The sequence below is a fragment of the Citrobacter sp. LST-B2 genome (assembly GCF_057983045.1).
The window spans coordinates 4715829-4773499 of record NZ_CP192598.1 but is presented as its reverse complement, the minus strand read 5'-3'; the positions used below and the strand labels follow the sequence as shown (position 1 = coordinate 4773499).

At 54.1% G+C, this 57671-nt stretch carries 43 protein-coding genes, 5 tRNA genes, 5 rRNA genes and 1 riboswitch (2 of these 54 cut by a window edge); of the genes, 35 read left to right on the top strand and 18 right to left on the bottom strand.

The genetic code is table 11. The features are described from left to right. The 4 genes from ACQ0PY_RS23005 to birA form a co-directional block, all read left to right on the top strand. Nucleotides 1-630 (top strand): 23S ribosomal RNA (locus ACQ0PY_RS23005) (it extends 2276 nt beyond the left edge of the window). A 96-nt stretch (nucleotides 631-726) separates the two neighbouring features. Further along, nucleotides 727-842: ribosomal RNA gene (gene rrf, locus ACQ0PY_RS23000) — 5S ribosomal RNA — on the top strand. A gap of 154 nt (nucleotides 843-996) precedes the next feature. Continuing rightward, nucleotides 997-2025 carry a UDP-N-acetylmuramate dehydrogenase gene (gene murB / locus ACQ0PY_RS22995; RefSeq protein WP_042998965.1) on the top strand — a complete coding sequence of 343 codons (1029 nt, stop codon included), beginning with the start codon at nucleotides 997-999 and terminating at the stop codon, nucleotides 2023-2025. Next, complete coding sequence (gene birA / locus ACQ0PY_RS22990) at nucleotides 2022-2984, top strand: bifunctional biotin--[acetyl-CoA-carboxylase] ligase/biotin operon repressor BirA (RefSeq protein WP_042998966.1); 963 nt, start codon at nucleotides 2022-2024, stop codon at nucleotides 2982-2984. The genes murB and birA overlap by 4 nt, the downstream gene beginning before the upstream one ends. 30 nt (nucleotides 2985-3014) lie before the next feature. Here the strand turns inward: birA and coaA are convergent, their stop codons facing one another. Then, nucleotides 3015-3965, bottom strand: coding sequence for a type I pantothenate kinase (gene coaA / locus ACQ0PY_RS22985; RefSeq protein ID WP_061069505.1), 951 nt, complete (start codon nucleotides 3963-3965; stop codon nucleotides 3015-3017). A 401-nt stretch (nucleotides 3966-4366) separates the two neighbouring features. On the opposite strand from coaA, the gene ACQ0PY_RS22980 reads away from it, so the two are divergent. The 13 genes from ACQ0PY_RS22980 to rpoC all read left to right on the top strand — a co-directional run bounded on the left by ACQ0PY_RS22980 (nucleotide 4367) and on the right by rpoC (nucleotide 18485). Continuing rightward, nucleotides 4367-4442 (top strand) — tRNA-Thr (locus ACQ0PY_RS22980). 8 nt (nucleotides 4443-4450) lie between these two features. Further along, nucleotides 4451-4535: transfer RNA gene (locus ACQ0PY_RS22975), tRNA-Tyr, on the top strand. Nucleotides 4536-4649: 114 nt separating this feature from the next. Then, nucleotides 4650-4724 (top strand) — tRNA-Gly (locus ACQ0PY_RS22970). A gap of 5 nt (nucleotides 4725-4729) precedes the next feature. Further along, nucleotides 4730-4805 (top strand) — tRNA-Thr (locus ACQ0PY_RS22965). Nucleotides 4806-4922: 117 nt separating this feature from the next. Further along, on the top strand, nucleotides 4923-6107 hold the full coding sequence (gene tuf / locus ACQ0PY_RS22960; RefSeq protein ID WP_042998968.1) for an elongation factor Tu: 1185 nt from the start codon (nucleotides 4923-4925) through the stop codon (nucleotides 6105-6107). A gap of 240 nt (nucleotides 6108-6347) precedes the next feature. Beyond that, nucleotides 6348-6731, top strand: coding sequence for a preprotein translocase subunit SecE (gene secE / locus ACQ0PY_RS22955; RefSeq protein ID WP_012907759.1), 384 nt, complete (start codon nucleotides 6348-6350; stop codon nucleotides 6729-6731). A gap of 1 nt (nucleotide 6732) precedes the next feature. After that, a complete protein-coding gene (gene nusG, locus ACQ0PY_RS22950) occupies nucleotides 6733-7278 on the top strand; it encodes a transcription termination/antitermination protein NusG (protein WP_003862341.1) in 546 nt (181 codons plus the stop codon). Nucleotides 7279-7435: 157 nt separating this feature from the next. Continuing rightward, nucleotides 7436-7864, top strand: coding sequence for a 50S ribosomal protein L11 (gene rplK, locus ACQ0PY_RS22945; protein WP_012133815.1), 429 nt, complete (start codon nucleotides 7436-7438; stop codon nucleotides 7862-7864). A 3-nt stretch (nucleotides 7865-7867) separates the two neighbouring features. Then, nucleotides 7868-8572 (top strand): 50S ribosomal protein L1, encoded by a 705-nt coding sequence (gene rplA / locus ACQ0PY_RS22940; RefSeq protein ID WP_042998969.1) that lies wholly within the window; start codon nucleotides 7868-7870, stop codon nucleotides 8570-8572. Between the two features lie 335 nt (nucleotides 8573-8907). Next, complete coding sequence (gene rplJ / locus ACQ0PY_RS22935; protein WP_042293041.1) at nucleotides 8908-9405, top strand: 50S ribosomal protein L10; 498 nt, start codon at nucleotides 8908-8910, stop codon at nucleotides 9403-9405. Nucleotides 9406-9471: 66 nt separating this feature from the next. Further along, nucleotides 9472-9837, top strand: a complete 366-nt coding sequence (rplL, locus tag ACQ0PY_RS22930; protein WP_012133812.1) for a 50S ribosomal protein L7/L12 — start codon at nucleotides 9472-9474, stop codon at nucleotides 9835-9837. A 319-nt stretch (nucleotides 9838-10156) separates the two neighbouring features. After that, nucleotides 10157-14185, top strand: a complete 4029-nt coding sequence (gene rpoB / locus ACQ0PY_RS22925; protein WP_042998970.1) for a DNA-directed RNA polymerase subunit beta — start codon at nucleotides 10157-10159, stop codon at nucleotides 14183-14185. 76 nt (nucleotides 14186-14261) lie between these two features. Next, nucleotides 14262-18485, top strand: a complete 4224-nt coding sequence (rpoC, locus tag ACQ0PY_RS22920; protein WP_042998971.1) for a DNA-directed RNA polymerase subunit beta' — start codon at nucleotides 14262-14264, stop codon at nucleotides 18483-18485. 94 nt (nucleotides 18486-18579) lie between these two features. On the opposite strand, the gene ACQ0PY_RS22915 is transcribed toward rpoC, so the two are convergent. The 10 genes from ACQ0PY_RS22915 to ACQ0PY_RS22870 form a co-directional block, all read right to left on the bottom strand. Next, nucleotides 18580-18897, bottom strand: coding sequence for a PTS lactose/cellobiose transporter subunit IIA (locus tag ACQ0PY_RS22915; RefSeq protein ID WP_042998972.1), 318 nt, complete (start codon nucleotides 18895-18897; stop codon nucleotides 18580-18582). A gap of 1 nt (nucleotide 18898) precedes the next feature. After that, nucleotides 18899-19207: a PTS sugar transporter subunit IIB gene (locus tag ACQ0PY_RS22910; RefSeq protein ID WP_042998973.1), complete on the bottom strand. Its 309-nt coding sequence runs from the start codon at nucleotides 19205-19207 to the stop codon at nucleotides 18899-18901. 181 nt (nucleotides 19208-19388) lie between these two features. After that, nucleotides 19389-20927, bottom strand: a complete 1539-nt coding sequence (locus ACQ0PY_RS22905) for a sensor domain-containing diguanylate cyclase (protein WP_054177380.1) — start codon at nucleotides 20925-20927, stop codon at nucleotides 19389-19391. Between the two features lie 343 nt (nucleotides 20928-21270). Further along, complete coding sequence (gene thiH / locus ACQ0PY_RS22900) at nucleotides 21271-22404, bottom strand: 2-iminoacetate synthase ThiH (protein ID WP_042998975.1); 1134 nt, start codon at nucleotides 22402-22404, stop codon at nucleotides 21271-21273. After that, on the bottom strand, nucleotides 22401-23171 hold the full coding sequence (gene thiG, locus ACQ0PY_RS22895) for a thiazole synthase (RefSeq protein WP_042998976.1): 771 nt from the start codon (nucleotides 23169-23171) through the stop codon (nucleotides 22401-22403). The genes thiH and thiG overlap by 4 nt, the downstream gene beginning before the upstream one ends. A 1-nt stretch (nucleotide 23172) precedes the next feature. After that, nucleotides 23173-23373: a sulfur carrier protein ThiS gene (gene thiS, locus ACQ0PY_RS22890; RefSeq protein WP_042998977.1), complete on the bottom strand. Its 201-nt coding sequence runs from the start codon at nucleotides 23371-23373 to the stop codon at nucleotides 23173-23175. Continuing rightward, nucleotides 23354-24112 carry a HesA/MoeB/ThiF family protein gene (locus tag ACQ0PY_RS22885; RefSeq protein ID WP_042998978.1) on the bottom strand — a complete coding sequence of 253 codons (759 nt, stop codon included), beginning with the start codon at nucleotides 24110-24112 and terminating at the stop codon, nucleotides 23354-23356. The genes thiS and ACQ0PY_RS22885 overlap by 20 nt, the downstream gene beginning before the upstream one ends. Beyond that, on the bottom strand, nucleotides 24105-24740 hold the full coding sequence (gene thiE, locus ACQ0PY_RS22880) for a thiamine phosphate synthase (protein WP_109739594.1): 636 nt from the start codon (nucleotides 24738-24740) through the stop codon (nucleotides 24105-24107). Before thiE ends, ACQ0PY_RS22885 begins: the two co-directional genes overlap by 8 nt. Beyond that, nucleotides 24740-26641, bottom strand: coding sequence for a phosphomethylpyrimidine synthase ThiC (gene thiC, locus ACQ0PY_RS22875; RefSeq protein WP_058587264.1), 1902 nt, complete (start codon nucleotides 26639-26641; stop codon nucleotides 24740-24742). Before thiC ends, thiE begins: the two co-directional genes overlap by 1 nt. A gap of 85 nt (nucleotides 26642-26726) precedes the next feature. Beyond that, a riboswitch (TPP riboswitch) is annotated at nucleotides 26727-26836 on the bottom strand. A gap of 50 nt (nucleotides 26837-26886) precedes the next feature. Continuing rightward, the gene (locus tag ACQ0PY_RS22870; protein ID WP_042998981.1) at nucleotides 26887-27375 is read right to left on the bottom strand and encodes an Rsd/AlgQ family anti-sigma factor; all 489 of its coding nucleotides are present in this window, start codon (nucleotides 27373-27375) and stop codon (nucleotides 26887-26889) included. Between the two features lie 97 nt (nucleotides 27376-27472). Here ACQ0PY_RS22870 and nudC point away from each other — a divergent pair, with 97 nt between their 5' ends. From nudC to ACQ0PY_RS22840, 6 genes are all read left to right on the top strand, one after another. Further along, a complete protein-coding gene (gene nudC, locus ACQ0PY_RS22865) occupies nucleotides 27473-28246 on the top strand; it encodes an NAD(+) diphosphatase (protein ID WP_042998982.1) in 774 nt (257 codons plus the stop codon). A 41-nt stretch (nucleotides 28247-28287) separates the two neighbouring features. Beyond that, nucleotides 28288-29352 (top strand): uroporphyrinogen decarboxylase, encoded by a 1065-nt coding sequence (gene hemE / locus ACQ0PY_RS22860; RefSeq protein WP_042998983.1) that lies wholly within the window; start codon nucleotides 28288-28290, stop codon nucleotides 29350-29352. A gap of 9 nt (nucleotides 29353-29361) precedes the next feature. Then, the gene (gene nfi, locus ACQ0PY_RS22855) at nucleotides 29362-30033 is read left to right on the top strand and encodes a deoxyribonuclease V (protein WP_109739593.1); all 672 of its coding nucleotides are present in this window, start codon (nucleotides 29362-29364) and stop codon (nucleotides 30031-30033) included. Nucleotides 30034-30074: 41 nt separating this feature from the next. After that, entirely contained in the window at nucleotides 30075-30665 is a 591-nt protein-coding gene (locus ACQ0PY_RS22850) for a YjaG family protein (protein WP_042998985.1), read from the top strand. Between the two features lie 186 nt (nucleotides 30666-30851). Further along, nucleotides 30852-31124: a nucleoid-associated protein HU-alpha gene (hupA, locus tag ACQ0PY_RS22845; RefSeq protein ID WP_001044509.1), complete on the top strand. Its 273-nt coding sequence runs from the start codon at nucleotides 30852-30854 to the stop codon at nucleotides 31122-31124. A gap of 12 nt (nucleotides 31125-31136) precedes the next feature. After that, nucleotides 31137-31832, top strand: a complete 696-nt coding sequence (locus tag ACQ0PY_RS22840; protein ID WP_043001799.1) for a DUF1481 domain-containing protein — start codon at nucleotides 31137-31139, stop codon at nucleotides 31830-31832. 70 nt (nucleotides 31833-31902) lie between these two features. Here the strand turns inward: ACQ0PY_RS22840 and zraP are convergent, their stop codons facing one another. Both zraP and ACQ0PY_RS22830 read right to left on the bottom strand, forming a co-directional pair. Beyond that, a complete protein-coding gene (gene zraP / locus ACQ0PY_RS22835) occupies nucleotides 31903-32343 on the bottom strand; it encodes a zinc resistance sensor/chaperone ZraP (protein ID WP_109740595.1) in 441 nt (146 codons plus the stop codon). Between the two features lie 3 nt (nucleotides 32344-32346). Next, a complete protein-coding gene (locus ACQ0PY_RS22830) occupies nucleotides 32347-32550 on the bottom strand; it encodes a hypothetical protein (RefSeq protein WP_141227670.1) in 204 nt (67 codons plus the stop codon). A 40-nt stretch (nucleotides 32551-32590) separates the two neighbouring features. On the opposite strand from ACQ0PY_RS22830, the gene zraS reads away from it, so the two are divergent. Continuing rightward, nucleotides 32591-33997: a two-component system sensor histidine kinase ZraS gene (zraS, locus tag ACQ0PY_RS22825; RefSeq protein ID WP_054177378.1), complete on the top strand. Its 1407-nt coding sequence runs from the start codon at nucleotides 32591-32593 to the stop codon at nucleotides 33995-33997. After that, nucleotides 33994-35319: a sigma-54-dependent response regulator transcription factor ZraR gene (gene zraR / locus ACQ0PY_RS22820; protein WP_042998987.1), complete on the top strand. Its 1326-nt coding sequence runs from the start codon at nucleotides 33994-33996 to the stop codon at nucleotides 35317-35319. Before zraS ends, zraR begins: the two co-directional genes overlap by 4 nt. On the opposite strand, the gene purD is transcribed toward zraR, so the two are convergent. Then, nucleotides 35316-36605 (bottom strand): phosphoribosylamine--glycine ligase, encoded by a 1290-nt coding sequence (purD, locus tag ACQ0PY_RS22815; RefSeq protein ID WP_042998988.1) that lies wholly within the window; start codon nucleotides 36603-36605, stop codon nucleotides 35316-35318. The two genes, zraR and purD, sit on opposite strands and share 4 nt — an antisense overlap. 11 nt (nucleotides 36606-36616) lie before the next feature. Then, nucleotides 36617-38206 carry a bifunctional phosphoribosylaminoimidazolecarboxamide formyltransferase/IMP cyclohydrolase gene (gene purH, locus ACQ0PY_RS22810; RefSeq protein ID WP_042998989.1) on the bottom strand — a complete coding sequence of 530 codons (1590 nt, stop codon included), beginning with the start codon at nucleotides 38204-38206 and terminating at the stop codon, nucleotides 36617-36619. Between the two features lie 625 nt (nucleotides 38207-38831). On the opposite strand from purH, the gene ACQ0PY_RS22805 reads away from it, so the two are divergent. The 4 genes from ACQ0PY_RS22805 to rrf (ACQ0PY_RS22790) all read left to right on the top strand — a co-directional run bounded on the left by ACQ0PY_RS22805 (nucleotide 38832) and on the right by rrf (ACQ0PY_RS22790) (nucleotide 43850). Further along, nucleotides 38832-40373, top strand: a 16S ribosomal RNA gene (locus tag ACQ0PY_RS22805). Nucleotides 40374-40459: 86 nt separating this feature from the next. After that, a tRNA-Glu gene (locus ACQ0PY_RS22800) sits at nucleotides 40460-40535 on the top strand. A gap of 196 nt (nucleotides 40536-40731) precedes the next feature. Beyond that, nucleotides 40732-43637 (top strand): 23S ribosomal RNA (locus ACQ0PY_RS22795). 97 nt (nucleotides 43638-43734) lie between these two features. Next, a 5S ribosomal RNA gene (rrf, locus tag ACQ0PY_RS22790) occupies nucleotides 43735-43850 on the top strand. The 16S, 23S and 5S rRNA genes sit together here with 1 tRNA gene alongside, the layout of an rRNA operon. Nucleotides 43851-44014: 164 nt before the next feature. On the opposite strand, the gene ACQ0PY_RS22785 is transcribed toward rrf (ACQ0PY_RS22790), so the two are convergent. After that, nucleotides 44015-44464 carry an acetyltransferase gene (locus tag ACQ0PY_RS22785; RefSeq protein ID WP_042998990.1) on the bottom strand — a complete coding sequence of 150 codons (450 nt, stop codon included), beginning with the start codon at nucleotides 44462-44464 and terminating at the stop codon, nucleotides 44015-44017. A 156-nt stretch (nucleotides 44465-44620) separates the two neighbouring features. Here ACQ0PY_RS22785 and metA point away from each other — a divergent pair, with 156 nt between their 5' ends. From metA to aceK, 4 genes are all read left to right on the top strand, one after another. Then, complete coding sequence (metA, locus tag ACQ0PY_RS22780; protein WP_109739592.1) at nucleotides 44621-45550, top strand: homoserine O-acetyltransferase MetA; 930 nt, start codon at nucleotides 44621-44623, stop codon at nucleotides 45548-45550. 268 nt (nucleotides 45551-45818) lie between these two features. After that, nucleotides 45819-47420 (top strand): malate synthase A, encoded by a 1602-nt coding sequence (aceB, locus tag ACQ0PY_RS22775; protein WP_042998992.1) that lies wholly within the window; start codon nucleotides 45819-45821, stop codon nucleotides 47418-47420. Between the two features lie 157 nt (nucleotides 47421-47577). Next, nucleotides 47578-48882, top strand: coding sequence for an isocitrate lyase (gene aceA / locus ACQ0PY_RS22770; protein ID WP_044268583.1), 1305 nt, complete (start codon nucleotides 47578-47580; stop codon nucleotides 48880-48882). A 102-nt stretch (nucleotides 48883-48984) separates the two neighbouring features. Further along, nucleotides 48985-50757: a bifunctional isocitrate dehydrogenase kinase/phosphatase gene (aceK, locus tag ACQ0PY_RS22765; protein ID WP_042998993.1), complete on the top strand. Its 1773-nt coding sequence runs from the start codon at nucleotides 48985-48987 to the stop codon at nucleotides 50755-50757. 51 nt (nucleotides 50758-50808) lie between these two features. Here aceK and iclR read toward each other — a convergent pair whose 3' ends face one another. Then, entirely contained in the window at nucleotides 50809-51633 is an 825-nt protein-coding gene (gene iclR / locus ACQ0PY_RS22760; RefSeq protein ID WP_042320966.1) for a glyoxylate bypass operon transcriptional repressor IclR, read from the bottom strand. 193 nt (nucleotides 51634-51826) lie between these two features. Here iclR and metH point away from each other — a divergent pair, with 193 nt between their 5' ends. Together metH and ACQ0PY_RS22750 are read left to right on the top strand one after the other, a co-directional pair. Next, nucleotides 51827-55510 (top strand): methionine synthase, encoded by a 3684-nt coding sequence (gene metH, locus ACQ0PY_RS22755; RefSeq protein ID WP_109739591.1) that lies wholly within the window; start codon nucleotides 51827-51829, stop codon nucleotides 55508-55510. 263 nt (nucleotides 55511-55773) lie between these two features. Continuing rightward, nucleotides 55774-57405 carry a Na/Pi cotransporter family protein gene (locus tag ACQ0PY_RS22750; RefSeq protein WP_042998996.1) on the top strand — a complete coding sequence of 544 codons (1632 nt, stop codon included), beginning with the start codon at nucleotides 55774-55776 and terminating at the stop codon, nucleotides 57403-57405. A 93-nt stretch (nucleotides 57406-57498) separates the two neighbouring features. Here ACQ0PY_RS22750 and pepE read toward each other — a convergent pair whose 3' ends face one another. Then, on the bottom strand, nucleotides 57499-57671 hold the final stretch of the coding sequence (gene pepE, locus ACQ0PY_RS22745; RefSeq protein WP_109739590.1) for a dipeptidase PepE. It continues 517 nt past the right edge of the window; only the last 173 of its 690 coding nucleotides appear in the window; its start codon lies beyond the right edge, outside the window; its stop codon occupies nucleotides 57499-57501.

Genomic DNA, 57671 nt, shown 5'->3' with positions numbered 1-57671 from the left:
CGGAGGAGCACGAAGGTTAGCTAATCCTGGTCGGACATCAGGAGGTTAGTGCAAAGGCATAAGCTAGCTTGACTGCGAGCGTGACGGCGCGAGCAGGTGCGAAAGCAGGTCTTAGTGATCCGGTGGTTCTGAATGGAAGGGCCATCGCTCAACGGATAAAAGGTACTCCGGGGATAACAGGCTGATACCGCCCAAGAGTTCATATCGACGGCGGTGTTTGGCACCTCGATGTCGGCTCATCACATCCTGGGGCTGAAGTAGGTCCCAAGGGTATGGCTGTTCGCCATTTAAAGTGGTACGCGAGCTGGGTTTAGAACGTCGTGAGACAGTTCGGTCCCTATCTGCCGTGGGCGCTGGAGAATTGAGGGGGGCTGCTCCTAGTACGAGAGGACCGGAGTGGACGCATCACTGGTGTTCGGGTTGTCATGCCAATGGCACTGCCCGGTAGCTAAATGCGGAAGAGATAAGTGCTGAAAGCATCTAAGCACGAAACTTGCCCCGAGATGAGTTCTCCCTGACCCTTTAAGGGTCCTGAAGGAACGTTGAAGACGACGACGTTGATAGGCCGGGTGTGTAAGCGCAGCGATGCGTTGAGCTAACCGGTACTAATGAACCGTGAGGCTTAACCTTACAACGCCGAAGCTGTTTTGGCGGAATAGAGAGAAAATTTTCAGCCTGATTACAGATTGATTAACCGGCGAAAGGCGGGTTAATAAACAGAATTTGCCTGGCGGCTGTAGCGCGGTGGTCCCACCTGACCCCATGCCGAACTCAGAAGTGAAACGCCGTAGCGCCGATGGTAGTGTGGGGTCTCCCCATGCGAGAGTAGGGAACTGCCAGGCATCAAACAAGTGAAGAGCCCATCCTGACGGATGGGCTTTTTTGCGTCCGTCACCTGTCGGATCATTTTATCGAATAACGTCATCCCGCCATAATACAAGCCATACTGCGGCATATGCGGTAAACTAACCGCGATTTTGCATCAGGAAAGCCTCTATGAATCACTCCCTTAAATCCTGGAATACTTTTGGCATCGATCAAAATGCCAATGAGATTGTTTGCGCCGAAAATGAACAACAACTACTTAGCGCCTGGCAATCTGCCAATGCGTTGCATCAGCCGGTACTGATACTGGGTGAAGGGAGTAACGTCCTGTTCCTTGACGCCTTCCGCGGGACAGTGATCGTCAATCGTATCAAAGGCATTGAAGTAACAGAGCAACCAGACGCGTGGTTGTTGCATGTCGGTGCGGGTGAAAACTGGCATCATCTGGTTCAGCATACACTACAGCTTGGCATGCCGGGGCTGGAAAACCTGGCGCTGATCCCCGGCTGCGTAGGCTCTTCACCGATCCAGAATATTGGTGCTTACGGCGTGGAGCTCCAGCGAGTGTGTGATTATGTTGACTGTGTTGAGCTGGCAACAGGAAAATCGCGGCGCGTGAGTGCGGCGGAATGTCGCTTTGGCTATCGTGACAGTATCTTTAAACATGAATACCAGGATCGCTACGCGATCGTTGCGGTGGGGTTACGTCTGACTAAGCAATGGCAACCAGTGTTGACCTATGGCGACCTGACGCGTCTGGATCCGGCCACGGTAACGCCCCAGCAGGTGTTTGATTCGGTTTGCCGTATGCGTATAACAAAACTGCCCGATCCAAAAGTGATCGGTAATGCGGGCAGCTTTTTTAAAAACCCCGTCGTGGCAAAGGATGTGGTTGAGGCACTGCTGTCTCAGTTTCCGAATGCCCCTCATTACCCTCAACCTGATGGTTCAGTAAAACTGGCGGCTGGCTGGCTCATTGACCAATGTGAGTTGAAAGGCGTGGGTATCGGAGGGGCAGCCGTACATCGTCAACAGGCGCTTGTACTTATTAACGCGGCTAACGCGACAAGCGAAGATGTGGTCAATCTCGCGCACCTGGTGCGTGCGAAAGTCGGTGAGAAATTTAACGTCTGGCTGGAGCCTGAAGTACGCTTCATCGGGCAGAGTGGCGAAGTCAATGCTGTGGAGATCATTGCATGAAGGATAATACCGTTCCTCTGATGCTTATCTCCTTACTGGCCGATGGCGAGTTTCATTCCGGTGAGCAACTGGGTGAACAGTTGGGGATGAGCCGGGCGGCCATCAATAAACATATCCAGACTCTACGTGACTGGGGAGTTGATGTCTTTACCGTGCCAGGCAAAGGATACAGTTTACCGGAGCCGATTCAGTTGCTGGATTCTGACCGCATCTACAGTCAGTTGGATCGCGGCACGGTGGCTGTGCTGCCGGTTATTGATTCCACCAATCAGTACCTGCTGGACCGCATCGATCTATTGCAGTCTGGCGATGCCTGCGTGGCGGAATACCAACAGGCAGGTCGTGGACGTCGTGGACGTAAGTGGTTTTCCCCCTTTGGCGCAAACCTTTATCTTTCAATGTTCTGGCGTCTGGAGCAGGGGCCGGCCGCCGCGATCGGCTTAAGCCTGGTGATCGGTATCGTAATGGCTGAGGTTCTGCGTGATCTGGGTGCGGACAAGGTACGGGTGAAGTGGCCTAACGATCTCTACCTGTTGGATCGCAAACTGGCGGGGATCCTGGTTGAGTTAACGGGTAAGACGGGCGATGCTGCGCAGATCGTCATCGGCGCCGGCATTAACATGGCAATGCGCCGTGTGGAAGAAGGCGTGGTGAATCAGGGATGGATTACGTTGCAGGAAGCTGGGATTACGCTCGATCGCAATACGCTGGCGGCAAGGCTCATTCGTGAATTACGTACCGCGCTGGAGTTATTTGAGCAAGAAGGACTGGCTCCTTATCTTTCCCGTTGGGAAAAGCTGGATAACTTTATCAATCGCCAGGTTAAACTGATTATCGGTGACAAAGAAATATACGGTATTTCACGAGGTATCGATGCGCAGGGCGCATTACTTCTGGAACAGGATGGTATTATAAAACCGTGGGTTGGGGGAGAAATCTCCCTGAGAAGCGCTGAATAATTAAAAAGGGAGCGAAAGCTCCCTTTTTAATTATTTTCGCAGGCGAACCTGCTCGACGGCATGATTGGCGCTCTTGGTCATAATCAGACTCGCGCGCTCACGCGTGGGTAGAATATTTTGTTTTAAATTCAGCCAGTTAATTTCTTTCCATAATGAGGTGGCCGTATTGATCGCCTCCTCTTTCGTCAGTTTCGCGTAGTTATGGAAATAAGAGTCAGGGTCGGTAAACGCCCCCTCGCGGAATTTAAGAAAACGATTGATATACCATGTCTGCAGTAACTCTTCCGGTGCATCAACATAAATAGAGAAGTCGACGAAGTCCGAAACAAATACATGATGAGGGTCGTGTGGATAGTCCATCCCGCTCTGCAGAACATTGAGTCCTTCGAGAATTAATATATCGGGTTGGGCCACGGTTTTATCCCCATCAGGGATCACATCATAAATCAGATGCGAATAAACCGGAGCGGTTACGTTTGGCACGCCGGATTTGAGATCGGAGACAAACTTGACCAGACGATGCATGTCATACGATTCCGGAAAACCTTTCTTCTTCATTAACCCACGGTCTTTTAATACCTGGTTTGGATGAAGAAAACCATCCGTGGTGATCAGTTCAACGCGACGATGTTCTGGCCAACGGCTCAGTAACGCCTGTAATACACGCGCAGTGGTACTTTTCCCCACCGCTACGCTGCCAGCAATACTGATGATATAAGGGATACGCTCACCGTTCGTGCCCAGAAACTGTTCGAGAACAGCCTGACGACGCAGGTTCGAGCTGATATAGAAGTTAAGCAAACGCGACAAGGGCAAATAGATCTCTGCAACTTCTTCCAGCGATAAATCTTCATTAATCCCTTTTAACCGTGCGATCTCTTCTTCAGTGAGGGTCATCGGCACGGAATCACGAAGCGCAGCCCACTGGTTGCGGTCAAACTGTAGGTAAGGCGTCATTAACGTTTGCTCTTTTATACTCATAAGCATGTTTCTGGCTGTCATTACACCATCAGGGCAGTGATAAAAAGCGCGTCATCCCCGGCATGCAATGGCACGTCGCATTTCAGTTAATTTGGACAATGGGCAGGAGGGTAACACCAGATGGGGGGGAATAATAAGAAAAAATCTCTTCTGAACGTCATTCCCTGAAACGCAATGTGACGGATATTCCAGATGTACAGGCGATGATTTGGTGCGTTGAAGTACCACCCGATGCAGGTGGGAGGAAATGGACTGCCAGATAATGTCGAAATTTTATGCTAAGCTGACTGAAAATACGCCATTTTTTGGTCGTATAGTGCAAAATGTGAGCGATAGAACATTTTATGCAATTTTTTAGTTGCATGAGCACGCAGGTCTCCATAGAATGCGCGCTACTTGATGCCGACTTAGCTCAGTAGGTAGAGCAACTGACTTGTAATCAGTAGGTCACCAGTTCGATTCCGGTAGTCGGCACCATCAAGTCCGGTGGGGTTCCCGAGCGGCCAAAGGGAGCAGACTGTAAATCTGCCGTCACAGACTTCGAAGGTTCGAATCCTTCCCCCACCACCACTTTCTGGCAGCAATTGCTGTCTGAGCTGGTTACGAAAATAATCGGCTCGAATGAGAAAAGAGACTTGTCTCTTTTTTTGTTACAGAAAGAACTGGGTAGCCGAGTTTCAGGATGCGGGCATCGTATAATGGCTATTACCTCAGCCTTCCAAGCTGATGATGCGGGTTCGATTCCCGCTGCCCGCTCCAGACGTGCTGATATGGCTCAGTTGGTAGAGCGCACCCTTGGTAAGGGTGAGGTCCCCAGTTCGACTCTGGGTATCAGCACCACTTCACTTCTCCTCCCCGTGTTTTCTCTGTAACGACTCAATGATTCAACAGTTCAGGCATATCGCCTGGTTGATGTGGTGATATCACCGATTTATCCGTGTCTTAGAGGGACAATCGATGTCTAAAGAAAAGTTTGAACGTACAAAACCGCACGTTAACGTCGGTACTATCGGCCACGTTGACCATGGTAAAACAACGCTGACCGCTGCCATCACTACCGTACTGGCTAAAACCTACGGCGGTGCTGCTCGCGCATTCGATCAGATCGATAACGCGCCGGAAGAAAAAGCTCGTGGTATCACCATCAACACTTCTCACGTTGAATATGACACCCCGACTCGCCACTACGCACACGTAGACTGCCCGGGCCACGCCGACTATGTTAAAAACATGATCACCGGTGCTGCGCAGATGGACGGCGCGATCCTGGTTGTTGCTGCGACTGACGGCCCGATGCCGCAGACTCGTGAGCACATCCTGCTGGGTCGTCAGGTAGGCGTTCCGTACATCATCGTGTTCCTGAACAAATGCGACATGGTTGATGACGAAGAGCTGCTGGAACTGGTAGAAATGGAAGTTCGTGAACTTCTGTCTCAGTACGATTTCCCGGGCGACGACACCCCGATCGTTCGTGGTTCTGCTCTGAAAGCGCTGGAAGGCGACGCAGAGTGGGAAGCGAAAATCATCGAACTGGCTGGCTTCCTGGATTCTTACATCCCGGAACCAGAGCGTGCGATTGACAAGCCGTTCCTGCTGCCGATCGAAGACGTATTCTCCATCTCCGGTCGTGGTACCGTTGTTACCGGTCGTGTAGAACGCGGTATCATCAAAGTGGGCGAAGAAGTTGAAATCGTTGGTATCAAAGAGACTGCCAAGTCTACCTGTACTGGCGTTGAAATGTTCCGCAAACTGCTGGACGAAGGCCGTGCGGGTGAGAACGTTGGTGTTCTGCTGCGTGGTATCAAACGTGAAGAAATCGAACGTGGTCAGGTACTGGCTAAGCCGGGCACCATCAAGCCGCACACGATGTTCGAATCCGAAGTGTACATCCTGTCCAAAGACGAAGGCGGCCGTCATACTCCGTTCTTCAAAGGCTACCGTCCGCAGTTCTACTTCCGTACAACTGACGTGACTGGCACCATCGAACTGCCGGAAGGCGTTGAGATGGTAATGCCGGGCGACAACATCAAAATGGTTGTTACCCTGATCCACCCGATCGCGATGGACGACGGTCTGCGTTTCGCAATCCGTGAAGGCGGCCGTACGGTAGGCGCAGGCGTTGTTGCTAAAGTTCTCAGCTAATCACTGATAACATTTGACGCAATGCGCATTAAAAGGGCATCATTTGATGCCCTTTTTGCACGCTTTCGAACCAGAACCTGGCTCATCAGTGATTTTATTTGTCATAATCATTGCTGAGACAGGCTCTGAAGAGGGCGTTGAGCCCGGAATGCCCCCAATGCATTTCGGCACAAGGTTGACTGGTTAGCCTCGCATTCGCGGGGTGAAATTATTTGTAGAATACTTCTGACAGGTTGGTTTATGAGTGCGAATACCGAAGCTCAAGGGAGCGGGCGTGGCCTGGAAGCGATAAAGTGGATCGTGGTTGTGGCATTGCTGCTCGTGGCAATTGTTGGCAACTATCTTTATCGTGACATGATGCTGCCGCTGCGTGCGCTGGCCGTAGTAATTCTGATTGCTGCAGCGGGTGGTGTCGCGCTGTTGACGACAAAAGGTAAAGCTACCGTTGCTTTTGCCCGCGAAGCGCGTACTGAAGTACGTAAGGTCATTTGGCCGACTCGCCAGGAAACATTGCACACCACGTTGATTGTGGCTGCGGTTACCGCAGTAATGTCACTGATCCTGTGGGGACTGGATGGTATTCTGGTTCGCCTGGTTTCCTTTATCACTGGCCTGAGGTTCTGAGATGTCTGAAGCTCCTAAAAAGCGCTGGTACGTCGTTCAGGCGTTTTCCGGTTTTGAAGGCCGCGTAGCAACATCGCTGCGTGAGCATATCAAATTACACAATATGGAAGAGTTGTTTGGCGAAGTCATGGTGCCGACCGAAGAAGTGGTTGAAATCCGTGGTGGTCAGCGCCGTAAGAGCGAGCGTAAATTCTTCCCGGGTTATGTGCTGGTCCAGATGGTCATGAATGACGCGAGCTGGCACCTGGTGCGTAGCGTACCGCGTGTGATGGGCTTTATCGGCGGTACATCTGACCGTCCGGCGCCGATCAGCGACAAAGAAGTTGATGCGATTATGAATCGCCTGCAGCAGGTGGGTGATAAGCCGCGGCCGAAAACGTTGTTTGAACCGGGTGAGATGGTGCGTGTCAACGATGGTCCGTTTGCTGACTTTAATGGCGTCGTTGAAGAAGTGGACTATGAGAAGTCCCGCCTGAAAGTATCCGTTTCTATCTTCGGTCGTGCGACCCCGGTAGAGCTGGACTTTGCACAGGTTGAAAAAGCCTAAGTAGCGATCAAAAAAGCGGCGATTTAATCGTTGCACAAGGCGTGAGATTGGAATACAATTTCGCGCCTTTTGTTTTTATGGGCCTGGCCCGTAGAACGAATTTTTATATCACGGGGAGCCTCTCTGAGGCGCTATCACCCAACAGAGGAAATTGAGAATGGCTAAGAAAGTCCAAGCCTACGTCAAGCTGCAGGTTGCCGCTGGTATGGCAAACCCGAGTCCGCCGGTTGGTCCTGCTCTGGGTCAACAGGGTGTTAACATCATGGAATTCTGCAAAGCGTTCAACGCTAAGACTGATTCCATCGAAAAAGGTCTGCCAATTCCGGTTGTTATCACCGTTTACGCTGACCGTTCTTTCACCTTCATTACCAAAACGCCTCCGGCAGCCGTTCTGCTGAAGAAAGCGGCTGGTATTAAGTCTGGTTCCGGTAAGCCGAACAAAGACAAAGTAGGTAAAATTTCCCGCGCTCAGCTGCAGGAAATCGCGCAGACCAAAGCTGCCGACATGACTGGTGCCGACATTGAAGCGATGACTCGCTCCATTGAAGGTACTGCACGTTCCATGGGCCTGGTAGTGGAGGACTAAGAAATGGCTAAACTGACCAAGCGCATGCGTGTGATCCGTGAGAAAGTTGATGCGACCAAACAGTACGACATCAACGAAGCTATCTCTCTGCTGAAAGAACTGGCTACCGCTAAGTTCGTTGAAAGCGTAGACGTTGCCGTTAACCTCGGCATCGATGCGCGTAAATCTGACCAGAACGTACGTGGTGCAACTGTACTGCCGCACGGTACTGGCCGTTCCGTTCGCGTAGCTGTATTTACCCAGGGTGCAAACGCTGAAGCTGCTAAAGCTGCTGGCGCTGAACTGGTAGGTATGGAAGATCTGGCTGAGCAGATCAAGAAAGGCGAAATGAACTTTGACGTGGTTATTGCTTCTCCGGATGCAATGCGCGTTGTTGGCCAACTGGGCCAGGTTCTGGGTCCGCGTGGCCTGATGCCAAACCCGAAAGTGGGTACCGTAACGCCGAACGTTGCTGAAGCAGTTAAGAACGCTAAAGCGGGTCAGGTTCGTTACCGTAACGACAAAAACGGCATCATCCACACTACCATCGGTAAAGTGGATTTTGACGCTGACAAACTGAAAGAAAACCTGGAAGCTCTGCTGGTTGCGCTGAAGAAAGCAAAACCGACTCAGGCGAAAGGCGTGTACATCAAGAAAATCAGCATCTCCACCACCATGGGTGCTGGTGTTGCCGTTGATCAGGCTGGTCTGAGCGCTTCTGCGAACTAAGATTAGCTTTACGTGGGCGGTGGATTTGTCTACAATTCTACCCCCACGTTTCTGTTGAAAGAGACAGACACTCTGCAAGTCATTTGAATTGCGGTTCGAAAGACGAAGCATAGAACAGATTTGTTCGTTGGAGCCTGGCCTATCCAGGCCTCCGTCGAAGACCGCAGGTGTTTCGTAAGAAACTTAATCCCCTGCGTAGACGGTGACAGAACGCTAAGATTATTTTTGGATACTCTGGCTTGTTTCTGCTCACCGTATTAAGACGCTCTTTTCGTTGGAAAGAGTGAAGTGAGTTCCGGAACATGAGTTCCGGCAAACATCCAGGAGCAAAGCTAATGGCTTTAAATCTTCAAGACAAACAAGCGATTGTTGCTGAAGTCAGCGAAGTAGCCAAAGGCGCGCTGTCTGCAGTAGTTGCGGATTCCCGTGGCGTGACTGTAGATAAAATGACTGAACTGCGTAAAGCAGGTCGTGAAGCTGGCGTTTACATGCGTGTTGTTCGTAACACCCTGCTGCGTCGTGCTGTTGAAGGTTCTCCGTTCGAGTGCCTGAAAGACACGTTTGTTGGTCCGACCCTGATTGCATACTCTATGGAACACCCGGGCGCTGCTGCTCGTCTGTTCAAAGAGTTCGCGAAAGCGAATGCAAAATTTGAGGTCAAAGCCGCTGCCTTTGAAGGTGAGCTGATCCCGGCGTCTCAGATCGACCGCCTGGCAACTCTGCCGACCTACGAAGAAGCAATTGCACGCCTGATGGCAACCATGAAAGAAGCTTCGGCTGGCAAACTGGTTCGTACTCTGGCTGCTGTACGCGATGCGAAAGAAGCTGCTTAATCGCAGTTATCTTTTTAAAGCATCTGCTTACGTATAAACTTATTCTGATATTCAGGAACAATTTAAATGTCTATCACTAAAGATCAAATCATTGAAGCAGTATCCGCTATGTCCGTAATGGACGTTGTAGAACTGATCTCTGCAATGGAAGAAAAATTCGGTGTTTCCGCTGCTGCTGCTGTTGCTGTAGCTGCTGGCCCGGTTGAAGCTGCTGAAGAAAAAACTGAATTCGACGTAATTCTGAAAGCTGCTGGCGCTAACAAAGTTGCTGTAATCAAAGCAGTACGTGGCGCAACTGGCCTGGGTCTGAAAGAAGCTAAAGACCTGGTAGAATCTGCTCCGGCCGCTCTGAAAGAAGGCGTGAGCAAAGATGACGCAGAAGCACTGAAAAAATCTCTGGAAGAAGCTGGCGCTGAAGTTGAAGTTAAATAAGCCAACCCTTCCGGTTGCAGCCTGAGAAATTAGGCTGATGGCTGGTGACTTTTTGGTCACCAGCCTTTTTGCGCTGTAAGGCGCCAGTAGCGTTTCACACTGTTTGACTACTGCTGTGCCTTTCAATGCTTGTTTCTATCGACGACTTAATATACTGCGACAGAGCGTCCGTTCTGTGTAAATCGCAATGAAATGGTTTAAGCGTGATAGCAACAGGCATTGCGGAAAGTATTCGATTTTCCGGTCAACAAAATAGTGTTGCACAAACTGTCCGCTCAATGGACAGATGGGTCGACTTGTCAGCGAGCTGAGGAACCCTATGGTTTACTCCTATACCGAGAAAAAACGTATTCGTAAGGATTTTGGTAAACGTCCACAAGTTCTGGATGTGCCTTATCTCCTTTCTATCCAGCTTGACTCGTTTCAGAAGTTTATCGAGCAAGATCCTGAGGGGCAGTATGGTCTGGAAGCCGCCTTCCGTTCCGTATTCCCGATTCAGAGCTATAGCGGTAATTCCGAGCTGCAATACGTCAGCTACCGTCTTGGCGAACCGGTGTTTGACGTTCAGGAATGTCAGATCCGTGGCGTGACCTATTCCGCACCGCTGCGCGTAAAACTGCGTCTGGTGATCTACGAGCGCGAAGCGCCGGAAGGCACCGTTAAAGACATTAAAGAACAAGAAGTCTACATGGGCGAAATTCCGCTCATGACCGACAACGGTACCTTTGTTATCAACGGTACTGAGCGTGTTATCGTTTCTCAGCTGCACCGTAGTCCGGGCGTCTTCTTTGACTCCGACAAAGGTAAAACCCACTCTTCGGGTAAAGTGCTGTATAACGCGCGCATCATTCCTTACCGTGGTTCCTGGCTGGACTTCGAATTCGATCCGAAGGACAACCTGTTCGTACGTATCGACCGTCGCCGTAAACTGCCTGCGACCATTATTCTGCGTGCGCTGAACTACACCACTGAGCAGATCCTGGATCTGTTCTTCGAAAAAGTGATTTTCGAGATTCGCGACAACAAGCTGCAGATGGAGCTGGTGCCTGAACGTCTGCGTGGTGAAACCGCCTCCTTCGATATCGAAGCGAACGGTAAAATCTACGTTGAAAAAGGCCGCCGCATCACTGCGCGTCACATCCGCCAACTGGAAAAAGACGATATCAAACATATCGAAGTTCCGGTTGAGTACATTGCGGGCAAAGTGGCTGCGAAAGATTACGTTGACGAATCCACTGGCGAGCTGATCTGCCCGGCGAACATGGAGCTGAGCCTGGATCTGCTGGCTAAGCTGAGCCAGTCTGGCCACAAACGTATCGAAACCCTGTTCACCAACGATCTGGATCACGGCCCGTACATTTCTGAAACCGTACGCGTCGACCCAACTAACGATCGTCTGAGCGCGCTGGTAGAAATCTACCGCATGATGCGCCCGGGTGAGCCGCCGACACGTGAAGCGGCTGAAAGCCTGTTTGAGAACCTGTTCTTCTCTGAAGACCGTTATGACCTGTCTGCGGTCGGTCGTATGAAGTTCAACCGTTCTCTGCTGCGCGACGAAATCGAAGGTTCCGGTATCCTGAGCAAAGACGACATCATCGAAGTGATGAAGAAGCTCATCGATATCCGTAACGGTAAAGGCGAAGTCGATGATATCGACCACCTCGGCAACCGTCGTATCCGTTCCGTAGGCGAAATGGCGGAAAACCAATTCCGCGTTGGCCTGGTACGTGTTGAGCGTGCGGTGAAAGAGCGTCTGTCTCTGGGCGATCTGGATACCCTGATGCCTCAGGACATGATCAACGCCAAACCGATTTCTGCAGCAGTGAAAGAGTTCTTCGGTTCCAGCCAGCTGTCTCAGTTTATGGACCAGAACAACCCGCTGTCTGAGATTACGCACAAACGCCGTATCTCTGCACTCGGCCCAGGCGGTCTGACGCGTGAGCGCGCTGGCTTTGAAGTTCGAGACGTACACCCGACGCACTATGGTCGCGTATGTCCAATCGAAACGCCTGAAGGTCCGAACATCGGTCTGATCAACTCCCTGTCCGTGTACGCACAGACTAACGAATATGGCTTCCTCGAGACGCCGTATCGTCGCGTGGTTGATGGCGTTGTGACAGATGAGATTCATTACCTGTCTGCTATTGAAGAAGGTAACTTCGTTATCGCTCAGGCGAACTCCAACCTGGATGACGATGGCCACTTCGTAGAAGATCTGGTGACCTGCCGTAGCAAAGGTGAATCCAGCCTGTTCAGCCGTGACCAGGTTGACTACATGGACGTTTCCACTCAGCAGGTGGTTTCCGTCGGTGCGTCCCTGATCCCGTTCCTGGAACACGATGACGCCAACCGTGCATTGATGGGTGCGAACATGCAACGTCAGGCGGTTCCGACTCTGCGCGCTGATAAGCCGCTGGTAGGTACCGGTATGGAACGTGCTGTTGCCGTTGACTCCGGTGTTACTGCGGTGGCTAAACGTGGCGGTACCGTTCAGTACGTGGATGCTTCCCGTATCGTTATCAAAGTTAACGAAGACGAGATGTACCCGGGCGAAGCGGGTATCGACATCTACAACCTGACCAAATACACCCGTTCTAACCAGAACACCTGTATCAACCAGATGCCGTGTGTCTCTCTGGGCGAGCCGGTTGAACGTGGTGATGTACTGGCAGACGGTCCGTCCACCGACCTCGGTGAACTGGCGCTCGGTCAGAACATGCGCGTCGCGTTCATGCCGTGGAACGGTTACAACTTCGAAGACTCCATCCTCGTTTCCGAGCGTGTTGTCCAGGAAGACCGTTTCACCACCATCCACATTCAGGAACTGGCGTGCGTGTCCCGTGACACCAAGCTGGGGCCGGAAGAGATCACCGCTGACATCCCGAACGTGGGTGAAGCTGCGCTCTCCAAACTGGATGAATCCGGTATCGTTTACATCGGTGCGGAAGTGACCGGCGGCGACATTCTGGTGGGTAAGGTAACGCCGAAAGGTGAAACCCAGCTGACGCCAGAAGAAAAACTGCTGCGTGCGATCTTCGGTGAGAAAGCGTCTGACGTTAAAGACTCTTCTCTGCGCGTACCAAACGGTGTTTCCGGTACGGTTATCGACGTTCAGGTCTTTACTCGCGATGGCGTAGAAAAAGACAAACGTGCGCTGGAAATCGAAGAGATGCAGCTGAAGCAGGCGAAGAAAGACCTGTCTGAAGAACTGCAGATCCTCGAAGCTGGCCTGTTCAGCCGTATCTATGCTGTGTTGGTTGCCGGTGGTGTTGAAGCTGAGAAGCTCGACAAACTGCCTCGCGATCGCTGGCTGGAACTCGGCCTGACCGATGAAGAGAAACAAAATCAGCTGGAACAGCTGGCTGAGCAGTACGACGAACTGAAACACGAGTTCGAGAAAAAACTCGAAGCGAAACGCCGCAAAATCACCCAAGGCGACGATCTGGCACCGGGCGTGCTGAAGATTGTTAAGGTCTATCTGGCCGTTAAACGCCGTATCCAGCCTGGTGACAAGATGGCAGGTCGTCACGGTAACAAGGGTGTCATTTCTAAGATCAACCCGATCGAAGATATGCCGCACGATGCTAACGGTACGCCGGTAGATATCGTACTGAACCCGCTGGGCGTACCGTCTCGTATGAACATCGGTCAGATTCTGGAAACCCACTTGGGTATGGCTGCGAAAGGTATCGGCGATAAGATCAACGCCATGCTGAAACAGCAGCAGGAAGTCGCGAAACTGCGCGAGTTCATCCAGCGTGCGTACGATCTGGGCGCTGATGTTCGTCAGAAAGTTGACCTGAATACCTTCAGCGATGAAGAAGTTCTGCGTCTGGCTGAAAACCTGCGCAAAGGTATGCCAATCGCAACGCCGGTGTTCGACGGTGCGAAAGAAGCGGAAATTAAAGAGCTGCTGAAACTGGGTGACCTGCCGACTTCCGGTCAGATCACGCTGTTCGACGGCCGTACGGGTGAGCAGTTCGAGCGTCCGGTAACCGTAGGTTACATGTACATGCTGAAACTGAACCACCTGGTCGACGATAAGATGCACGCTCGTTCCACCGGTTCCTACAGCCTGGTTACTCAGCAGCCGCTGGGTGGTAAGGCGCAGTTCGGTGGTCAGCGCTTCGGGGAGATGGAAGTGTGGGCGCTGGAAGCATACGGCGCGGCATACACCCTGCAGGAAATGCTCACCGTTAAGTCTGATGACGTGAACGGCCGTACTAAGATGTATAAGAACATCGTAGATGGCAACCATCAGATGGAACCGGGCATGCCGGAATCCTTCAACGTACTGTTGAAAGAGATTCGTTCGCTGGGTATCAACATCGAACTGGAAGACGAGTAATTCTCGCTCAAACAGGTCACTGCTGCCGGGATAACACCCGGCAGCGGAATGTGCTAACTCCGACGGGAGCAAATCCGTGAAAGACTTATTAAAGTTTCTGAAAGCGCAAACTAAAACCGAAGAGTTTGATGCGATCAAAATTGCTCTGGCTTCGCCAGACATGATCCGTTCATGGTCTTTCGGTGAAGTTAAGAAGCCGGAAACCATTAACTACCGTACGTTCAAACCTGAGCGTGACGGCCTTTTCTGCGCCCGTATCTTTGGGCCGGTAAAAGACTACGAGTGCCTGTGCGGTAAGTACAAGCGCCTGAAACACCGCGGTGTGATCTGTGAGAAGTGCGGCGTTGAAGTGACCCAGACTAAAGTACGCCGTGAGCGTATGGGCCACATCGAGCTGGCGTCCCCGACTGCTCACATCTGGTTCCTGAAATCTCTGCCGTCCCGTATCGGCCTGCTGCTCGATATGCCGCTGCGCGATATCGAACGCGTACTGTACTTCGAATCCTATGTGGTTATCGAAGGCGGTATGACCAATCTGGAACGCCAGCAGATCCTGACTGAAGAACAATATCTGGATGCGCTGGAAGAGTTCGGTGACGAATTTGACGCGAAGATGGGTGCGGAAGCTATTCAGGCCTTGCTGAAGAGCATGGATCTGGAGCAAGAGTGTGAAACTCTGCGTGAAGAGCTGAACGAAACCAACTCCGAAACCAAGCGTAAGAAGCTGACCAAGCGTATCAAGCTGCTGGAAGCGTTCGTTCAGTCTGGCAATAAGCCGGAGTGGATGATCCTGACCGTTCTGCCGGTTCTGCCGCCAGATCTGCGTCCGCTGGTTCCGCTGGATGGTGGTCGTTTCGCCACGTCGGATCTAAACGATCTGTATCGTCGCGTGATCAACCGTAACAACCGTCTGAAACGTCTGCTGGATCTGGCTGCGCCGGACATCATCGTACGCAACGAAAAACGTATGCTGCAGGAAGCGGTTGACGCCCTGCTGGATAACGGTCGTCGTGGTCGTGCGATCACCGGTTCTAACAAACGTCCTCTGAAATCTTTGGCCGATATGATCAAAGGTAAACAGGGTCGTTTCCGTCAGAACCTGCTCGGTAAGCGTGTTGACTACTCCGGTCGTTCTGTTATCACCGTAGGTCCATACCTGCGTCTGCATCAGTGCGGTCTGCCGAAGAAAATGGCACTGGAGCTGTTCAAACCGTTCATCTACGGCAAGCTGGAACTGCGTGGCCTCGCCACCACCATCAAAGCCGCGAAGAAAATGGTTGAGCGTGAAGAAGCTGTCGTTTGGGATATCCTGGACGAAGTGATCCGCGAACACCCGGTACTGCTGAACCGTGCACCAACACTGCACCGTCTGGGTATCCAGGCGTTTGAACCTGTTCTTATCGAAGGTAAAGCTATCCAGCTGCACCCGCTGGTTTGTGCGGCATATAACGCCGACTTCGATGGTGACCAGATGGCTGTTCACGTACCGCTGACGCTGGAAGCCCAGCTCGAAGCGCGTGCGCTGATGATGTCTACCAACAACATCCTGTCCCCGGCGAACGGCGAACCTATCATCGTTCCGTCTCAGGACGTTGTACTGGGTCTGTACTACATGACCCGTGACTGTGTTAACGCCAAAGGCGAAGGCATGGTGCTGACTGGCCCGAAAGAAGCTGAGCGTATTTATCGCGCTGGCCTGGCCTCTCTGCATGCGCGCGTTAAAGTGCGTATCACCGAATACGAAAAAGATGCTAACGGCGAGTTCGTTGCGAAAACCAGCCTGATTGATACGACGGTAGGTCGTGCAATCCTGTGGATGATCGTACCGAAAGGTCTGCCTTTCTCCATCGTCAACCAGGCGCTGGGTAAGAAAGCGATCTCCAAAATGCTGAACACCTGTTACCGCATTCTGGGTCTGAAGCCGACCGTTATCTTCGCTGACCAGACAATGTATACCGGCTTTGCTTATGCAGCGCGTTCAGGTGCATCCGTTGGTATCGATGACATGGTCATCCCGGAGAAAAAACACGAGATCATCTCTGAAGCGGAAGCTGAAGTGGCTGAGATCCAGGAACAGTTCCAGTCTGGTCTGGTTACCGCCGGCGAACGCTATAACAAAGTTATCGATATCTGGGCTGCGGCGAACGATCGTGTATCCAAAGCGATGATGGATAACCTGCAAACCGAAACCGTGATTAACCGTGACGGTCAGGAAGAGCAGCAGGTTTCCTTCAACAGCATCTACATGATGGCCGATTCCGGTGCGCGTGGTTCTGCTGCACAGATTCGTCAGCTGGCGGGTATGCGTGGTCTGATGGCGAAGCCGGATGGCTCCATCATCGAAACGCCGATCACCGCGAACTTCCGTGAAGGTCTGAACGTACTCCAGTACTTCATTTCCACGCACGGTGCGCGTAAAGGTCTGGCGGATACCGCACTGAAAACAGCGAACTCCGGTTACCTGACGCGTCGTCTGGTTGACGTTGCACAGGATCTGGTTGTTACCGAAGACGACTGTGGCACGCTGGAAGGTATCACCATGACCCCGGTTATCGAGGGTGGTGATGTTAAAGAGCCATTGCGCGATCGCGTTCTGGGTCGTGTAACCGCAGAAGACATTCTGAAGCCGGGTACGGCGGATATTCTGGTTCCGCGCAACACGCTGCTGCATGAACAGTGGTGTGATCTGCTGGAAGCGAACTCCGTTGACTCTGTGAAAGTTCGCTCTGTTGTATCCTGTGACACCGACTTTGGTGTATGTGCGCACTGCTATGGTCGTGACCTGGCGCGTGGCCACATCATCAACAAAGGTGAAGCTATCGGCGTTATCGCGGCACAGTCCATCGGTGAGCCGGGTACACAGCTGACGATGCGTACGTTCCACATCGGTGGTGCGGCATCTCGTGCGGCTGCTGAATCCAGCATCCAGGTGAAAAACAAAGGTAGCATCCGTCTGAGCAATGCGAAGTCGGTTGTGAACTCCAGCGGTAAACTGGTGATCACCTCCCGTAACACTGAGCTGAAACTGATCGACGAATTCGGTCGTACCAAAGAAAGCTATAAAGTGCCTTACGGCTCTGTGATGGCGAAAGGTGATGGTGAGCAGGTTGCCGGCGGTGAAACCGTAGCAAACTGGGATCCGCACACCATGCCGGTTATCACGGAAGTGAGTGGTTTTGTCCGCTTCACTGACATGATCGACGGCCAGACCATTACGCGTCAGACCGACGAGTTAACCGGTCTGTCTTCTCTGGTGGTTCTGGATTCCGCAGAACGTACTACCGGTGGTAAAGATCTGCGTCCTGCACTGAAAATCGTTGATGCTCAGGGTAACGACGTACTGATCCCGGGTACCGACATGCCTGCGCAGTACTTCCTGCCGGGTAAAGCGATTGTTCAGCTGGAAGATGGCGTACAGATCAGTTCTGGTGACACCCTGGCGCGTGTTCCGCAGGAATCCGGCGGTACCAAGGACATCACCGGTGGTCTGCCGCGCGTTGCGGACCTGTTCGAAGCACGTCGTCCGAAAGAGCCGGCAATCCTGGCTGAAATCAGCGGTATTATTTCCTTCGGTAAAGAAACCAAAGGGAAACGTCGTCTGGTTATCACCCCGGTAGACGGTAGCGATCCGTACGAAGAGATGATTCCGAAATGGCGTCAGCTCAACGTGTTCGAAGGTGAACGTGTAGAACGTGGTGACGTGGTTTCCGACGGTCCGGAAGCACCGCACGACATTCTGCGTCTGCGTGGTGTTCATGCTGTAACTCGTTACATCGTTAACGAAGTTCAGGACGTATACCGTCTGCAGGGCGTTAAGATTAACGATAAACACATCGAAGTTATCGTTCGTCAGATGCTGCGTAAAGCCACCATCGAAAGCGCTGGTAGCTCCGACTTCCTGGAAGGCGAACAGGTTGAATACTCCCGCGTCAAGATCGCTAACCGCGAACTGGAAGCGAACGGCAAAGTGGGCGCCACGTTCTCCCGCGATCTGCTGGGTATCACCAAAGCGTCTCTGGCAACCGAGTCGTTCATCTCTGCCGCATCGTTCCAGGAGACCACGCGTGTCCTGACCGAAGCAGCCGTTGCGGGTAAACGCGACGAACTGCGTGGCCTGAAAGAGAACGTTATCGTAGGTCGTCTGATCCCGGCGGGTACCGGTTATGCGTACCACCAGGATCGTATGCGTCGCCGTGCTGCGGGTGAACTTCCGGCTGCACCGCAGGTGACTGCAGAAGATGCCTCTGCCAGCCTGGCAGAACTGCTGAACGCAGGTCTGGGTGGTTCTGACAACGAGTAATCGTTGACTGCCTGACAGTAAAAAACCCGCTTCGGCGGGTTTTTTTATGGCGTTTTTGTAGGCCCGGTAAGCGTAGCGCCACCAGGCTTTTTTATCAGTTTGCCAGCGGGATTCGGCGATACAGTTCAATCATGTCACCTGCCAGATCCTGAATCACCATCGCGTTCATCAGATGGTCCTGCGAGTGGACGGTGATCAGATTCACCGGCAGCTTACCGGTTCCTTCATCGATCCCGATCAGTTGCGTCTGGATTTTATGCGCCAGTTTGACGTAATCGCGTGACTCTTCCATCGCCTGTTCGGCACCGGCAAAGTCGCCTTTGCGAGCCAGTTGCAGGGCGGTCAATGCCTGGCTTCGTGCGGCTCCGGCATTAACCAGCAGTTCCATAATGATGGTTTCTAACTCTTCCATGTTAGGGCTCCATCAGCTTCAGGGCTTTTTCCAGCACGGCATCGCCTTTCATCATGCCGTAATCCATCATGTCGATCACGGCGACTTTCTTACCGAGCGGATCGGCCAGCGCCTGCAATTTTGCCTGCTCATACTTGACCTGTGGGCCGAGCAGAACGATGTCCGCCGTGGCAATATTCTCTTTAAACTCTGCGACAGGCACAGCCTTGATCGTCACTTCGATCCCTTTCTTCTGAGCGGCATCTTTCATTCGTTGTACCAGCATGCTGGTGGACATACCGGCGGCACAGCATAAAACGATATTCTTCATAGTTCGCTCTCACGGTTCCATTGATACTTCATCTTTAGTCCGACCGAGTGATGAGAACAACCGCCTTACCGCGAATGTGTGTAAAGCATCACAAAGAAATCGCACAAATAATGAAACCGGTTGCGGTTTTTCTCAAAATGAAAAAAAGCCCGTCATAACGGGCGTTGCAGAGAGGGGATGATCAGCGATTCGCGACAATAATCCGGTTTTTTCCTTCCTGTTTGGCTTTGTATAGCGCTTCATCTACACGCATGATCAGCTGTTCCTGCGCTTCCAGATTCCATTCCCCGAGTCCGGCGCTAAAGGTGACGTGCAGACCCTCTTCACGCCATGAGCGCTGCGCGACCTCAATGCGCCAGCGTTCCAGTAGGGTATGCGCGTTGTTCAATTGCTCACCCGAGAACAGCACGGCAAACTCCTCACCGCCATAGCGATAGACAGAAACGGCGGCGGGTTGCATGATCTGAATCCCTTCGCGCGCGACGTTACGCAGGACGATGTCGCCATTCAAATGTCCCCAGGTATCATTGATAGATTTAAAATTATCAATATCCACCAGTGCCAGGACGAACGGTTGGTGATCGTTCATCAGCGCGACGATATCGCTATCAAAAGCGCGGCGGTTTTTACAACCGGTCAGGGCATCAATGGTCGCCTGTCGAACGTAAGCCAGTTCGCGCTCCTTATTGGACTCGATAGCTTTGCTCAGCATTGCTTCAAGGCGCGGTGCGCGTTTCACATCGCCGGTCTTGATTGCGTTGATGATATTCATCAGCACCGTGCGTGAAGCGTGGCGAAGATAGAGACCAAACAGCGCAATGATGATCGCCGCAAGGGCAAATCCCCAGACCACAATGTTGGTCTCATGACGTGTCAGATCGACGAGGGTTGTATCTGAAACCCGATAAATCACAAACCAGTCCGGGTTGGTGAACGAATAGTAGTAGTACCAGTCCTGAGTGTCCGGGTCGTACAGATGTCCTTCACCGCTGGTCATCCGGCTCATGGTTTTTTTACTGACATACTGTTTAAACAGCGCGCCTGTATCCGGATGCAGTACCACTTTTCCATCACGGTCGACCACATAGAACTCGCCCTGGACGGGAGCCACCATCTGGCGCAATGCGTAACCCATTGACGTCAGATCAAGATGAAACGCAATTGTACCTTTCATTTTCCCTTCGGGAGAGATGACCGGTTTGTAGATCGTCACCGTAGGGTGGTGCGTAAAATAGTCAATGTAGGGGGCGGTATAGTTGCTAAAGGTACTGGCTTCAGCCTGATCCATAAACCAGGGACGCGATTTCACGTCGAATGTTGTGCTGCGTTCGGTATTTAGCACTTGGGGCGCGCGCAGGTAATGGCCTTCTATATCTACCAATGAGATCGAGGAGACTGAGGGCATCAGCGTCTGCAATTGCATGATGGTTTTCAGACCCTGTTCCGGGTCAAGGTTAACCGTGTCGTTCAGGTGGTCATTACGAGAAAAGTAGGTCGCCGCCCGACCAAGGATATAATCATTTTCGCGTAGCAAAGACTCGGTATAGTTCACCGCCAGGTTATGGGTGAAATTCCGATTTATGCCATGATAATCTTCAAGAAAATCATTCTTTTGCGTAAAAGTTATGAATATGGCGATCAATAAAAAGCTGAGTATGATCCCCGTAAAGCTCACCAATATTGGCGTCGTGAATGAAAGTTTTCTGTTATGACGTGCCATTACTGTACTTATCCAGAAAGTGTAAATCCCGAAGAGAAGTGCGAAGTGAAGCCAACAATGTGGCTCTGCATATCAGGAAGAATGTAGGCAATTATAATCTCGCTGATATAAGTCGAGGTGATTTATCTTAAGAAGTGTACACCCCAGTGGCCATTTTTGGCTGAAATTGGTGTTTTATCTCGCTGATTTCGGTGAAGGCAGGGCGAAACGAGGAAGAAGCTCTTCGCCCTGGACAGCGTTAAGGCTGACGGTGATACGTTAAAAAAGTGAGAGGCTAACAACAACCTCTCGTTTTCTCTCTTTCGTCGCGGCTCGTAAAATGGTTACCCGTTTGCAAGACGGTTCATCGCCTTTGCGAAGCGCGCCCCAGATACGCATCCCAGTCTTTCCATACCGGCTGAAGCCCCTGCGCGGCAAGCGCATCGGCGACAGTTTCGGGACGGCGGTTGTCATGTGGCGCGAACTGTTCCAGTTCAGGATGATTGTCCGCATACCCGCCAGGCTGGGTTTTCGAGAACGCGCTGACGTTGTTAATCGCCAGCGGGATCACGTGGTCTCGAAACCAGGGCGACTCCCGCGTCGACAACGACAGCTCAATTTCCGGTGCCAGCAGACGGAACGCGCAAATGGTTTGTACCAGTTGGCGCTCATCCATGATTGAGGCGGGCTCAATACCGCCAGCGCACGGACGCAGGCGCGGGAACGAAATCGAGTAGCGGCTTTGCCAGTAGTGCTGCTGAAGCCACAGCAAATGCTCTGCAACCATATAGCAGTCCACCCGCCAGTTGTCGGAAAGACCAATCAGCGCCCCGAGGCCGATTTTGTCGATACCTGCGCGCCCCAGTCGGTCCGGGGTTTCCAGCCGCCAGAAGAAATCCTGTTTTTTCCCCTTCAGATGGTGCTGTGCGTACATCGCGTCGTGATACGTTTCCTGATAGACCATCACGCCGTCGAGTCCCAGCGTTTTCAGTTCGGCATATTCCGCCTCGGCTAACGGTTGAACTTCCATCTGTAATGACGAAAACTGCTGGCGAATGGTGGGCAAGTGGCGACGGAAATAGTCCATTCCGACCTTTGCCTGATGCTCGCCGGTGACCAGCAGGAGATGTTCGAAACCCAGCTCGCGGATCGCCGCACACTCCCGGATAATGTCCGTTTCATTCAGCGTCTTGCGCTTGATGCGGTTACTCATCGAAAAACCGCAGTAGGTACAGTCGTTAGCGCACAGATTGGAGAGATACAGCGGGACGTAAAAACTCACCGTATTGCCGAAGCGCTGGCGGGTTAGCGTCTGCGCCCGCTGTGCCAGCGGTTCAAGGTATGCGCTCGCGGCAGGTGACAGCAGTGCCATCATATCGTCGCGGCTGGGGTGGGGGGCATTTAGCGCCCGCTCAACGTCAGCGGACGTTTTGCTGTTGATGCGCAGGCGGATGTCGTCCCAGTCGAGTTGCTGCCAGCGGTCGGTGAACGTTTTCATACCGGGACCTCCAGAAAACCGGTCAGTGGGCTGGTGGCCTGCGCCTGACGGCTGCGACTACCCGGTCCTGCCTGACGCGCCAGAAGGCCGGCTTCCACCGCCAGACGGAAAGCGCGGGCCATCATCACCGGATCGTCCGCCACGGCAATCGCCGTATTCACCAGCACGGCGTCCGCGCCCATTTCCAGCGCCTGCGTGGCGTGGCTGGGTACGCCGATTCCGGCATCCACCACGACCGGAACGGTGGACTGCTGGATAATAATCTCCAGCATGGCCCGGGTTTCCAGCCCCTGATTAGAGCCAATCGGCGCGCCGAGCGGCATCACTGCCGCACAGCCCACCTCTTCCAGCCGTTTACACAGCACCGGATCCGCACCGCAGTAAGGCAGCACCACAAATCCTTGTTTTACCAGTGCCTCGGCGGCTTTCAGCGTTTCAATGGGGTCCGGCAGCAACCAGCGCGCATCGGGATGAATTTCCAGCTTCAGCCAATGGGTACCGAGCGCCTCGCGCGCAAGCTGTGCGGCAAAGATTGCCTCTTCTGCCGTTTTCGCCCCGGAGGTGTTGGGCAACAGCGTGACGCCCGCGTCAATAAGAGGAGCCAGGATGGCGTCATTTTGCTGGCGCAAATCCACACGCTTCATGGCCAGCGTCACCAGTTGGCTACCGGAGGCGCGGATCGCGTCAATCATTAATGCTGGTGATGCAAACTTACCCGTGCCCGTGAACAGATGCGAATCAAACGTTTTATCTGCAATTCGTAACATTTCAACCCCCTGCGATAACCTGAAAAAGCAGGATCTGGTCGCCTTCCTGCACGATGTGCTGCTCCCACTGCTCGCGGGGCAGGATCTGTTGATTCAGCGCCAGTGCGGCGCCGGGTTTTAACTGATTCAATTGCGTCAGCAGTGTATGCACGGAGAGTCCTTCTGCACACTGCATTGGCTCATCATTGAACTGTATTCGCATGTCGCCCTCCACACACTGGGCACCCGCTGGCGCGGCGTAATGCCAGGCTGCGCCACTGGCTGGTTTTGCCGTCAAACAGGCGCAATTCGCCGCCGGGTATCTCCATACCGCTTAGGAGCTTGATTGCCTCGAGTGCCTGCAGGGTCCCCATCATCCCGACGACGGGGCCGACAACGCCTGCGGTACGGCAATTGCGTTCGGGTTCCGCGTCATCCGGCCATAAGCAGCGATAGCAGCCTTGTGACCAGGGCGGCGTCAACACCATCAACTGGCCGCCAAAACCGACCGCGCTGGCGGTGATCAGCGGGGTATCGAGCGCCACGCAGGCGGCGTTAATTTCCTGACGCGTCGCCATGTTGTCGGTGCAGTCGAGCACGACATCCGCTTGCGCCACTGCATGCCTGAGCGCCTCTCCACTCAGACGCTGCGTCAGCGAGAGCAGTTCGATATCCGGATTGAGTCGTGCCAGCCGCTGCTGTGCAACCTGCGATTTAGCGCGGGCAATGTCATCCGTGGTGAACAGGATCTGCCGCTGCAGGTTGCTGAGATGAACCTCATCGTCGTCAGCCAGCACCAGCGTGCCGACACCGGCTCCTGCCAGATACAGCGCGGCCGGTGAGCCTAATCCGCCCAGCCCGACGATCAGCACACGGCTGGCAAGCAGCTTTTGCTGACCGTCAATGGCGATATCGCCCAGCAGGATCTGACGGCTATAGCGCATAAAGTCACGGTCATTCATCGCCTGCTCCTGCTATCGCCAGCAATTGCGCGGTGGCCGCCCGCCAGTCTTCGGCCTGGATAATGGCGCTGACCACCGCAATACTCCCTACACCAGTCGCCAGCACGGCGGGTGCGCGCTCCAGGCTGATACCGCCAATGGCGACGGTAGGATAATCATTCAGACGATTGATATGCCGTGCGAGTTGTTCCAGTCCTTGCGGCGCGGACGGCATCTGCTTAGTCTGCGTCGGGAAAACGTGGCCCAGCGCGATGTAGGAGGGACGTGCCGCCAGCGCTACGTCGATCTCCATATCGTCGTGTGTCGAGACGCCCAGGCGTAATCCCGCCGCCTGAATCGCCTTCAGTTCGGTGGTTTCCAGATCTTCCTGACCCAGATGCACGCCATAGGCGCGATGTTTGATCGCCAGCCGCCAGTAATCGTTAATAAACAGACGGGCGTTGTATTTCCGCCCCAGTTCGATGGCGGCCACCACATCGGCTTCCACCTCTTCATCACGCTTGTCTTTTATGCGCAACTGGAGCGTACGCACGCCCGCATCCAGTAGGCGTTCAATCCACGTTACGCTGTCGACTACCGGATAGAGGCCCAGGCGAAAAGGAACCGTTGGGAAATCGGGTTGAATCATCAGACTTCCTCCCGTTTGAGGTAGATTTCTCCGCCTTTGGCGCGGAAGGTGTCTGACATATCCGCCATCCCCACTTCGATGGTCTGCGCGGCGGCGTAGTCACGGACTTCCTGACTGATTTTCATTGAGCAGAATTTCGGGCCGCACATGGAGCAGAAGTGCGCGACTTTGCCGGATTCCTGCGGCAGGGTTTCATCGTGGTAAGCGCGGGCGGTAAACGGATCGAGCGCCAGATTAAACTGGTCTTCCCAGCGGAATTCAAAGCGCGCTTTGGACATCGCGTTATCACGGATTTGCGCCCCCGGATGCCCTTTCGCCAGATCGGCGGCATGGGCGGCAATCTTGTAGGTAATCAGCCCCTGTTTCACATCTTCTTTGTTTGGCAGGCCAAGGTGTTCTTTCGGGGTGACATAACAGAGCATCGCGCAGCCAAACCAGCCGATCATCGCTGCGCCAATTCCCGAGGTGAAATGGTCGTAACCCGGTGCGATATCAGTGGTCAGCGGGCCTAAGGTGTAGAATGGCGCTTCATGACAGTGCTCCAGCTCTTCGGTCATGTTGCGACGGATCATCTGCATCGGCACATGGCCCGGACCTTCAATCATCACCTGCACGTCATACTCCCAGGCGATTTTGGTCAGTTCGCCCAGTGTGTGCAGTTCTGAGAACTGTGCCTCGTCGTTGGCGTCCTGAAGGGAACCCGGACGCAGGCCATCGCCGAGCGACAGCGACACGTCATAGGCAGCGCAGATTTCACAAATCTCGCGGAAGTGCTGGAAGAGGAAGTTCTCTTTGTGATGAGAGAGACACCATTTCGCCATAATGGACCCTCCGCGCGAGACAATCCCTGTCAGGCGTTTCGCGGTCATCGGCACATAGCGCAGCAGCACTCCGGCATGAATGGTGAAGTAGTCCACCCCCTGTTCGGCCTGCTCCAGCAGCGTATCGCGGAAGGCTTCCCACGTCAGATCTTCGGCGATCCCGTTGACCTTCTCCAGCGCCTGGTAGATCGGAACGGTACCGATCGGCACCGGGCTGTTGCGCAGGATCCATTCGCGGGTTTCATGGATATAGCGACCGGTGGAGAGGTCCATCACCGTGTCTGCCCCCCAGCGCGTTGACCACACCAGTTTCTCCACTTCTTCTTCGATGGAGGAGGTGACGGCAGAGTTGCCGATATTGGCGTTCACCTTCACCAGGAAATTACGCCCGATAATCATCGGTTCCGATTCCGGGTGATTGATGTTGGCGGGGATGATAGCTCGTCCAGCGGCCACTTCATCACGCACAAATTCCGGCGTGATGTTCTCCGGCAGGCGTGCGCCAAATCCTTCACCCGGATGCTGCTGGCGTAACACTTCACTGCGGATGCGTTCACGGCCCATGTTTTCACGAATGGCGATAAACTCCATTTCCGGGGTGACGATACCCTGGCGCGCGTAGTGCAGTTGCGTCACGCATTTGCCTGCTTTCGCGCGTTTTGGCGTCAGCAAACCGGTGAAACGCAGTTCATCCAGACCGTCGTCGGCCAGACGTTCTTTGGTATAGACAGAGCTGCGGTCAGTTAAGGCTTCGCTGTCGTTACGCGCATCAATCCACGGCTGGCGCAGCTTTGTCAGCCCCTGCTGGACGTTAATTGCCACATCCGGATCACCATACGGACCGGAGGTGTCGTACACCGGAATCGCTTCGTTCTCTTCAAACTGCGGTTCCGCTTTGCTGCCGCCGATGAGCGTCGGGCTAAGCTGAATTTCCCGCATCGGGACGCGAAGATCGTGTTGTGAACCGGTGATGTAGATCCGTTTTGAGTTCGGGAAGGCTGTGCCTTCCAGCGTATCGATAAAGTGTTGTGCTTGCGCGCGCTGTTCGCGGCGGGACAATTTAGGGGTAGTTGCAGACATAGCTCATTCCAAAAAAGTAAGGAGATGGCTTGTCAGACGACGGATGAGTAATAGGTGTGCGACGCCCGTTAAGGCTTACGCATAAAGCAGAATTACTCTTGTTCCCTTCGCAGGTTTTAACCTGATCAGGTTCCGCGGATCCCGAATTAACGGTCTCAGCCGGTGTTTTCACACCAGGCACTCCGACAAGATGTAACCTCTGATAAGAGGCAATAGGGGTAAACTACGCGTTCTGTGCGCCGAACTCAAGCAGGACGTTTGATAACCGCATTGTCATGCATGGCGTCAAAGACCAGCATGATCAGCTTATCTTCCAGCGCAAATCGGGCTTCCAGCGCTTCGCCGAGATCGGATAAAACCTGTTGAAACTCCAGGCAGTTATCGTGATCAATCGCCGTTTCCAGGCTGGAGTCATAGTAGTCCATGATGCGTTGTGTGTTAGCTTCCAGTAGCGGCCAAATTTTTGTCGCTTTTAAAAGCTGCCCGTTACCTTCCAATTTATGCAGAATACGTTCATAAATACTGAAGTGTCCGGTGGAGAGGTAGTCGACCAGGCTCTGACAAAAATCATCCAGCGCTTTTTCATTCAGTTGCATGTACGATTCTTTGCCAGGCTTAATGCCAACCAGATTGTAGTAAGCCACGAGCAGATGCTTACGTACATGTAGCCAGCGATCAACCAGTTTGTTACTTCCTCTGACGCGCTCTGTCAGGTCTTCCAGCTGGTTTAGCATGATTGACTCCGCAAGTGTAGATTTAAAAACTGCTCACGCAGGAATTGTAAAAATAATGTTATCAACATGCCAGTGAAGCAAAGGTAGTGCAAGAGCTATGGATCGTATAATTGAAAAATTAGATCACGGCTGGTGGATCGTCAGCCATGAGCAAAAATTATGGTTGCCTCATGGCGAATTGCCACACGGCGATGCGGCAACTTTCGATCTTGTCGGGCAGCCAGCGCTGCAAATCGGAGAGTGGGAAGGCGAACCCGTCTGGCTGGTGCAACAGCATCGGCGTCACGAGATGGGATCGGTTCGTCAGGTGATCGATCAGGATGTGGGGCTGTTTCAACTGGCGGGGCGCGGGGTACAGCTGGCTGAGTTTTATCGATCGCATAAATTCTGTGGCTACTGCGGGCACCTGATGCATCCGAGTAAAACCGAGTGGGCGATGCTCTGTACCCACTGCCGTGAACGTTACTATCCGCAAATCGCCCCCTGCATTATCGTCGCCATTCGCCGTGAGGATTCGATCCTGCTTGCCCAACACGTTCGCCATCGTAACGGCGTACATACCGTACTTGCCGGATTTGTTGAGGTGGGCGAGACCCTGGAACAGGCGGTGGCGCGTGAGGTGATGGAAGAGAGCGGCATTAAAATTAAAAACCTGCGCTATATCACCTCGCAGCCGTGGCCTTTCCCGATGTCGCTGATGACTGCGTTTATGGCGGAGTATGACAGCGGCGAGATTGTCATCGACCCGAAAGAGCTGCTGGAGGCTAACTGGTATCGCTACGATGATCTACCACTCCTGCCGCCGCCTGGCACCGTCGCACGGCGTCTGATCGAAGATACCGTGGCAATGTGTCGGGCTGAGTATGAATGACATGATACACTGACGGCCTGACGCAATAAGGAACTGCAAAAATGACCGAACTGAAGAACGATCGTTATCTGCGTGCGCTGCTGCGCCAGCCCGTTGATGTCACCCCGGTATGGATGATGCGCCAGGCGGGCCGCTATTTACCGGAATATAAAGCCACCCGCGCAGAGGCGGGCGATTTTATGTCGCTGTGCAAAAATGCCGAGCTGGCCTGCGAAGTGACGCTCCAGCCGCTGCGCCGTTATCCGCTTGATGCGGCGATCCTCTTCTCGGATATCCTGACCATTCCGGATGCGATGGGACTGGGGCTCTGGTTTGAAGCCGGCGAAGGTCCGCGTTTTACTGCACCGGTCGCCTGCAAAGCCGATGTCGACAAGCTGCCGGTTCCCGATCCGGAAGATGAACTGGGCTACGTGATGAACGCGGTACGTACGATTCGTCGCGAGCTAAAAGGTGATGTGCCACTGATTGGCTTCTCCGGCAGTCCGTGGACGCTGGCGACCTACATGGTGGAAGGCGGAAGCAGCAAAGCCTTTACCGTGATTAAAAAGATGATGTATGCCGACCCGAAAACGCTGCATGCGCTACTTGATAAGCTGGCGAAGAGCGTCACGCTGTATCTGAATGCTCAAATCAAGGCGGGCGCGCAGTCGGTGATGATTTTCGACACCTGGGGTGGCGTGCTGACCGGACGCGATTATCAGCAGTTCTCGCTGTATTACATGCACAAAATCGTTGATGGCCTGCTGCGTGAAAACGACGGTCGCCGCGTGCCGGTGACGCTGTTTACTAAAGGTGGCGGACAGTGGCTGGAAGCGATGGCGGAAACCGGCTGCGATGCGCTCGGACTCGACTGGACCACCGATATTGCCGATGCACGTCGTCGCGTGGGACATAAGGTTGCTTTACAGGGCAACATGGATCCTTCCATGCTCTATGCGCCTACGGCGCGGATCGAAGAAGAAGTGGCGTCTATACTTTCTGGTTTCGGCCAGGGGGAAGGCCACGTCTTTAACCTCGGTCACGGCATCCACCAGGACGTGCCGCCAGAACATGCTGGCGCCTTTGTGGAGGCGGTGCACCGGCTGTCCGCACAATACCACCGCTAAGGAGACCATATGGACCTCGCGTCGCTACGCGCTCAACAACTTGAACTGGCCTCATCTGTAATCCGCGTGGATCAACTTGATAACGATCCGCCGGATCTGATCGGCGGGGCAGACGTGGGGTTTGAACAGGGCGGAGAGGTGACGCGGGCGGCGATGGTTTTGCTGAAATATCCCTCGCTGGAACTGGTTGAATACAAAGTGGCGCGCATCGCCACCACCATGCCTTATATCCCCGGCTTTCTCTCCTTCCGTGAATATCCCGCGTTGCTGGCAGCGTGGGAGCAACTCTCGCAAAAACCCGATTTGCTCTTTGTGGATGGTCACGGTATTTCCCATCCGCGCCGTCTCGGCGTGGCCAGCCATTTCGGACTGTTGGTGGATGTGCCGACCATTGGTGTGGCGAAAAAACGATTGTGCGGCAAGTTCGAACCACTCTCTGCTGAACCTGGCGCACTGGCGCCGCTGATGGACAAAGGTGAGCAACTGGCATGGGTCTGGCGCAGCAAAGCGCGCTGTAATCCGCTGTTTATCGCTACGGGCCATCGTGTCGGGTTGGACAGCGCCCTGGCGTGGGTGCAGCGCTGTATGAAAGGCTACCGCCTGCCGGAGCCAACCCGCTGGGCGGATGCGGTGGCATCGGAACGTCCGGCATTTATGCGATGGCAGGAAATGCAGCCCTGATTGCGGTACACTGCCGCTAATTTCTGATTCGAGAATTCATCATGTTACAAAACCCGATTCATCTGCGTCTGGAACGTCTGGAAAGCTGGCAGCACGTCACGTTTATGGCCTGCCTGTGTGAGCGCATGTACCCGAACTATGCCATGTTCTGCCAACAGACCGGGTTTGGCGACGGACAGGTGTACCGCCGTATTCTGGACCTGATCTGGGAAACGCTGACGGTCAAAGATGCGAAAGTGAATTTCGACAGCCAACTGGAGAAGTTTGAAGAAGCGATCCCGGCGGCAGATGATTATGACCTGTATGGGGTTTATCCGGCCATTGATGCCTGCGTGGCGTTAAGTGAGCTGGTTCATTCCCGTTTGAGCGGTGAGACGCTGGAACACGCCATTGAAGTCAGCAAGACGTCCATCACTACGGTTGCGATGCTGGAAATGACCCAGGCAGGTCGAGAAATGAGCGATGAAGAGCTCAAAGATAACCCGGCGGTGGAGCAAGAGTGGGATATTCAGTGGGAAATATTCCGACTTTTAGCTGACTGTGAAGAACGCGACATTGAGCTGATAAAAGGGCTTAGAGCAGACCTGCGTGAGGCTGGCGAGAGCAATATCGGTATAAATTTGCAGCAGTAAGACACGAAAACGTGATTTAACTTCTGAATTGTCGTACCTGAAGGCTTCCCTTCCGCCCCCCGTCTGGTCTACATTTGGAGGGCGAAAAAAAGTGGCTATCGGTGCGTGTATGCAGGAGAGTGCTTTTCTGGCATTTCCGTCGCACTCGATGCTTAGCAAGCGATAAACACATTGTAAGGATAACTTATGAACAAGACTCAACTGATTGATGTAATTGCAGACAAAGCAGAACTGTCCAAAACCCAGGCTAAAGCTGCTCTGGAATCCACTTTGGCTGCTATTACTGAGTCTCTGAAAGAAGGCGATGCTGTACAACTGGTTGGTTTCGGTACCTTCAAAGTGAACCACCGTGCTGAGCGCACTGGCCGCAACCCGCAGACCGGTAAAGAAATCAAAATCGCCGCAGCTAACGTACCGGCGTTTGTTTCTGGTAAAGCACTGAAAGACGCAGTTAAGTAAGACCACGTGGCTGTGAACAGTTTTAATGAAGGGGCGGCTTCGCCCCTTTCGTCTGTCTGGCGTCGCACGTTGACGTTAGCAGGCGTGCTGTTGCTAACGGCCTGTAGCCATAACGCCTCTCTTCCGCCGTTTACCGCCAGTGGGTTTGCTGACAACCAGGGTGCGGTGCGTATCTGGCGTAAAGACGCATCAGACGGCGTCCATATGCTTTCGGTGTTCAGTCCGTGGCGTAATGGCAGTACCACAACCAGCGAGTACCGCTGGCAGGGTGATTCCCTTTCACTGATAGAACTCAATATTTATGGCGAACCGCCGGAGCATATCCGCGTGCGTTTTGACGATCGCGGCGAACTGAGCTTTATGCAGCGCGAAGTCGATGGTCATAAACAGCAGTTGTCGAACGACCAAATCGAATTGTACCGTTACCGTGCCGAGCAGATCCGCCAGACCAGCGATGCATTGCGACAGGGGCGGGTGGTCTTGCGTCAGGGACGCTGGCATGCCGCTGAACGTACGGTTACCACCTGCGAAGGCGAGACGATTAAACCGGATTTAGATGCCTGGGCGATGAGTCACATTGAGCGCCGCCAGAGCCATTCATCTGTTGACGTCAGCGTGGCATGGCTGGAGGCGCCCGAAGGGTCACAGCTTCTGCTGGTGGCGAATTCCGACTTCTGCCACTGGCAGCCAAAAGAAAAAACGTTTTGATGGGTGCCGGATGGCGGCCTACATCAGACATTCTGTAGGCCTGATAAGCGTCGCGCCATCAGGCAAAACATTACCAGTGTCCCATTCCCATGTGGCCGCCACGACCACCGCATCCGCCGTAACCCATCCCCATACCCATACCGCCAGGGACACCGGCCTGAGCCATGGCAACATCCCGTTTCACCCGTTGTTCATCCAGAGACTGTCTTAAGGATTCCATCTCTTTAGCCACCGCATTGATTTTGGCGGTATCCGGCGGATTCGTCGCTAACAGCGCGTTGTATTCATAGCGTTTGGACATCAGTTGTTGGCGTAGGGCGTTAGTCTGGTTGTAAAAGTCATTATGGATTTTTTGCGCGGCAGCCTGCTGCTCTGCGCTCAGTCCACTGCCATTTTGTTGCCACATGCCGCCGCCGTTCCCCCAGTGATGCCGCGCCAGGGCGGGGCTGGAACCCAGCACCATCAAAGAGAGGGCGATCAGCGCCAGGCCTGCTTTCGTGTTCCGTTTCATCATTTATCCTCCTGTGGGTGGTCTTATCTTCTGTATTGCATCTTCCGTGCCAGACTGATTCTTCCCGCCCGGCGCGGGTTCTGGCGATGCACAGGCCAGCAAAGCGAGTAAAAATGACTCGCCGGAAGGACGCAGTGGGTCATTTTTACCCGGCGTTGTCGGCAGTTTGTGTGGCAAGACCGGGATACGAGCCGCGAAAAGTGGCATGATTTCTGCTGAAAAGAAGGGATTGAGTCACTCAGAGCTGATGAGAATGATGCGAGAACATAAGGATACGGTAGCCCGATGGTTGAGCGGGGTGCTACCCGCCATCATCCTGATTCTGGTTGGGCTATTTGCCGTGATGGTGATCCGCGATTACGGGCGTGAAAGTGACGCAGCGCGGCAGACGCTGCTGGAAAAAGGCAGTGTGCTAATCCGTGCACTGGAGTCGGGGACGCGCGTCGGGATGGGCATGCGGATGCATCATGCTCAGCAGCAAACGCTGCTCGAAGAGATGGCGGGGCAGCCAGGCGTGCTGTGGTTTGCCGTGACCGATGCGCAGGGCAACGTTGTCATGCACAGCGATCCTGCCCTGGTCGGGAAAACGCTCTACTCGCCAGCAGAGATGCACACATTACACCCAGGAGAAGAGGCGCGCTGGCGTGCGCTTGACGCGACGGATGCGCAGGGGGAGACCGTTCCGGCGCTGGAGATCTATCGTCAGTTCCAGCCGCTGTTTTTCCCTGGACGACACGGGATGCGTGGGATGTCGCGTGGTAATGGCGCAATGCCGGGTTCTGCTCATCAGTTCATTTTTATCGCCTTTGATGCCAGTGAGTTGGCCGTGACGCAGGCGCGTGAGTGGCGTAATACGCTGATTATGCTTTTCGCGCTGACCACCGTGCTGCTGGCGACCCTCCTGACGTTTTTCTGGTACCGGCGATACCTGCGTTCTCGCCAGCTGTTGCAGGATGAGATGAACCGTAAAGAGAAGCTGGTGGCGATCGGGCATCTGGCCGCAGGCGTCGCGCATGAGATTCGAAATCCGCTCTCTTCCATCAAAGGACTGGCAAAGTACTTTGCTGAACGCGCGCCAGCGGGCGGTGAAGCGCATGAACTGGCGCAGGTGATGGCGAAAGAGGCCGATCGTTTAAACCGGGTGGTCAGTGAACTGCTGGAACTGGTGAAGCCCGCGCACTTGTCCTTGCAGTCGGTGGATCTCAATGCGGTAATTGACCACTCTCTGCAACTGGTCAGCCAGGACGCGCAGAGTCGGGCGATTGAGCTGCAATTTGTGTCTGACCCTGCGCTGCCGCCCGTTCAGGCTGACCCGGACCGGCTGACGCAGGTGTTGCTGAATCTTTATCTGAACGCGATTCATGCCATCGATCGGCAGGGGACCATCCGCGTTGAGGCAAGCACAAGCGGAGCCGATCGCGTTAAAATCACCGTTGCAGACAGCGGGAAAGGGATTGCGGCGGAACAGCTGGCCGCCATTTTCACCCCTTATTTCACGACGAAAGCGGACGGTACGGGACTGGGGCTGGCGGTGGTACAGAACATCATTGAACAGCATGGCGGGACGATCCAGGCGGATAGCCTGCCAGGTAAAGGCGCAACGTTCACCCTCTGGCTCCCGGTGACGTTAACACGTAAGGATTCACAAGGATGATTCGCGCAAAGATCGATATTCTGGTGGTGGATGACGACGTCAGCCACTGCACTATTTTACAGGCATTACTGCGAGGATGGGGCTATGACGTCGCGCTGGCCTACAGCGGGCGAGCCGCACTCGAGCAGGTGCGTGAACACGTCTTTGACCTCGTGTTGTGCGATGTACGCATGGCGGAGCTGGACGGCATCGAAACGCTGAAAGAGATCAAGACGCTGAACCCGGCAATTCCGGTGCTGATCATGACGGCGTTTTCCAGCGTGGAGACGGCGGTAGAGGCGCTAAAAACCGGCGCGCAGGATTACTTAATCAAACCGTTGGATTTTGATAATCTGCAAACGACGCTGGAAAACGCGCTGGCGCATACGCGAGCATCCGCCAGCGAGCTGCCGTCAGTTTCCGCCTCGCAGTTTGGGATGGTCGGCGAAAGTCCGGCGATGCGACAACTGCTGAGTGAAATTGCGATGGTTGCGCCTTCCGATGCAACGGTATTGATTCATGGAGATTCTGGCACCGGGAAAGAGCTGGTGGCGCGCGCGCTGCATGCCTGCAGTGAGCGGAGCGACAAACCGCTGATAACGTTGAACTGCGCGGCGCTCAACGAGTCGCTACTGGAATCTGAGCTGTTCGGTCATGAAAAAGGCGCATTTACCGGTGCCGACAAGCGCCGGGAAGGGCGTTTTGTCGAAGCCGATGGCGGCACGCTGTTTCTTGATGAGATTGGTGATATCTCGCCGATGATGCAGGTGCGGTTGCTGCGGGCGATTCAGGAACGCGAAGTTCAGCGTGTGGGCAGCAACCAGACTATCTCGGTCGATGTCCGCCTGATCGCCGCGACTCATCGCGATCTGGCGCAAGAGGTGCAGGCCGGACGTTTTCGTCAGGATCTCTACTATCGCCTGAACGTGGTGACCATTGAAACGCCGTCGCTGCGTCAGCGGCGGGAAGATATCCCCCTGTTGGCTGACCACTTTCGCCAGCAGTTTGCTGAACGTAACCGTAAGGCGGTGAAAGGGTTTACCCCACGGGCGATGGATCTGCTGATTCACTACGACTGGCCGGGGAATATCCGTGAGCTGGAAAATGCGATTGAGCGTTCAGTGGTCCTGCTGACCGGAGAGTATATTTCTGAGCGCGAGCTGCCGCTGGCGATCGCGAGTCAGCCCCTGCCGCTCATGACGGAGCAGGCCATTCAGCCGCTGGTGGAAGTCGAAAAAGAGGTGATTCTGGCGGCGCTGGAAAAAACGGGCGGCAACAAAACGGAAGCCGCCCGTCAGCTAGGGATTACGCGAAAGACGCTGCTGGCGAAACTGTCGCGTTAGTTCTGTTCACGCTCAATGGCGCGCCAGCCGATGTCTTTACGGCAGAAACAGTCGTCCCAGTGGATATCGGTCATTAAGGCATAGGCGCGTTTCTGCGCCTCTGCCACCGTATCCCCCAGCGCAGTGACGCACAGCACGCGACCACCGCTGGTGACAACCTGCTCGTTATCGTCCAGTCGGGTGCCGGCGTGGAACACTTTGCCATCTGCCACTTCTTCCAACGACAAACCGTGGATCACGTCGCCGGTGCGATAATCGCCAGGATAACCGCCCGCTGCCATCACCACGCCAAGCGAGGCGCGATCATCCCACTCTGATTTTTGCTCATCCAGTTTGCCTTCGCAGGCAGCAAGGCAAAGCTCAACCAGATCGGATTTCATACGCAGCATGATGGGCTGGGTTTCCGGATCGCCAAAGCGGCAGTTAAATTCGATCACCTTCGGATTGCCCTGTTTGTCGATCATCAGACCGGCATACAGGAAACCGGTATAGGTGTTACCTTCTGCCGCCATGCCTTTGACGGTTGGCCAGATGATGCGTTCCATCGTGCGCTGATGGACGTCATCCGTCACCACTGGCGCCGGAGAATAGGCACCCATCCCGCCGGTGTTCAGGCCGGTATCACCATCGCCTACGCGCTTATGATCCTGACTGGTCGCCATCGGCAAGACGTGCTCGCCGTCGACCATCACAATAAAGCTGGCTTCTTCGCCATCGAGGAACTCTTCAATCACGATGCGATGACCCGCGTCGCCAAACGCGTTGCCAGCCAGCATATCATGTACGGCGGCTTCGGCTTCTTCCAGCGTCATTGCGACAATCACACCCTTACCGGCAGCCAGACCGTCAGCCTTAATGACGATCGGCGCGCCTTTCTCACGCAGATAAGCGAGAGCTGGTTCGATCTCCGTAAAGTTCTGATATTCGGCCGTCGGGATCTGGTGACGTGCAAGGAAATCTTTGGTGAACGCTTTTGAACCTTCCAGTTGTGCTGCGCCAGCGGTTGGACCGAAGATTTTCAGGCCCGCCGCACGGAAGGTATCGACCACGCCTTTCACCAGCGGCGCTTCCGGGCCGACGATCGTCAGGTCGATCTTTTCACTCTGGGCAAAGTTCAGCAGTGCCGGAATATCGGTTGCGCCGATCGCGACGTTTTGCAGCGTCGGTTCCAGCGCAGTGCCGGCATTACCCGGTGCAACAAATACGGTTGCCACTGTTGGTGACTGAGCGGCTTTCCACGCCAGAGCGTGCTCGCGCCCGCCGTTTCCGATAACTAATACTTTCATGTCTCGCTCCATTAATGGCGGAAGTGGCGCATGTCGGTGAAGATCATCGCAATGCCGTGTTCGTCAGCAGCGGCAATGACTTCATCATCACGGATGGAACCGCCTGGCTGGATCACGCAGCTCACGCCAACAGCGGCAGCAGCATCAATACCATCGCGGAACGGGAAGAAGGCGTCGGACGCCATCGCGGAACCTTTCACTTCCAGACCTTCATCCGCGGCTTTGATCCCGGCAATTTTAGCGGAGTAGACGCGGCTCATCTGGCCTGCGCCAATACCGATAGTCATGTTCTCTTTGGCGTAAACAATGGCGTTGGATTTAACGAACTTCGCGACTTTCCAGCAGAACAGCGCGTCGCGCAGTTCCTGTTCGGTCGGCTGGCGCTTCGTCACCACGCGCAGCTCACCAGCAGTGACCATACCCAGATCGCGATCCTGTACCAGCAGACCGCCGTTAACACGTTTGAAGTCCAGGCCCGGCACGCGCTCAGCCCACTGACCGCAGGTCAGAACGCGCACGTTTTGCTTGGCAGCGGTGATTTTCAGCGCCTCATCGGTCGCTGATGGAGCGATGATCACTTCGACAAACTGACGGGAGATGATGGCCTGCGCCGTTTCAGCATCCAGTTCGCGGTTAAAGGCGATGATGCCGCCGAAGGCAGATGTTGGGTCGGTTTTGTAGGCGCGATCGTAGGCATCCAGAATAGAGGTGCTTACGGCAACGCCGCATGGGTTCGCGTGCTTGACGATAACGCAGGCTGGCTCGTTGAACTCTTTCACACATTCCAGCGCGGCGTCGGTATCGGCGATGTTGTTATAGGAGAGTGCTTTGCCCTGAACCTGCTGAGCGGTTGCAACGGAGGCTTCTTGTACGTTCTCTTCTATATAGAATGCAGCCTGCTGGTGGCTGTTTTCACCGTAGCGCATATCCTGCTTCTTAATGAAGTTCAGATTCAGCGTCCGCGGGAAGCGACCCGCGGCGTCTTTGCTTTCACCGTGATAGGCCGGAACCATGCTGCCAAAATAGTTGGCAATCATACTGTCGTAAGCGGCGGTGTGTTCGAAGGCTTTAATCGCGAGGTCGAAACGGGTATCGAGGGTCAAAGAACCGTCGTTGGCATCCATCTCTTTAATAATGGCGTCGTAGTCGCTGCTCTTTACAACGATTGCGACATCTTTATGGTTTTTTGCAGCAGAGCGCACCATTGTCGGCCCGCCGATGTCGATGTTCTCTACAGCATCTTCCAGTGAGCAGCCTTCGCGGGCAACGGTCTGGGCGAACGGATAAAGGTTAACAACCACCATGTCGATGGGGGCGATGCCGTGCTGTTCCATAATCCCGTCATCCTGACCGCGACGACCGAGAATGCCGCCGTGTACTTTAGGATGCAGGGTTTTGACGCGTCCATCCATCATTTCCGGGAAACCGGTGTAATCGGAAACTTCGGTCACCGGCAGACCTTTCTCTGCTAACAGACGGGCAGTGCCCCCTGTCGACAGCAGATCCACACCACGTGCGGAAAGTGCCTGGGCGAATTCGACGATACCGGCTTTGTCAGAAACACTGAGCAGAGCGCGGCGGACTGGACGACGTTGTTGCATGGTAAATCCCCTGGATTTGACGATAACAGAGAGCGTTAGCTGAATTTTTCGTGAAAAACTTAGCTAACGCCCCTTACGGGGCATCCTTGTTTTGCGGGGGCATTGTAACGAAAACGTTTGCGCAACGCTCGCGAATTTTTCTTTTTCGATTCTGGTTCTGATTTTCTCTCTATATAGATCGTTAACGGCAGGGAAGATCCGCTCAAAGATCCCGACGATTGTGGATAAGTCTGTGTGTAAAAGGGTATAAGGCGGGGTTTTGCTGGGGAATGCAGCAGTCAGTCATTTTTCTGCAACTTTTCTATTGCGGATGCTCGAGAACTCCCTATAATGCGCCTCCATTGACACGGCGGATGTGAATCACTTCACACAAACAGCCGGTTCGGTTGAAGAGAAAAATCCTGAAAATCAGGGTTGACTCTGAAAGAGGAAAGCGTAATATACGCCACCTCGCGACAGAGCGCTAAAGCGCGTCGCAACTGCTCTTTAACAATTTATCAGACAATCTGTGTGGGCACTCAGAGTGACATGGATTCTTAACGTCGCAAGACGAAAAATGAATACCAAGTCTCAAAGAGTGAACACGTAATTCATTACGACGTTTAATTCTAGGAGCATCAAACTTAAATTGAAGAGTTTGATCATGGCTCAGATTGAACGCTGGCGGCAGGCCTAACACATGCAAGTCGAACGGTAACAGGAAGCAGCTTGCTGCTTTGCTGACGAGTGGCGGACGGGTGAGTAATGTCTGGGAAACTGCCCGATGGAGGGGGATAACTACTGGAAACGGTAGCTAATACCGCATAATGTCGCAAGACCAAAGAGGGGGACCTTCGGGCCTCTTGCCATCGGATGTGCCCAGATGGGATTAGCTTGTTGGTGAGGTAACGGCTCACCAAGGCGACGATCCCTAGCTGGTCTGAGAGGATGACCAGCCACACTGGAACTGAGACACGGTCCAGACTCCTACGGGAGGCAGCAGTGGGGAATATTGCACAATGGGCGCAAGCCTGATGCAGCCATGCCGCGTGTATGAAGAAGGCCTTCGGGTTGTAAAGTACTTTCAGCGGGGAGGAAGGGGTTAAGGTTAATAACCTTAGCCATTGACGTTACCCGCAGAAGAAGCACCGGCTAACTCCGTGCCAGCAGCCGCGGTAATACGGAGGGTGCAAGCGTTAATCGGAATTACTGGGCGTAAAGCGCACGCAGGCGGTCTGTCAAGTCGGATGTGAAATCCCCGGGCTCAACCTGGGAACTGCATTCGAAACTGGCAGGCTTGAGTCTCGTAGAGGGGGGTAGAATTCCAGGTGTAGCGGTGAAATGCGTAGAGATCTGGAGGAATACCGGTGGCGAAGGCGGCCCCCTGGACGAAGACTGACGCTCAGGTGCGAAAGCGTGGGGAGCAAACAGGATTAGATACCCTGGTAGTCCACGCCGTAAACGATGTCTATTTGGAGGTTGTGCCCTTGAGGCGTGGCTTCCGGAGCTAACGCGTTAAATAGACCGCCTGGGGAGTACGGCCGCAAGGTTAAAACTCAAATGAATTGACGGGGGCCCGCACAAGCGGTGGAGCATGTGGTTTAATTCGATGCAACGCGAAGAACCTTACCTGGTCTTGACATCCACAGAACTTGGCAGAGATGCCTTGGTGCCTTCGGGAACTGTGAGACAGGTGCTGCATGGCTGTCGTCAGCTCGTGTTGTGAAATGTTGGGTTAAGTCCCGCAACGAGCGCAACCCTTATCCTTTGTTGCCAGCGGTTAGGCCGGGAACTCAAAGGAGACTGCCAGTGATAAACTGGAGGAAGGTGGGGATGACGTCAAGTCATCATGGCCCTTACGACCAGGGCTACACACGTGCTACAATGGCATATACAAAGAGAAGCGACCTCGCGAGAGCAAGCGGACCTCATAAAGTATGTCGTAGTCCGGATTGGAGTCTGCAACTCGACTCCATGAAGTCGGAATCGCTAGTAATCGTGGATCAGAATGCCACGGTGAATACGTTCCCGGGCCTTGTACACACCGCCCGTCACACCATGGGAGTGGGTTGCAAAAGAAGTAGGTAGCTTAACCTTCGGGAGGGCGCTTACCACTTTGTGATTCATGACTGGGGTGAAGTCGTAACAAGGTAACCGTAGGGGAACCTGCGGTTGGATCACCTCCTTACCTTAAAGAACCTGCCTTTGTAGTGCCCACACAGATTGTCTGATGAAAAGTAAAAAGCAAGGCGTCTTGCCGAAGCAGACTTCAGTGTCCCCTTCGTCTAGAGGCCCAGGACACCGCCCTTTCACGGCGGTAACAGGGGTTCGAATCCCCTAGGGGACGCCACTTGCTGGTTTGTGTGAGTGAAAGTCGCCGGCCTTTGTATCTCAAAACTGACTCAGCGAGTCATGTTTGAGATATTTGCTCTTTAAAAATCTGGATCAAGCTGAAAATTGAAACGACACACTGTTAATGGTGTGTTCGAGTCTCTCAAATTTTCGCAACACGATGATGAATCGAAAGAAACATCTTCGGGTTGTGAGGTTAAGCGACTAAGCGTACACGGTGGATGCCCTGGCAGTCAGAGGCGATGAAGGACGTGCTAATCTGCGAAAAGCGTCGGTAAGGTGATATGAACCGTTATAGCCGGCGATGTCCGAATGGGGAAACCCAGTGCAATTCGTTGCACTATCGTTAACTGAATCCATAGGTTAACGAGGCGAACCGGGGGAACTGAAACATCTAAGTACCCCGAGGAAAAGAAATCAACCGAGATTCCCCCAGTAGCGGCGAGCGAACGGGGAGCAGCCCAGAGCCTGAATCAGCATGTGTGGTAGTGGAACGGTCTGGAAAGGCCGGCGATACAGGGTGACAGCCCCGTACACAAAATTGCATGTGTTGTGAGCTCGATGAGTAGGGCGGGACACGTGGTATCCTGTCTGAATATGGGGGGACCATCCTCCAAGGCTAAATACTCCTGACTGACCGATAGTGAACCAGTACCGTGAGGGAAAGGCGAAAAGAACCCCGGCGAGGGGAGTGAAAAAGAACCTGAAACCGTGTACGTACAAGCAGTGGGAGCCTCTTTATGGGGTGACTGCGTACCTTTTGTATAATGGGTCAGCGACTTATATTCTGTAGCAAGGTTAACCGAATAGGGGAGCCGAAGGGAAACCGAGTCTTAACTGGGCGTTAAGTTGCAGGGTATAGACCCGAAACCCGGTGATCTAGCCATGGGCAGGTTGAAGGTTGGGTAACACTAACTGGAGGACCGAACCGACTAATGTTGAAAAATTAGCGGATGACTTGTGGCTGGGGGTGAAAGGCCAATCAAACCGGGAGATAGCTGGTTCTCCCCGAAAGCTATTTAGGTAGCGCCTCGTGAATTCATCTCCGGGGGTAGAGCACTGTTTCGGCTAGGGGGCCATCCCGGCTTACCAACCCGATGCAAACTGCGAATACCGGAGAATGTTATCACGGGAGACACACGGCGGGTGCTAACGTCCGTCGTGAAGAGGGAAACAACCCAGACCGCCAGCTAAGGTCCCAAAGTCATGGTTAAGTGGGAAACGATGTGGGAAGGCTCAGACAGCCAGGATGTTGGCTTAGAAGCAGCCATCATTTAAAGAAAGCGTAATAGCTCACTGGTCGAGTCGGCCTGCGCGGAAGATGTAACGGGGCTAAACCATGCACCGAAGCTGCGGCAGCGACACTAAGTGTTGTTGGGTAGGGGAGCGTTCTGTAAGCCTGTGAAGGTGTGCTGTGAGGCATGCTGGAGGTATCAGAAGTGCGAATGCTGACATAAGTAACGATAAAGCGGGTGAAAAGCCCGCTCGCCGGAAGACCAAGGGTTCCTGTCCAACGTTAATCGGGGCAGGGTGAGTCGACCCCTAAGGCGAGGCCGAAAGGCGTAGTCGATGGGAAACAGGTTAATATTCCTGTACCAGGTGTTACTGCGAAGGGGGGACGGAGAAGGCTATGTTGGCCGGGCGACGGTTGTCCCGGTTTAAGCGTGTAGGTGTGTGTTCCAGGTAAATCCGGTTCACTTTAACACTGAGGCGTGATGACGAGGCACTACGGTGCTGAAGCAACAAATGCCCTGCTTCCAGGAAAAGCCTCTAAGCATCAGGTAACATCAGATCGTACCCCAAACCGACACAGGTGGTCAGGTAGAGAATACCAAGGCGCTTGAGAGAACTCGGGTGAAGGAACTAGGCAAAATGGTGCCGTAACTTCGGGAGAAGGCACGCTGATGCGTAGGTGAAGCGATTTACTCGTGGAGCTGAAATCAGTCGAAGATACCAGCTGGCTGCAACTGTTTATTAAAAACACAGCACTGTGCAAACACGAAAGTGGACGTATACGGTGTGACGCCTGCCCGGTGCCGGAAGGTTAATTGATGGGGTTATCCGTAAGGAGAAGCTCTTGATCGAAGCCCCGGTAAACGGCGGCCGTAACTATAACGGTCCTAAGGTAGCGAAATTCCTTGTCGGGTAAGTTCCGACCTGCACGAATGGCGTAATGATGGCCAGGCTGTCTCCACCCGAGACTCAGTGAAATTGAACTCGCTGTGAAGATGCAGTGTACCCGCGGCAAGACGGAAAGACCCCGTGAACCTTTACTATAGCTTGACACTGAACACTGGTCCTTGATGTGTAGGATAGGTGGGAGGCTTTGAAGCGCGGACGCCAGTTCGTGTGGAGCCATCCTTGAAATACCACCCTTTAATGGCTGGTGTTCTAACGTGGGCCCGTAATCCGGGTTGCGGACAGTGTCTGGTGGGTAGTTTGACTGGGGCGGTCTCCTCCTAAAGAGTAACGGAGGAGCACGAAGGTTAGCTAATCCTGGTCGGACATCAGGAGGTTAGTGCAAAGGCATAAGCTAGCTTGACTGCGAGCGTGACGGCGCGAGCAGGTGCGAAAGCAGGTCTTAGTGATCCGGTGGTTCTGAATGGAAGGGCCATCGCTCAACGGATAAAAGGTACTCCGGGGATAACAGGCTGATACCGCCCAAGAGTTCATATCGACGGCGGTGTTTGGCACCTCGATGTCGGCTCATCACATCCTGGGGCTGAAGTAGGTCCCAAGGGTATGGCTGTTCGCCATTTAAAGTGGTACGCGAGCTGGGTTTAGAACGTCGTGAGACAGTTCGGTCCCTATCTGCCGTGGGCGCTGGAGAATTGAGGGGGGCTGCTCCTAGTACGAGAGGACCGGAGTGGACGCATCACTGGTGTTCGGGTTGTCATGCCAATGGCACTGCCCGGTAGCTAAATGCGGAAGAGATAAGTGCTGAAAGCATCTAAGCACGAAACTTGCCCCGAGATGAGTTCTCCCTGACCCTTTAAGGGTCCTGAAGGAACGTTGAAGACGACGACGTTGATAGGCCGGGTGTGTAAGCGCAGCGATGCGTTGAGCTAACCGGTACTAATGAACCGTGAGGCTTAACCTTACAACGCCGAAGCTGTTTTGGCGGAATTGAGAGAGAATTTTCAGCTTAGATTCAGATTATGTCACTGCGTGAAAACGGGGTGATAAAACAGAATTTGCCTGGCGGCTGTAGCGCGGTGGTCCCACCTGACCCCATGCCGAACTCAGAAGTGAAACGCCGTAGCGCCGATGGTAGTGTGGGGTCTCCCCATGCGAGAGTAGGGAACTGCCAGGCATCAAACAAGTGAAGAGCCCATCCTGACGGATGGGCTCTTTGCGTTTCTGCCTGCAAATTTGGAGTGTGGCTTTGCCTTATCTGGCCTGTAGGCCTGACAGGCGCAGCGCCTCAGGCAGACCGCACCACTGCCGGATGGCGGCTTTGCCTTATCCGGCCTGCTGTCAGGACGAGGCTTTGTGGTAACGCAAATGCAATAACGGATATGGCTGCCCAAGATCGTCGACCTCTGCGCGCCCCGTCACCCTGAATCCCATCTTCTTATAGAATCCAACAGCTTGTTCATTCTGCTCGTTCACGTTAGTGGTCAACGCGGGCGCTAGCGAAAGCGCATGCTCAATCAACAGTTTACCCACGCCACAGCCCCGAATATCGGGATCAACAAACAGCGCATCCATATGCTCTCCAGTGAGCAACATAAACGCGACGGGCTCATCCTGCTCATTAGCGGCAACCCATAAAGGGGCTTCGGGTAAAAACGAGCGGACTAGTTCCTCCAGCTTGATGCGGTACTCTTTAGACAGAAAATCATGCGTGGCGTCGACCGAACGGCACCAGATTGCAATCAGTTTGTTCCCTTCATCATGCCGCGATCGGCGTATGTTAATAACCATATTCTCTCCTTTTCGTTATGCTTATATTCTAACGTATCCGTCGTCGTGAAACTTTCTCACCTTTAACATGCAGGCTCGACATTGGCGTGATTTCTGAGTATCTTCAGCTATCTGGATGTCTAAACGTTTAAACGTATGTAGTGAGGTTATCAGGTTATGCCGATTCGTGTGCAGGACGAGCTACCCGCCGTCAATTTCTTACGTGAGGAAAACGTCTTTGTTATGACGACTTCCCGTGCTTCAGGTCAGGAAATTCGTCCGCTAAAGGTACTCATCCTCAACCTGATGCCGAAGAAAATCGAAACGGAAAATCAGTTTTTGCGGCTGATGTCGAACTCTCCGTTGCAGGTGGATGTACAGTTACTGCGCATTGATGCACGTGAGTCGCGTAATACGCCAGCAGAGCATCTGAACAACTTCTACTGTAACTTTGAGGATATCTGCGATCAGAACTTCGATGGCTTGATCGTCACCGGCGCGCCGCTGGGTCTGGTGGAGTTCAATGATGTTGCCTACTGGCCACAGATCAAACAAGTGCTGGAGTGGGCGAAAGATCATGTCACCTCAACGCTGTTTGTCTGTTGGGCGGTCCAGGCAGCGCTTAATATCCTCTACGGTATTCCGAAACAGACCCGCACTGATAAGCTTTCTGGCGTTTATGAGCATCATATTCTTCACCCTCATGCACTGCTGACGCGGGGTTTTGATGATTCGTTCCTGGCCCCGCATTCACGCTATGCTGATTTCCCGTCAGTGTTGATCCGTGACTACACCGATCTTGAGATCCTCGCCGAGACTGAGAATGGTGATGCCTATCTTTTTGCCAGCAAAGATAAACGCATTGCGTTTGTCACGGGCCATCCGGAATATGATGCCAACACATTAGGTAGCGAATATTTCCGCGATGTAGAAGCCGGATTAAACCCCGACGTTCCCTACAATTATTTCCCGCAAAACGATCCCCAAAACAAACCTCGCGCTACCTGGCGAAGCCACGGTAATTTGCTGTTCATCAACTGGCTCAACTATTACGTCTACCAGATCACACCATATGATCTGCGTCACATGAATCCAACGCTGGATTAATCGTCTGTCGCTGACGATCCTAAAGCGTTTCAGCATAGTGAATCAGGCACCTTCGGGTGCCTTTTTTATTTCCGAAATGCACTTCAACTTGTGATTAAACTTTATTTTTATTGTTATCAACAGGTTAATTGATAATTAAATTAAAAATGGAAATTGTTTTTGATTTTGAAATTTAAATGAGTAGTCTTAGTTGTGCTGAACGAAAAGCGCACAACGATCCTTCGTTCGCATTGGGAATGCTTTGTTATCAATGACGAGGAGTTACAGAATGAATCAACAGGCAACGACTACCGATGAATTGATCTTTACCAGGCCCCATGGTGAGCCAGAGAAGCAGATCCTGACCGATGAAGCGGTCGAATTTCTCACTGAACTGGTGGCGCGCTTTACGACGAAGCGCAATAAGCTGCTCGCGGCTCGTATTCAGCAGCAGCGGGATATCGACAACGGTATATTGCCTGATTTTATTTCGGAAACTGTTTCCATTAGAAACGGAGACTGGAAGATTCGCGGCATTCCGGAGGATTTACAGGATCGTCGGGTCGAAATCACCGGACCGGTTGAACGCAAGATGGTCATCAATGCGTTGAACGCGAATGTGAAGGTTTTTATGGCCGATTTCGAAGATTCGCTGGCACCGGAATGGAGCAAAGTGATCGACGGGCATATCAACCTGCGTGACGCGGTAAACGGCACCATCAGCTACACCAATGAAGCTGGCAAAATCTATCAGTTGAAGCCCAATCCGGCATTACTGATTTGCCGTGTGCGTGGTCTGCACCTGCCGGAAAAACATGTGACCTGGCGCGGTGAAGCGATCCCCGGCAGCCTGTTCGATTTTGCCCTCTATTTCTTCCATAACTACAAAGCGTTGCTGGCCAAAGGCAGCGGTCCCTATTTCTACCTGCCGAAAACGCAGGCCTGGCAGGAAGCGGCCTGGTGGAGTGAAGTCTTCAGCTATACCGAAGATCGTTTCAATCTGTCGCGCGGTACGATTAAAGCCACGTTGCTGATTGAAACCCTGCCGGCCGTGTTCCAGATGGACGAGATCCTGCACGCGCTGCGTGACCATATTGTCGGGCTGAACTGTGGTCGCTGGGATTACATCTTCAGCTATATCAAAACGCTGAAGAATCATCCGGATCGCGTTCTGCCGGACCGCCAGGTGGTGACGATGGATAAGCCTTTCCTTAGCGCCTATTCGCGTCTGCTGATTAAAACCTGTCACAAACGTGGTGCCTTCGCGATGGGCGGTATGGCGGCATTCATCCCGAGCAAAGACGCTGAACGCAATAATCAGGTACTCAGCAAGGTGAAAGCGGATAAAGCGCTGGAAGCCAATAACGGCCACGACGGCACGTGGATTGCGCATCCGGGACTGGCGGATACCGCGATGGCAGTCTTCAACGAGGTGCTCGGCGAGAACAAAAACCAGCTGTTTGTGACCCGTGATGAAGACGCGCCGATTACCGCAGAACAATTGCTGGCGCCATGTGAAGGCGAGCGTACGGAAGAGGGGATGCGCGCCAATATTCGCGTTGCGGTGCAGTACATCGAAGCGTGGATCTCCGGCAACGGCTGCGTGCCGATTTATGGCCTGATGGAAGATGCGGCGACAGCGGAGATCTCCCGTACGTCAATCTGGCAGTGGATCCATCACGAGAAAACCCTGAGCAACGGCAAACCGGTCACTAAGGCGCTGTTCCGCCAGATGTTGGCTGAAGAGATGCGGGTCATCCAGGACGAACTGGGTGAACACCGTTACAGCAGCGGCCGATTTGATGATGCCGCGCGCCTGATGGAGCAAATCACCACTTCTGACGAATTAATCGATTTCCTGACATTGCCAGGCTACCGCCTGCTGGCGTAAATGCCCAGGCTATTTTGTTCGCCATTTTGGCCCCGGGCCGTGCTCAAAATCCTCACGTACGATAAGTACGCTCCGGTTTTTGCGCGGCTTCCCGTGACCAAACTGCCTTCACCAATAACGCCTGGGAAGCCAGGAGAATAATATGGAGCATCTGCACATGAAAACCCGTACCCAACAGATCGAAGCGTTACAGAAAGAATGGACACAACCGCGCTGGGAAGGCATCCGTCGCCCGTACAGCGCGGAGGAAGTGGTGAAATTACGCGGCTCGGTTAACCCGGAATGCACGCTGGCGCAGCTGGGCGCAGCCAAAATGTGGCGTCTGCTGCACGGCGAATCGAAAAAAGGTTACATCAACAGCCTTGGTGCGCTGACCGGTGGTCAGGCGTTACAGCAGGCGAAAGCGGGTATCGAAGCGGTGTATCTGTCGGGGTGGCAGGTTGCGGCGGATGCCAACCTGGCGTCCAGTATGTACCCGGATCAATCGCTCTACCCGGCGAATTCTGTTCCGGCAGTGGTGGATCGGATCAACAACACCTTTCGCCGTGCGGATCAGATCCAGTGGTCCAGCGGTATTGAGCCCAACGATCCGCGCTATGTGGATTACTTCCTGCCAATCGTCGCCGATGCGGAAGCCGGGTTTGGCGGCGTACTGAATGCGTTTGAGCTGATGAAGTCGATGATTGAGGCCGGTGCAGCGGCTGTTCACTTCGAAGATCAACTGGCCTCGGTGAAGAAATGTGGTCATATGGGCGGCAAAGTGCTGGTGCCAACTCAGGAAGCGATTCAGAAACTGGTGGCTGCGCGTCTGGCGGCAGACGTTATGGGCGTCCCGACGCTGGTGATTGCGCGTACCGATGCGGATGCGGCGGATCTGATCACCTCCGACTGTGACCCGTACGACAGTGAATTTATTACCGGCGAGCGCACCAGTGAAGGATTCTTCCGTACGCGTGCCGGCATTGAGCAGGCGATCAGCCGTGGCCTGGCCTACGCCCCGTATGCCGATCTGGTGTGGTGTGAAACCTCGACGCCGGATCTGGAACTGGCGAAGCGTTTTGCCGATGCGATTCATGCGAAATTCCCAGGCAAACTGCTGGCCTATAACTGTTCGCCGTCGTTCAACTGGCAGAAGAATCTGGACGATAAGACCATCGCCAGCTTCCAGCAGCAGTTGTCCGATATGGGTTACAAATACCAGTTCATTACCCTGGCAGGTATTCACAGCATGTGGTTCAACATGTTCGACCTTGCGCACTCCTACGCGCAGGGTGAAGGCATGCGCCACTATGTTGAGAAGGTTCAGCAGCCGGAATTTGCGGCGGCTAAAGACGGTTACACCTTCGTGTCCCATCAGCAGGAAGTAGGGACAGGCTACTTTGATAAAGTCACCACCATCATTCAGGGCGGCACTTCCTCGGTGACCGCGCTGACCGGCTCGACCGAAGAATCACAGTTTTGATTAATGCCCGGTGGCGCTGCGCTTACCGGGCCTACGAAGGGATGTAGGCCGGATAAGCAGACGCGCTATCCGGCATGACGTTGTGCCGGATGAGGAGAAGCGATGACGCGTGGCCTGGAGTTACTGATTGCTCAGACGATTTTGCAAGGTTTCGACGCCCAGTATGGTCGATTTCTGGAAGTGACCTCCGGCGCGCAACAGCGCTTTGAACAGGCTGACTGGCATGCCGTGCAGCAGGCGATGAAAAGCCGTATTCACCTCTACGATCACCACGTGGGTCTGGTGGTGGAACAACTGCGCTGCATCACTGGCGGCAAAAGTACCGACGCCGCATTTTTGCTGCGTGTAAAAGAGCATTACACCGGGCTCCTGCCGGATTACCCGCGCTTCGAGATTGCGGAGAGCTTTTTTAACTCCGTATATTGTCGGTTATTTGACCACCGCTCGCTCACTCCCGAGCGGCTCTTTATTTTTAGCTCCCAGCCGGAACGTCGTTTCCGGACGATCCCGCGTCCGCTGGCAAAAGATTTCTTCCCGGATAGCGGTTGGGAACCGCTGCTCACCCGCATTCTCAGCGATCTGCCGTTGCGCCTGCCCTGGCAGAACAAAGGGCGCGATATTCGCTATATCATTGCACATCTGCGTGAAACCTTTGGTGAGGAGACGTTGCAGCAGTGCCATCTACAGGTGGCTAACGAGCTGTTTTATCGCAATAAAGCCGCATGGCTGGTCGGCAAACTCATCACGCCATCCGCCACGTTGCCCTTTTTGCTGCCGATTCATCGCACCGATGAAGGTGAACTGTTTGTGGATACCTGCCTGACCACCACGGCAGAAGCCAGTATCGTGTTCGGTTTCGCTCGTTCCTATTTTATGGTGTACGCGCCGCTGCCCGCCGCGCTGGTGGAATGGTTGCGCGAGATCCTGCCAGGAAAAACCACCGCTGAGTTATACATGGCGATTGGCTGTCAGAAACATGCGAAGACCGAGAGCTATCGCGAGTATTTGTTGTATCTGCGCAGCTGCGATGAGCAGTTCATTGAAGCGCCGGGCATACGTGGCATGGTGATGCTGGTCTTTACGCTGCCGGGGTTCGACCGGGTTTTTAAAATTATTAAAGATAAGTTCGCGCCGCAAAAAGAGATGTCTGCCGCCCACGTTCGCGCCTGCTATCAACTGGTGAAAGAGCACGATCGCGTGGGACGCATGGCAGATACCCAGGAGTTCGAAAATTTTGTGCTGGATAAACGTCAGATCGATCCGGCATTGATGGCGCTGTTACTTGAGGAAGTGCCGGAAAAGATAACCGATCTTGGTGAGCAGATTGTCATCCGTCATCTCTATATTGAGCGGCGGATGGTGCCGCTCAATATCTGGCTTGAGCAGGTCGAAGGTCAGCAACTGCGGGATGCGATTGAGGAGTACGGCAACGCGATTCGCCAGCTTGCCGCCGCCAATATTTTCCCCGGCGACATGCTGTTCAAAAACTTTGGCGTCACCCGTCATGGTCGCGTGGTGTTCTACGATTACGATGAAATCTGCTACATGACGGAAGTGAATTTCCGGGACATCCCGCCGCCGCGCTACCCGGAAGATGAGATGAGTGCCGAGCCCTGGTATAGCGTATCCCCTGGCGATGTGTTTCCTGAGGAGTTTCGCCACTGGTTATGCGCCGACCCACGCATCGGACCGCTGTTTGAGGAGATGCACGCCGATCTGTTTCGTGCCGATTACTGGCGCGCATTACAGACGCGCATTCGGGAAGGGCATGTTGAAGATGTTTACGCATATCGCCGTCGCCAGCGATTCAGCGTGCGTTATGAAACCGACCGGGCGCTTGCGCCGCCATCCGGCAATGTGCGCCGACCAGCCTGATGGCACGACGCTTATCAGGCTTGCCGAAAATGTTCCTGAGGGGGATTTTGTTTAACGAATCCCGCCGTATGCCAGCGTCACCTCTTTCGCCGCCTTGATCACCATCGCGCCAAACTCGGTCACGCGGTCGTCCGTGATGCGCGAAATCGGGCCAGAGATAGAGATTGCCGCGAACGGCTCGCGGTGTTCGTCATAAATGCACGACGCGACACAACGCAGACCGAGCGCATGTTCCTCATCATCAAAGGAATAACCGCGCTTGCGGGTCTGGGCGAGGTCGTCCTTCAGATGAACCGGGGAGACCAGCGTCGCGTGGGTGTATGCATGCAGCCCTTTGCGGTGCAGCAACTGGGTCACCTGTTCTTCGCTCAGTTGTGCTAAAAACGCTTTGCCTGCGCCAGAGGCGTGCATCGGCAGCTTACCGCCAATCGGCGCAGACATACGCATCAGTTGGGTACACTGTACCTGGTCAATGATAATCGCCTGATGATCACTTTGATCCAGTACCGCCAGATTCACCGTTTCGCCGGAATCTTCCATCAGTTTGCGCAGAATAGGGTGGACGATCGCCAGCAAATTGCGGCTCTGTAAAAAGCTGCTGCCGACGATAAACGCATGCGCGCCTATCGCCCAGTGTCCAAGGTCACCCACCTGACGCACAAAGCCCTGCTGCTGCATAGTGGTCAGTAAGCGATGAGTCGTGGAGTTCGGCAGGCCAGCCTGCTGTGCCAGCTCGGTCAATGCCACGCTGCCGTTGGATTCCGCGATCCATTCCAGCAGTTTCAGGCCACGGGTCAGCGACTGAACCTGTCCGGCAGCGGGGGCGGTCGTCGCGGCGGGTTTTCTGCCGCGTTTGGCGGGAACGGGTGCAACCATAGCGCATTCCTTTTCTGTATCGTGGAAATCATTTTCGTTTTATTCAATTATAATGCAAGAAGTCTTGTACTGATCGGATGAGTGAAGCTGAACATGTCTCATGTTGCCCGTTGTTGGCTTTTCCGTCAGCCCTGTTTATGCCACTATGTTTTGTTGACTTTTTCGGTCTGGTTAAGCGTTGTCGGGAGCAAGTGTGAGCAGCAAAGTTGAACAACTGCGTGCGCAGTTAAATGAACGTATTCTGGTGCTGGACGGCGGTATGGGCACGATGATCCAGAGCTATCGTCTGAGTGAAGAGGATTTCCGTGGTGAACGCTTTGCCGACTGGCCGTGCGACCTGAAAGGCAACAATGACCTGCTGGTGCTGAGTAAGCCAGAGGTGATCGCCGCGATTCATAACGCGTACTTTGACGCGGGCGCGGACATCATTGAAACCAACACGTTTAACTCCACCCCCATCGCGATGGCGGATTACCAGATGGAGTCCCTGTCGGCGGAGATCAACTTTGCCGCCGCGAAACTGGCGCGTGCCTGTGCCGATGAGTGGACTGCCCGTACCCCGGAAAAACCGCGCTATGTTGCGGGCGTTCTCGGCCCAACCAACCGGACCGCATCGATCTCGCCGGATGTGAATGACCCGGCATTTCGTAATATCACCTTTGATCAACTGGTGGCTGCTTACCGCGAATCCACCAAAGCGCTGGTGGAAGGTGGCAGTGACCTGATTTTGATCGAAACCGTCTTTGATACGCTGAACGCGAAAGCGGCGATTTTTGCGGTGAAAGAAGAGCTGGAAGCGCTGGGCATCGACCTGCCGATCATGATTTCCGGCACCATCACCGATGCTTCTGGACGTACCCTTTCCGGGCAAACGACAGAGGCGTTTTACAACTCCCTGCGCCATGCTGAACCTCTCACTTTCGGCCTCAACTGCGCGCTGGGGCCGGATGAACTGCGTCAGTATGTGCAGGAACTGTCTCGCATTGCTGAATGTTACGTGACTGCACATCCGAACGCCGGGCTGCCCAACGCTTTCGGTGAATACGATCTCGATGCCGATACGATGGCAAAACAGATCCGCGAATGGGCCGAAGCGGGCTTCCTGAATATCGTTGGCGGCTGCTGCGGCACCACACCGGAACACATCGCGGCAATGAGCAGGGCGGTCGAGGGACTGGCACCGCGCCCGTTGCCGGAGATCCCGGTGGCCTGCCGCTTATCCGGTCTCGAACCGCTGAATATTGGCGACGACAGCCTGTTTGTAAACGTCGGTGAGCGTACCAACGTTACCGGCTCCGCCAAATTTAAGCGCCTGATCAAAGAAGAAAAATACAGCGAAGCGCTGGACGTTGCTCGTCAGCAGGTAGAAAGCGGCGCACAGATTATTGATATCAACATGGATGAGGGGATGCTCGACGCCGAAGCGGCGATGGTGCGCTTTCTCAACCTGATCGCCGGTGAGCCTGACATTGCTCGTGTGCCGATCATGATTGACTCCTCAAAATGGGACGTCATTGAGAAAGGGCTGAAGTGCATCCAGGGGAAAGGCATCGTTAACTCCATCTCAATGAAAGAGGGGGTTGAAACCTTTATCCATCATGCGAAGCTGCTGCGCCGCTACGGTGCGGCGGTGGTGGTGATGGCCTTTGATGAGCAGGGCCAGGCGGATACGCGTGCGCGTAAAATCGAGATTTGCCGCCGGGCGTACAGGATCCTCACCGAGGAGGTGGGCTTCCCGCCGGAAGACATCATTTTCGACCCGAATATTTTCGCGGTGGCAACCGGGATCGATGAGCACAACAACTACGCGCAGGACTTTATCGGTGCCTGTGAAGACATCAAACGCGAGCTGCCGCATGCGTTGATCTCCGGCGGCGTGTCCAACGTGTCATTCTCGTTCCGTGGCAACGATCCGGTGCGCGAAGCCATTCACGCGGTGTTCCTCTACTATGCCATTCGTAACGGTATGGACATGGGGATTGTCAACGCCGGGCAACTGGCGATTTACGACGATCTCCCTGTCGAGCTGCGCGATGCGGTGGAGGATGTGATCCTCAATCGGCGTGATGACGGCACCGAACGATTGCTGGAGCTGGCGGAGAGATATCGCGGTAGCAAAAGTGATGAGGCGGCCAACGCGCAACTGGCGGAGTGGCGCACCTGGGAAGTGAAAAAGCGCCTCGAATACTCGCTGGTTAAAGGCATCACCGAGTTTATCGAGCAGGACACCGAAGAGGCGCGTCAGCAGGCGGCCCGCCCGATTGAGGTGATTGAAGGGCCGCTGATGGACGGGATGAACGTCGTCGGCGACCTGTTCGGCGAAGGAAAAATGTTCCTGCCGCAGGTGGTGAAATCCGCCCGCGTAATGAAACAGGCGGTGGCGTATCTCGAACCGTTTATCGAAGCCAGTAAAGAGAAAGGCTCCAGCAATGGCAAAATGGTCATCGCCACCGTGAAGGGCGATGTCCACGATATCGGCAAAAATATCGTTGGCGTGGTCCTGCAATGTAACAACTACGAAATCGTCGATCTTGGCGTGATGGTGCCGGCGGAGAAAATTCTCCGAACCGCCAAAGAGGTGAATGCGGATCTGATAGGCCTTTCCGGGCTGATTACCCCGTCGCTGGACGAAATGGTCAACGTGGCGAAAGAGATGGAGCGTCAGGGCTTCACCATACCGCTGCTGATTGGCGGCGCGACGACCTCAAAAGCGCACACGGCGGTGAAAATCGAGCAGAACTACAGCGGCCCTACGGTGTATGTGCAGAACGCTTCGCGCACCGTCGGCGTGGTTGCCGCGTTGCTTTCTGATACCCAGCGCGATGACTTTGTCGCCCGTACTCGTAAAGAGTATGAAACCGTGCGCATCCAGCATGGGCGTAAGAAACCGCGCACGCCGCCGGTGACGCTCGCCGCCGCGCGGGATAACGATCTGGCGTTTGACTGGGAAAGCTATACCCCGCCAGTGGCGCACCGTCTGGGTGTGCAGGAGGTCGAAGCCAGCATCGAAACGCTGCGTAACTACATCGACTGGACGCCGTTCTTTATGACCTGGTCGCTGGCCGGGAAGTATCCGCGCATTCTGGAAGATGAAGTGGTAGGTGAAGAGGCGAAGCGCCTGTTTAACGATGCCAACGACATGCTGGATAAACTGAGCGCAGAGAAGGCGCTGAATCCGCGCGGTGTGGTGGGGCTGTTCCCGGCAAACCGCGTGGGTGATGACATCGAAATCTATCGTGACGAAACGCGAACGCACGTGCTGACGGTCAGCCATCATCTGCGTCAACAGACTGAAAAAGTGGGCTTTGCTAACTACTGTCTGTCTGACTTCGTGGCGCCGAAGCTGACCGGCAAAGCGGACTACATCGGTGCTTTTGCGGTGACCGGTGGTCTGGAGGAGGACGCGCTGGCGGATGCGTTTGAAGCGCAGCACGATGATTACAACAAGATCATGGTGAAAGCGCTTGCCGACCGTCTGGCGGAAGCCTTCGCGGAATACCTGCATGAGCGCGTGCGTAAGGTCTACTGGGGCTATGCGCCGAACGAAAATCTCAGCAATGAAGAGCTGATTCGCGAAAACTACCAGGGGATTCGTCCGGCGCCGGGGTACCCGGCCTGTCCGGAGCATACCGAGAAAGGCACCATCTGGCAGTTGCTGGAAGTGGAAAAGCACACCGGCATGAAGCTTACCGAATCCTTCGCCATGTGGCCTGGCGCATCGGTTTCCGGCTGGTACTTCAGCCATCCGGACAGCAAGTATTACGCGGTTGCACAGATTCAGCGCGATCAGGTGGAAGACTACGCGTTCCGTAAAGGGATGAGTGTTTCTGACGTTGAGCGCTGGCTGGCCCCTAACCTGGGCTATGACGCCGACTGATTCACGAAACTGTCATCTTTCCTTACAACTAACAGGGTGCTTGTCGGGCACCCTGTCTCTTTCTTGCGTTTAAACCCTTATACTGGAAGAAGGCGATGACCTCTCTGGTTATATTTTTACACGCAATCATTCAAGTTGCGTCGAGGCGGCAAGCCTGGGAATCTTCAGGAGCTTACTGAAGTAAGTGACTGGAGTGAGCAGGCGCAGCCAACAAAGAGGCAGCTTGAAGGATAAAGTGTAAATGATAAGGAGTACCTGATTCCGTGCTAACCCTGCTCCACCTGCTTTCTGCTGTCGCCCTGCTGGTCTGGGGTACCCATATTGTGCGTACTGGCGTGATGCGTGTGTTCGGCGCCCGCCTGCGAACCGTGCTTAGCCGTAGCGTCGAAAAGAAACCGCTCGCCTTCTGCGCGGGAATTGGCGTCACTGCGCTGGTGCAGAGCAGTAATGCCACCACCATGCTGGTAACCTCGTTTGTTGCTCAGGATCTGGTTGCACTGACGCCTGCGCTGGTGATTGTGCTTGGTGCAGACGTAGGGACCGCGCTGATGGCGCGTATCCTCACCTTCGATTTATCGTGGCTCTCGCCGCTGCTGATTTTTATCGGCGTGATCTTCTTCCTCGGCCGTAAACAGTCACGCGCCGGACAACTGGGGCGCGTGGGGATCGGCCTTGGCCTGATCCTGCTGGCGCTGGAACTGATTGTCCAGGCCGTCACCCCTATAACCCAGGCCAACGGCGTACAGGTCATTTTTGCCTCGCTGACCGGCGATATCATGCTGGATGCGCTCATTGGCGCGATGTTCGCGATCATCAGTTATTCCAGCCTGGCGGCGGTACTGCTCACGGCCACCCTGACCGCGGCGGGGATCATCTCCTTCCCGGTGGCGCTGTGTCTGGTGATTGGCGCCAACCTCGGTTCCGGCCTGCTGGCGATGCTCAACAACAGCGCGGCTAATGCCGCGGCTCGTCGCGTGGCGCTTGGCAGTCTGTTGTTTAAGCTGGTGGGCAGCCTGATTATTCTGCCATTTGTCCATCCGCTGGCGAATCTGATGGATGAATTGCCGCTGGCGAAATCCGAGCTGGTGATCTATTTCCATGTTTTCTACAACCTGGTCCGCTGCCTGGCAATGATTCCTTTTGCCGAGCCGATGGCGCGCTTCTGTAAGCGCATCATCCGCGACGAGCCTGAGCTGGATGCGCATCTCAAGCCAAAGCATCTGGACGTTAGCGCGCTGGATACGCCGACCCTTGCGCTCGCCAATGCCGCCCGTGAGGCGCTGCGCATCGGCGATGCGATGGAACAGATGATGGAAGGACTGAAGAAGGTGATGCATGGCGAGCCGCGCGAAGAGAAGGAGCTGCGCAAAATCGCGGATGACATCAACGTGCTCTACACTGCCATCAAACTCTATCTGGCGCGGATGCCGAAAGAGGAACTGGCGGAAGAGGAGTCGCGCCGCTGGGCGGAGATCATCGAGATGTCGCTTAACCTTGAACAGGCGTCGGATATTGTGGAGCGCATGGGGAGCGAGATTGCTGATAAATCGCTGGCGGCGCGGCGGGCGTTTTCTATTGAGGGGTTAAAAGAGCTGGATGCGCTGTACGACCAGTTGCTCAGCAACCTGCAACTGGCGATGTCGGTCTTCTTCTCCGGCGACGTGACCAGTGCCCGGCGGTTGCGCCGTAGCAAGCATCGTTTCCGCATACTGAATCGCCGTTACTCGCATGCGCACGTTGATCGTCTGCATCAGCAGAACGTACAAAGTATCGAGACCAGCTCCCTGCACCTGGGATTACTGGGGGATATGCAACGTCTGAACTCGTTGTTCTGTTCCGTGGCTTACAGCGTGCTGGAACAGCCGGACGAAGATGACGAGCGGGATGATTACTAACAGGCGGTAAGGCCGGATAACGCTTATCCGGCCTACAAATTGCGCTCATTGTAGGCCGGAAAAAGCATTTACGCCGCCATCCGGCAACGTCGGTTAAAAGCAGTGACCTGCCTCAACGGCAACGGCGTCTTTACCGGCTTCGAACACGTAGGTGGTGTTCGGACCGCCAAGCACAGCCTGACCCTTACTCACTTTAATCCAGTTGCCTTCCGGCAGACCGATCACCGTCAGTTCAGGCGCGACAACCAGCAGCTCGCGAATACGCT

What these genes read in the sequence shown, in the direction of transcription:
- rplA (WP_042998969.1), top strand. Translation starts at nt 7,868, where the DNA reads ATGGCTAAACTGACCAAGCGCATGCGTGTGATCCGTGAGAAAGTTGAT.
- thiC (WP_058587264.1), bottom strand. Translation starts at nt 26,641, where the DNA reads ATGTCTGCAACTACCCCTAAATTGTCCCGCCGCGAACAGCGCGCGCAA.
- tuf (WP_042998968.1), top strand. Translation starts at nt 4,923, where the DNA reads ATGTCTAAAGAAAAGTTTGAACGTACAAAACCGCACGTTAACGTCGGT.
- thiS (WP_042998977.1), bottom strand. Translation starts at nt 23,373, where the DNA reads ATGCGAATACAGTTCAATGATGAGCCAATGCAGTGTGCAGAAGGACTC.
- ACQ0PY_RS22885 (WP_042998978.1), bottom strand. Translation starts at nt 24,112, where the DNA reads ATGAATGACCGTGACTTTATGCGCTATAGCCGTCAGATCCTGCTGGGC.
- ACQ0PY_RS22785 (WP_042998990.1), bottom strand. Translation starts at nt 44,464, where the DNA reads ATGGTTATTAACATACGCCGATCGCGGCATGATGAAGGGAACAAACTG.
- hupA (WP_001044509.1), top strand. Translation starts at nt 30,852, where the DNA reads ATGAACAAGACTCAACTGATTGATGTAATTGCAGACAAAGCAGAACTG.
- rplJ (WP_042293041.1), top strand. Translation starts at nt 8,908, where the DNA reads ATGGCTTTAAATCTTCAAGACAAACAAGCGATTGTTGCTGAAGTCAGC.
- birA (WP_042998966.1), top strand. Translation starts at nt 2,022, where the DNA reads ATGAAGGATAATACCGTTCCTCTGATGCTTATCTCCTTACTGGCCGAT.
- iclR (WP_042320966.1), bottom strand. Translation starts at nt 51,633, where the DNA reads ATGGTTGCACCCGTTCCCGCCAAACGCGGCAGAAAACCCGCCGCGACG.
- aceA (WP_044268583.1), top strand. Translation starts at nt 47,578, where the DNA reads ATGAAAACCCGTACCCAACAGATCGAAGCGTTACAGAAAGAATGGACA.
- zraR (WP_042998987.1), top strand. Translation starts at nt 33,994, where the DNA reads ATGATTCGCGCAAAGATCGATATTCTGGTGGTGGATGACGACGTCAGC.
- ACQ0PY_RS22905 (WP_054177380.1), bottom strand. Translation starts at nt 20,927, where the DNA reads ATGGCACGTCATAACAGAAAACTTTCATTCACGACGCCAATATTGGTG.
- metA (WP_109739592.1), top strand. Translation starts at nt 44,621, where the DNA reads ATGCCGATTCGTGTGCAGGACGAGCTACCCGCCGTCAATTTCTTACGT.
- ACQ0PY_RS22915 (WP_042998972.1), bottom strand. Translation starts at nt 18,897, where the DNA reads ATGGAAGAGTTAGAAACCATCATTATGGAACTGCTGGTTAATGCCGGA.
- ACQ0PY_RS22870 (WP_042998981.1), bottom strand. Translation starts at nt 27,375, where the DNA reads ATGCTAAACCAGCTGGAAGACCTGACAGAGCGCGTCAGAGGAAGTAAC.
- ACQ0PY_RS22830 (WP_141227670.1), bottom strand. Translation starts at nt 32,550, where the DNA reads ATGCCACTTTTCGCGGCTCGTATCCCGGTCTTGCCACACAAACTGCCG.
- secE (WP_012907759.1), top strand. Translation starts at nt 6,348, where the DNA reads ATGAGTGCGAATACCGAAGCTCAAGGGAGCGGGCGTGGCCTGGAAGCG.
- thiG (WP_042998976.1), bottom strand. Translation starts at nt 23,171, where the DNA reads ATGTTACGAATTGCAGATAAAACGTTTGATTCGCATCTGTTCACGGGC.
- rplK (WP_012133815.1), top strand. Translation starts at nt 7,436, where the DNA reads ATGGCTAAGAAAGTCCAAGCCTACGTCAAGCTGCAGGTTGCCGCTGGT.
- purH (WP_042998989.1), bottom strand. Translation starts at nt 38,206, where the DNA reads ATGCAACAACGTCGTCCAGTCCGCCGCGCTCTGCTCAGTGTTTCTGAC.
- thiH (WP_042998975.1), bottom strand. Translation starts at nt 22,404, where the DNA reads ATGAAAACGTTCACCGACCGCTGGCAGCAACTCGACTGGGACGACATC.
- ACQ0PY_RS22850 (WP_042998985.1), top strand. Translation starts at nt 30,075, where the DNA reads ATGTTACAAAACCCGATTCATCTGCGTCTGGAACGTCTGGAAAGCTGG.
- hemE (WP_042998983.1), top strand. Translation starts at nt 28,288, where the DNA reads ATGACCGAACTGAAGAACGATCGTTATCTGCGTGCGCTGCTGCGCCAG.
- zraP (WP_109740595.1), bottom strand. Translation starts at nt 32,343, where the DNA reads ATGAAACGGAACACGAAAGCAGGCCTGGCGCTGATCGCCCTCTCTTTG.
- rpoB (WP_042998970.1), top strand. Translation starts at nt 10,157, where the DNA reads ATGGTTTACTCCTATACCGAGAAAAAACGTATTCGTAAGGATTTTGGT.
- nudC (WP_042998982.1), top strand. Translation starts at nt 27,473, where the DNA reads ATGGATCGTATAATTGAAAAATTAGATCACGGCTGGTGGATCGTCAGC.
- rplL (WP_012133812.1), top strand. Translation starts at nt 9,472, where the DNA reads ATGTCTATCACTAAAGATCAAATCATTGAAGCAGTATCCGCTATGTCC.
- nfi (WP_109739593.1), top strand. Translation starts at nt 29,362, where the DNA reads ATGGACCTCGCGTCGCTACGCGCTCAACAACTTGAACTGGCCTCATCT.
- thiE (WP_109739594.1), bottom strand. Translation starts at nt 24,740, where the DNA reads ATGATTCAACCCGATTTCCCAACGGTTCCTTTTCGCCTGGGCCTCTAT.
- aceB (WP_042998992.1), top strand. Translation starts at nt 45,819, where the DNA reads ATGAATCAACAGGCAACGACTACCGATGAATTGATCTTTACCAGGCCC.
- aceK (WP_042998993.1), top strand. Translation starts at nt 48,985, where the DNA reads ATGACGCGTGGCCTGGAGTTACTGATTGCTCAGACGATTTTGCAAGGT.
- nusG (WP_003862341.1), top strand. Translation starts at nt 6,733, where the DNA reads ATGTCTGAAGCTCCTAAAAAGCGCTGGTACGTCGTTCAGGCGTTTTCC.
- coaA (WP_061069505.1), bottom strand. Translation starts at nt 3,965, where the DNA reads ATGAGTATAAAAGAGCAAACGTTAATGACGCCTTACCTACAGTTTGAC.
- zraS (WP_054177378.1), top strand. Translation starts at nt 32,591, where the DNA reads ATGAGAATGATGCGAGAACATAAGGATACGGTAGCCCGATGGTTGAGC.
- murB (WP_042998965.1), top strand. Translation starts at nt 997, where the DNA reads ATGAATCACTCCCTTAAATCCTGGAATACTTTTGGCATCGATCAAAAT.
- ACQ0PY_RS22910 (WP_042998973.1), bottom strand. Translation starts at nt 19,207, where the DNA reads ATGAAGAATATCGTTTTATGCTGTGCCGCCGGTATGTCCACCAGCATG.
- purD (WP_042998988.1), bottom strand. Translation starts at nt 36,605, where the DNA reads ATGAAAGTATTAGTTATCGGAAACGGCGGGCGCGAGCACGCTCTGGCG.